Below are 55,766 nucleotides of genomic sequence, written 5' to 3'. Positions count from 1 at the left end.
AAGCACGTTTCTGCGTTCACTTTGCTGCCCTGAATACCGAATTCGCACGCCATGTGCGAACTTGACCACGCGGCCGTCTTCGGTGACCTAAGTCGTCGCAATGCCATGACGGCGGGGAGTTCCGCACGCGGACGGCGCTCATCTACCAGAGGGCGACGAGTGAGGCCGACGCGCAGATCGCGGACCGGCTGTCCAAGCTCGTCGACCGCCACCGCAAGGGCACGACCCCGGACGACGACGAAGATCAGGACGGCCAACCGGTCCCGGTCGGCTAATGGCCCGTTAATGGCCCAGCCGGAAGATCGGCCGGACAAAGCGAAAGCCCCAGGTCCACAGTGGACATCCACTGACCTGGGGCTTTCGCATGAGAGCGGATGACGGGAATCGAACCCGCGTATTCAGCTTGGGAAGCTGATGTTCTACCATTGAACTACATCCGCAGTGCTCGGCCAGCATACATGGTCCGGATCTCCCCTTGCCAAGCCCTACCCCCTCCTTGACGTCACCGACGAAAGTGACAACACTTGTTGTCTACATCGGAGGTGAGCCGGATGGACGAGAGGCTGCCCGACCCCGAGCTGTTCCGCCAAGGCGGGTTCCGGGTCGCGTCGAGGCTGTTCATCGAGGGCGACATCAGGGGCGACGAGCGCCAGGTGGCCCGGCTGCGGAAGTTCGCGCAGCGGGAGGATCCGGCGGCCGACGTGCTGGTGCCCTACCTTCGGAACGGCGGTCGGAAAACCTTCGAACAGGCGCTGCGGCAAGGCATCGACAGCGTCGAGGGCGCGCCGGGGGAGCTCGAAGCGTTCTTCCGTGACGTCGAGGCGACGCCGTATTGGGTCGACCAGGACAGGGTGGAGCGCGGGGCGCGGGCGATCACGCGCGCCGGGTTGCTCGGTCTCTTCCCGCTCGGCGACGTCTCGCTGATGGGCGGCTACCTCGCGTCGCGCGCCACGAAGTCGCTCGTCGGGACGGGCGAGATCGAGTACAAGGCGGCGCGGCGCCTCGTCGAGACGGCGACGTGGTGGATCCACGTGACCACACCGGGCGCGCTCGTGCCCGGCGGGCACGGGTACGAGTCCGCGTTGCGGGTGCGGATGGTGCACGCGCATGTCCGCGCCGCCATGAATCGCCGCGAGGACTGGGATTACGCCGCTTGGGACAGGCCGGTCAACCAGGTCCAGACCGCGGGTACGCTCCTCCTCTTCTCCCTTGTCTACGTCTTCGGCACGCAACTGCTCGGACTCCGCTACAGCGCCCGCGAGCGCGCCGACATCCTGCATCTCTGGCGTTACGTCGGCTGGCTGATGGGCGTCGACGAGGAACTCCTGCCCGCCGGGGAGGACGACGCCTGGCGGTTGCTGTGGCTGCTCGCCACCACCGAGTTCATCCCGGACGACGACTCGAAACGGCTCGCCGCGGCGCTCATGAAGGCCCACGCCGGGATCGGCGAGGGCCGGGGCGCGTTCGGCAAGGTGCTCGCGCACGTGTCGGTCGCGGGGCACGGGGCGATCAGCAGGCTGCTGCTCGGCAAGAGCAACGCCGACTTCCTGGAGCTGCCCGACGATCCGATCGCGCAGGCGGCCGTGGTCGCGGTGGCGGGCGCCAACTTCGCCGCCGAGACCGTCCGGCGGCTGGTGCCGGGGGCGACGGCGCTCCAGGAGCGGATCGGGGCGGCCGGGCGGCGCCATTATCTGCGGCAGGTCACCAAGGTGTTCCGGCTCGACCCGACCTACGGCAGGCACATGAAGGCCGCTTGACTACGCTGACCGGGTGCTCCTCAGCGACCGTGACCTCCGTAAAGAGCTCGACGCCGGCCGTCTCGGTGTCGACCCGTTCGACCCGACGATGGTCCAGCCGTCGAGCATCGACGTGCGCCTCGACCGCTTCTTCCGCGTGTTCGACAACAGCAAGTACACGCACATCGACCCGCAGCTCCAGCAGGACGAACTGACGTCGCTGGTCGAGAAGGAGGGCGAAGACCCCTTCGTCCTCCACCCTGGCGAGTTCGTCCTCGGCTCCACCTATGAGACCGTGACGCTGGCCGACGACCTCGCCGGCCGTCTGGAGGGCAAGTCGTCCCTCGGCCGTCTCGGCCTGCTCACCCACTCCACGGCGGGCTTCATCGACCCGGGCTTCTCCGGCCACATCACGCTCGAACTCTCGAACGTGGCGAACCTGCCGATCACGCTCTGGCCGGGCATGAAGATCGGCCAGCTCTGCATCTTCCGCCTGTCCAGCGCGGCGGAGTTCCCGTACGGCTCGAACGAGGCAGGCTCGCGTTACCAGGGGCAGCGGGGGCCGACCCCGAGCCGCGCGTACAAGAACTTTCACCGCGTGGACACCTGGCGCTAACCCAAGGCGGGCGCTTCCCAGTCGATCCGGTGCCGCCACATGAAGGCGTTCGGATCCTCTTCCGGCGGGTTCTTGAACGCCCGCGTGATGAAGAAGTCCCGGATCACCCGGCCGACGGGGCCGGCCGCCTTCGAGTCGCCGTTGCGCTTACCGCGCTCGACGACGGCCTCCACGCGCTCGCGTCGAAGTCCTTCGTAGGCGGCGAGCGCCTTCGGGATCGAAGGGAGGTCACGCAGGCATCGCGCCAGCGTGACGGCGTCCTCGATGGCCATCGAGGCGCCCTGGCCCGCCGCCGGTGAGGTCGCGTGGGCGGCGTCGCCGATGATCACCATCCGGTCCGTCCGCCAGGTCGGCACGCTCGGGAAGTCGTACGTCGCCCACGGCCGGTAGACCTCCCGCGTCGCGCGCACGATCTCGACGGCGGGGGTGCGGTCCACCGCGAGTTGCCGGATCAGGTCCGCACGCCAGGCGTCGCCGGTCATCGCGGCGAGGTCGGCGGGGGACGGCTCCTGTTTCCGGGGGACGTTCGCGAACCACCAGACGCCGCCGTCCGGATGGATGACGTGGGCGAAGAACAGCCGCTTGCCGAAGGTCATGTGCATGACGCCGGGTTCGCCGTCCAGCCGCAGGCCCTCGGCGACCCCGCCCGTGTTCAGCAGCGGCACGTAGCGCGGCGAAGGTGCCTGCGGGTCGATGATCCGCCGCACCCGCGACCGGAGCCCGTCCGCGCCGACCAGCAGGTCGCCCTCCGCCGACGAACCGTCGTCGAACGTCGCGCGCACGCCGTCACCGGTCTCCCGCGCGCCGGTCAGGCGCTTGCCGTAGTGGACCTCGATGCCGCGTCTGATGGCTTCGTCGCGCAGGCCGATGTAGAGGTCGGATCGGAGCACGGTCTGGCTCACGGTGCCGTCCTCCAGCGGCCCGCCCAGCGGTAGTTCCGCCACCTCCCGTCCGTTCCCCAGCCGCATCCTTATCCGCGGTGTGTCGAATCCCAGGCCTTTGACCACGCCTTTCAGGTTCAGCGGCGTCAGTGCGTCGAGCCCGTTCACCGCGAGGGTCAGGAACGCCCCGACTCCTTCGGCGGTCCGGTCGTACGCCTCGTGGACCACCGGTTCGTGGCCCGTCGCGTGCAGTGCGATCGCCGTGATCGTGCCCGCGATACCCCCGCCGGCGATCAGTACCTTCGCCATGTCTTTCACCCCATCGAACCTCTTAGAAACTAATTCGTTCTATCGAACTAAAGACTCCGCTAGGCTGGACGACGTGTCAAGCGAGCGAGCGGAACTGGTCGAGCGGATCCTCAACGGGTCGCGCGCGCTGTCGACCGAGACGGTCATGTTCCACACGGCGATCGCCGAGCAGAGCGGGCTTTCGGCCGTCGAAAACAAGGTGACCGACTACCTCGCCCGCTTCGGACCGCAGACGCCGAAGGCGCTCTCGCAGCTCTCCGGACTCGCGCCCGCCTCGATCACCGCGCTCATCGACAGGCTCGAAGGCAAAGGCGTCGTCGCGCGGAAGCCGCATCCCGAAGACCGGCGGAAGGTGCTCATCGAGATCGACGGGGCGCGGATGGCCGACGTCGCCCCGCTGTGGGATCACCTGGTGAAGTCGGTGCGCGAGGCCTGCGAGAAGTACACGGACGGTGAACTCGAGACGGTGCTCCGGTTCCTGGCCGACGCGGCGGCGATCACGAACGAGTCGACCCAGCGGATCACCGGACGCCACCGCTGAGCGGTATTACTACTTTCGGGGGTATTGCCGTAACCAGTTCGTGATAGTTTTCGGCCCCGTGTCCCCCAATAGAACAAGAACCCGGTTACTGTTGGTCACGCTCAGCTTCCTGTTGGGCGGAGTGATCGCCAGCGCCAGCTACCTGATGGTGACCGATCGGTTCCAGGGCACCGCGCTGAGCAACCTGTCGTTGAGCGTTCCCGACACCAAGGGCAGACCCGGCGACGCCCTCGCGAAGCCACCCGCCTACTTCGGTCAGACGTCCGCTCCGGCCCCGGGTGACCCCGCACCCGGTACGTCCGCTCCGCCGTCGTCTTCGGCGGCCCCCACGTCTTCCTCGGCCCCGCCCAGCTCGTCCTCCGCTCCGGCCGAGCCGCCTGCCCCGTCCTCCGAAGCGCCGAAGCCGCCTTCCAGTGAAGCACCGAAGCCGCCTCGCTCCCAGGACAGCTCGCTCGCCGGTCAGGTCATCGATCTCGTCAACTCCGAGCGCGCCGACGCCGGCTGCTCCCCGGTGAGCAACGAGTCGCATCTCGCCGCCGCGGCGCAGGGGCACAGCGACGACATGTCCGAGCGGAACTACTTCTCGCACACCACCCCGGAAGGCGTCACCTTCGACCAGCGCATCCGGGCCGCCGGCTACGACAAGCCCGGCGCCGAGAACATCGCCAAGGGCCAGTCGACGGCCGCGAAGGTGATGGAAGCGTGGATGAACTCCGAGGGCCACCGCGCCAACATCCTCAACTGCAATCTGAAGAAGATCGGCGTCGGCGTGAACACCAAGGGCATGTACTGGACGCAGAACTTCGGCTACTGACCCTTGCCCCATCGTTCGGCGATGTCGCCGTAGCGGGCCAGTACCGCCGCGCGCAGTTCGGGATCCGTACGCGGGACCGGTTCGATGAACACCTCGGTGACATCGCCGAAGGCCCCCGTCAGCTCGGTCGCCAGCCGGACGCAGGCGCGTTCGAGGTCGGCCGCGCCCAGTGCGTCGTCGAAGTCGACACGGGCGCAGACGAGCACCTGATCGGTGCCCATCAGCATGGTCTGCAGATCGACGACGGCCTCGATCTCGGGCGCGGCCACCAGGTGATCCCGGAGTCCGCGCACCAGCTTCGGATCGGCCTGCCTGCCGATCAGCAGACCGCGGTTGGTGCGCCCGAGCACATAGGCGACGAGCGCCAGCAGCACGCCGATCGCGATCGACGCCGCGCCGTCCCAGACGTGCGAGCCGGTCAGCTGGTGCAGGCCGATCCCGGCGAAGGCGAGCAGCAGGCCGATCAACGCGGCCGAGTCCTCGAACAGCACGGTCTTCGGTGCCGGGTCGTCGATCATCCGCAGGTAGACGGACACCTTCTGGCCCGCTTCGGCGGCATCGCGCCGCACCTGCCGCACGGCCTGGATCCACGAGACGGACTCGAGGACGAAGGCGATCGCGAGGACGAGGTAGCCGACGATCGGGTCGGTCTGGTCGGTCTCCTCACCGAACACCGTCGAGAAGCCCTCGTACAACGCGAACATCGCGCCGGAGGCGAAGATCGACACCGCCGCGAGCAGCGACCAGAAGTACCGTTCCTTGCCGTAGCCGAACGGGTGGACGCGGTCGGCGGGGCGGTCCGAGCGTTTCAGCGCGGTCAACAGGAGGACCTCGGTGATCGTGTCGGCCACCGAATGCGCTGCTTCCGACAGCATCGCGCCGGAGCCGGTGATGATCCCGGCGATCAGTTTCAGCACCGCGATGGCGAGGTTGACCCCGCCCGCCAGCACTACGGTCAGGGTGCTTTCACCGCCGGATTCTTCACTCACCTCGCGTAGCGTAGTGCGAGTGCGCCGATCTCACAGACGACGCAAACCCTGCAGGACGCGTTCCATCAAGGCGAGTGCCGGATGACCGTCGAATTCAGCCTGCGTTTCATGAACGGTAACCAAACCGAGTTCGGCCATATCACCCAAAAGGACCTTTGCAACGCCGAGTGGAACGCTTAAGGACGCGGCCACTTCGGCGACCGAAGTCGGACGACGGCACAGTGACCGGACGGAATGGAATTCGACGCTGAACCCCGGCGCGTTCCAGGGCGCGTCCGTTCGGACGGAAATCATCGCTTCGATGGCGAAGTTCCGCTTGGACTGAGTACGTCCGCCCGTGCGGACGTACGGGCGGACGCGCGTGCGTTGCTGCTGCTGTCGCGGGGGACGCCGGGCGGCCGGGATGCTCGGGATGGTCGCCTCCTGCGCCATCCGGGCGAGTGCCGCGGTCGACGGCAGGCGGCTGAGGGGACGAGCGGCCGACGATCCCGGCATCGCGAGGCGGTGTTCCCTGCCCGGACGGAGTTCGTGACGGTTGCCCATTGATTTCCTCGCCCCATTTCTGCGTCGCCGAAAGGAACCTCGCGGACGACAACGGCAACGAGGAAACGCCAGCTTATCGTCGCCGTGTACCGCCGAACGGGTAAGGGAACGGAATGGTCTGGTCCAGATAAAACACGGGGGGACATTCTCTCGCATTATGTGCGAGAAAATGTCCCCTCCGGTCTTGACGTGCTACTTGTCTTCCTCGGGAAGTGGCGTGCCGGTGGCCGTTTCGTCGGTGGGCGTGTCGGCCTTTCCGTCGAGTTCGGCATCCGAGACGCCGTCCAGCGACGGGGCACCCGCCGGGACCAGCTGCGGCTCCGGCTTGCGCTTGACCGCGGTCAGCAGCAGCTGGGCGACGTCGACGACCTCGACCTTCTCGCTCGCCTGACCGTCGCTCTGGCGCGCCGTCACGCCGTCGGTGAGCATCACGCGGCAGAACGGGCAGCCGGTCGCGATCTTCGACGGCGCGGTGCCGAGCGCCTCGTCCACGCGTTCGACGTTGATCCGCTTGCCGATCTTCTCTTCCATCCACATCCGCGCGCCGCCCGCGCCACAGCACATCGAGCGGTCACCGTGCCGCGGCATCTCCCGCAGCTGCGCGCCCGAAGCGCCGACGAGCTCACGCGGGGCGTCGTAGACCTTGTTGTGGCGGCCGAGGTAGCAGGGGTCGTGGTAGGTGACGTCCTCGGCGACCGGGGCCACCGGGGTCAGGTGCTTCTCCCGCACCAGGCGGTTGAGCAGCTGCGTGTGGTGCACGACCTCGAACTGGCCGCCCAGTTCCGGGTACTCGTTCGCGAGCGTGTTGAAGCAGTGGGCGCAGGTGACGACCACCTTGCGCTCCTTGCGTTCGCGGCCTTCGAACACCGAGTTCAGGATCTCGACGTTCTGCTGCGCCAGCATCTGGAACAGGAACTCGTTGCCCGCGCGGCGGGCCGGGTCACCCGTGCAGGACTCCTCGGAGCCGAGCACGGTGTACTTCACGCCCGCGATGTGCAGCAGTTCCGCGACGGCGCGCGTGGTCTTCTTCGCGCGGTCCTCGAACGCGCCGGCGCAGCCGACCCAGAAGAGGTACTCGGTGTCGCCGAGGTCGCCGTCGAACACCGGCACCTCGAAGTCGAGCTCCTCGGTCCAGGCGAGCCGGTCCTTGGCGTTCTGGCCCCACGGGTTGCCCTTGTTCTCCAGGTTCTTGAACATCCCGTTGAGTTCGCTGGGGAACGCGGATTCGATCATCACCTGGTAGCGGCGCATGTCGACGATGTGGTCGACGTGCTCGATGTCCACCGGGCACTGCTCGACGCAGGCGCCGCAGGAGGTGCAGGACCACAGCACCTCGGGGTCGATGACGCCGCCGTCGTCGCCGATGAGGGCCTTCTGGGACTCCGCGATGGCGAGGACGTCGATGCCCGCGTACATGTTGTCGCCGGACAGGCCCACCTCGTCACCGGCCATGTCGCGCTTGCCGCCCGCGAGCAGGTACGGCGCCTTCGCGTAGGCGTGGTCGCGGAGCTGGGTGATGAGCAGCTTCGGCGAAAGCGGCTTGCCCGTGTTCCACGCGGGGCACTGCGACTGACAGCGGCCGCATTCGGTGCAGGTGGAGAAGTCCAGCCAGCCCTTCCAGCTGAAGTCCTCGATCTTGCCGACGCCGAAGGTGTCCTCGTCCGGGTCCGCCTCTTCGAGGTCGAGCACCTTGCCGTTGCTCATCATCGGCTTGAGCGCGCCGAGCGCGACACCGCCGTCGGCTTCGCGCTTGAAGTAGATGTTGAAGAAGGCGCTGAAGCGGTGCCAGGCGATGCCCATGGTCATCGTGCGTGCGATGACGAACAGCCAGATCGTGGCGCTCATCAGCTTGACGAACGCGAACACCGACACCAGGTTCGGGCTGGCGGGCAGCAGCTCACCGATCGGATGCGAGACGAACGCGGCCCAGACCGGGGTCTCGTGGACGTTCAGCGCGGACTTCGCGGCGCGGACGCCGATGATGCCGATGCCCTCGATGAGCACGACGGCCTCGATGAAGTACGCCCACTTGAAGTTGGAGCCCTGGAAGCGGGACTGCCGGTCGGCGCGGCGCGGGTGGTTCTTCTGGCGGACCCAGATCAGCACCAGGATGCCGACGATGGTGCCGACCCCGAGCAGCTCCATGAGCAGCTGGAAGACCGACCAGTCGTCGAGGATGGGCCAGCCCCAGGTGGGGACGAACACCTCGCCGTACGCCTCGAACAGGGCGAGCGACCCGATCAGGAAGCCCCACATGACCAGCCAGTGCGCCGGGCCGACGCTCTTGACCTTGTTCATGCGGGTGTGCGCGGCGAATTCCTTGATCAAGGTCTTCATCCGCGGCATGAACGGGCCGTTGCGGGTCGAGTCCGGCTGACCGAGGCGGATCACCCGCACGAAGCGGGCGATGGTCGCGAAGAACATTCCCCAGGCGACGACGCCGAGCAGGACCGCGATCCCGCCGAGCGTCAGCTGTACAGCGCCCATCGTCGGGTGCCTTTCGTCCGAGTGAAGCGGTGTGGTGGTTCGGGCAGACTAATGCTTCTTACTGATGGGTAACCCACTGACCGCGCCCAAGTCCCACCGATGTGGTGTACACCTCTCTTTGTTTTAAGACGATCGTCCAGGTAGTTTTTGTCACATGGGTGCATACCTTCTTCTCGCTTTGGCCATCGCCGCGGAGGTATCCGCCACGGTGTCGTTGAAACTCTCCGAAGGCTTCAGCAAGGTGGGCCCGTCGATCGTCGTGGTGGCCGGATACGCCATCGCGTTCGTCGCCCTCGCGTACGTTCTGAAGGCCGGCGTGCCGGTGAGCGTCGCCTACGCGATCTGGGCCGCGGCCGGTGTCGCGCTGGTGGCGGCCGTCGGCATGGTCTTCTTCAAGGAGCCGGTCAACCTCGCGGTGATCAGTGGGCTGGCACTGGTGATCGGCGGCGTCGTGTTGATCGAGGCAGGGAGCGCGCATTAAGTGAAGATCCAGGTCGACGGCCGGAAGGCGCGGGGCGAGAAGCGGCGCGAGGAGATCATCGCGGCCGCTCTGCGGGTGATCGAGCGGGACGGCGTCGCCGGCGTCACCCACCGGACGGTCGCCGCCGAGGCCGGCGTGCCGACGGCTTCGACGACGTATCACTTCTCCAGCCTCGACGACCTCCTGATCGCGACCCTCATCTCGTGCGCCAGGGATATGGCGACCGAGGTCTACTGGATGATCGACAGGGCCCGCTCCCGCGGCAGCCGCGGTGCCGAAGAGGTCGCCGGGCTGCTCGCCCAGGCGCTCGGCCCGCGACGGGGCCGGACTATGGCCGAGTACGAGCTGTACCTGCTGGCCGCGCGGAAGCCCGAACTGCGGCCCGCCGCGCGGCGCTGGCTGGACGTGCTGACCTCGATGGTCCGGCACGACGACGAGGTCGCGTTCCGGGTGTTCCTCGCCGGGATCGACGGCCTGCTGATCCAGGGCCTGATCGACGACGAGCCGCCGTCCGCGGAGGAGCTGCGGCCGGTGGTGGATTACCTGCTGAAACCGCGTTGACCTGCCCGGTAACTTTCGGCTCATGAGGACTGTCGGCGCTTACGAACTGGATGACGACCCGGCACGGGTGGACCTCGACGCGGTGTGGAAGTTCCTCTCCACCGGCGCCTACTGGGGCAAGTGGCGCGATCGGGAGATGGTCGAGAAGGTCGTCAGGAACGCGTGGCGCGTCGTGGGCGCGTACGAGACTTCGAGTGGCCGTCTGGTCGGGTTCGCGCGGGCGTTCTCCGACACCATCGGCAGCGCCTACCTCGCGGACGTCTTCGTCGTCGAGGACGCGCGCGGTGCCGGGCTCGGCAAGGAGCTGGTGCGGGAGATGGTCGACAACGGGCCGGGCGCGGAGTTCCGGTGGATGCTGCACACCGCCGACGCGCACGAGCTGTACCGCCCGTTCGGCTTCGGGGATCCGGCGGACGGCCAGTACATGGAGCGGCCCCGGCCCGGTGGGCGGGTCTAAAGCGGGCAGAAGTCCGTGAAGGCCTCCTTCCCTACCTTGAGCGTAGGGAAGGAGGCCTTCACGGAAAGTCGCTCAGCCCTTGTTCTCGTGCAGGGCCGTAAGGGTGGCCCGCGCGATCCCGTGGCTGAAGAGGTTGAAGCCCAGGAAGGCCGGCGTAGCGTCTTCGCCGACTTCCAGCTTCTCGACGTCGACAGCGTGCACCGCGAAGATGTACCGGTGCGGTCCGTGCCCGGGCGGCGGGGCGGCCCCGAGGAACTGCTTCACGCCGCCGTCCCCCTTCAGGGTGATGGCGCCCTTCGGCAGGCCGGACCCGGCTTCGTCGCCAGCGTTCGCGGCGAGCGCTGTCACCGAGGCGGGGATGTTGAACACCGCCCAGTGCCAGAACCCGCTCGCCGTCGGGGCGTCCGGGTCGTAGCAGGTCACGGCGAAACTCTTGGTCTCGGCCGGGAAGCCCTCCCAGGACAGCTGCGGGGAGCGGTCCTCGCCGCCCGCGCCGAAGATCCCGGACAGCTGCGGCGTCGGCAGGAAGCCGCCTTCCTCGATGTCGTTGCTGCTCAAGGTGAAGGCAGGCAGATCGGGCAGGAAGTCGTACGGATCGGGTGCCTGCGGCATGCGTCCTCCTGATCGTGGAACCGATGACCCCGCCAGGTTATGACCCCGAGGACCCCGGTGCGGGATCAGGGACGAATCCGGGGGTTACCCCTATGTCCATCCCGGCGCGCTGGCCTTAGCGTCGAGACACACGAAAACCTGCTCTGGAGGGACTCAAGACCATGGCGCGCCCACTCCTCGCAATCGGAGGCATCGCCTTGATCGGCGTCGGTGTCCTCACCGGCCTCGGCTGGTGGTGGCCGTCCGACGCGGAGGCGACCGCCGAGCTGACCCAGTCGATCAAGAGCGTCCGGGTCGACAACGACGAAGGCTCCGTCAAGATCCGCACGGGCAGCGGGCCGGCGAAGGTGCACCAGGAGTTCTCGTACCGCTGGAACAAGCCGGGCGACGCCTTCCGCGTGGAGGGCGACACCCTCGTCCTCGCCGGCTGCGGCACCAGCTGCGAGGTCCGGTACGACGTGATCGTCCCGGCGGGCATCCCGGTTTCGGGCAGGCTCGACTCCGGATCACTGGACATCGCCGGAGCGTCCACTGTGGATGTCACCGTCGACTCCGGCGGCGTCGAGATCAGTGACGTGCCGGGCACGGTGAAGGTCAGGGCCGACTCCGGCCGCGTCGAGCTCAAGAACATCGGGCAGGCCGTCACCGTGCAGGCGGCTTCCGGCGCCATCAAGGGGGAACGCCTCGGCGGCAACGTCGAAGCGCGTGCCAACAGCGGCCGCATCGAACTCGAACTGATCAAGAGCGCCGACGTCACGGCCCGGAGCGACAGCGGTTCGATCGAGGTCACCGTGCCCTCGGGCGACTACAACGTCAGCGGCACCACCGACAGCGGCAGCCGCGACATCGGCGTGAACCAGTCCGGTTCGGCCCCGCACAAGCTCGATCTCAACACCGACAGCGGAAGCGTCAAGGTCAACGCGGCCTGACGGACTTATCGGGGGAAACACTTTCTCATGGGGAACAAGGAGAAGCGCGTCCTCGGCGCGCTCGCACTCGGCGCGCTGACGGCCTTCGGGATCGTCGGCTGCACAAGCGAAAGCCGCGAGACGCTGAGCGACGGCACGCCCGTCACCGAGCAGATCACCGCGATCCGGGTCGACGTCCCGGTCGGCGGGGTGACGCTCCGGGTCGAGGACGGCGCACCGGTTTCGCTGCACCGCCAGGTCACCTACACCGGACGTCATCCCGGCAAGACGCACAGCGTCGAGAACGGCACGCTGGTACTCGGCGGCTGTAGCCAGTGCGGCGTGGACTACGAGGTCGTGGTCCCGCGTGAGCTGGCGATCTCCGGCGGGATCGGCACCGGGAAGATCACGCTCACCCGCGCGGCGTCGGTCGATCTGCACGGCGACGTCGGGGATCTCACGGTGCTGAGTTCCTCCGGGCCGGTGAACCTGCGCACCGGCACCGGCGACATCGAGGTCGGGCTCGCCGAACCCGGCGCGGTCACCGCGAACGCCGAGGTCGGCAAGATCACCGTCACCGTCCCGGACGGCGCGTACCAGGTTCGCGCGAAGTCGGAGGTCGGCGGCGTCGAGACCGGCGGCGTACGGCAGGACCAGGCGTCACCGAACGTCCTGGATCTCCAGGCGGGCACCGGTTCGATCACCGTGAAGGCCGCATGAAGACGCTCGCCGCGCTCACGGCGTTGACCCTGCTGCCGCTTTCCGCGCTGCCCGCGTCCGCCGCGCCCGGGATCGACTGGAAGCCCTGCGCGACCGAGTACGCGCCGACACTGGAATGCGCGAGCCTTCCGGTGAGCGGTGGTGCGTTCTCGATCGCGTTGGCGAAACTGCCCGCGACCGATCCCGCGCGCCGCGTCGGCTCCCTGCTGACGAACCCGGGCGGGCCGGGCGGCTCCGGGGTCACCGTGCTCAAGTACGGCGGTCGCGGTTTCGCGCTGGACAAACCGGAAATGGCCGAGGCGCGGCAGCGGTTCGACATCATCGGCTTCGATCCGCGCGGTGTCGGGGAGAGCGAGCCCGCGATCATCTGCGGCCCGGATCTGCACGACCCCGCGGTCAGCCGGTTCCCGAAGAGCCGTGCCGACTACGAAAAGCTCATCGCGCACAACCGCTCTTCCGGTCAAGACTGTCTCAAGAGGACAGGACCGGGTTTGTCCCATGTGGACACCTGGAGCGCCGCCGACGACATCGAGTCGATCCGGATCGCCCTGGGCGAACCGAAGGTGAACTGGCTCGGTGTCTCCTACGGTTCCGAACTCGGCGCCGTCTACGCGGAGAAGTACCCGAAGCGGATCCGGGCGATGGTGCTCGACGGGGCCGTCGACCACTCCCGGCCGACGCGGCAGGCGGTCCTCGACGAGGCCATCGCGACCGAAAGCGCGCTGAACGACTTCGCGAAGTGGTGCACGACGTCGGCTGAGTGCGTGCTTCGCGGCAAGGACGTCATCGCGACCTACGACGCCCTCATGCGCACCCCCGGCGGTGTCCCGTCGAAGCAACTCGGGCGGAACGTGACCGCCGAGGAGATGGCGGCCGGCCTGTACGGCTCGATCATCCTGCCGATGTTCTGGCCGGACCTGGCGAAGGCGGTCGAAGCCGCGAGGGCGGGGAACGCGGACGGGCTGCTGCCCTACTCGCAGCTGGACCCGTCGTACGGCGCGTACCGCGCGATCGGCTGCCACGACTTCGGCTCGCCCTTCACCTCCTACGCCGACATGAAGGCGATGCAGGGGCTGGTGAAGGCCCTCGCGCCGCACAGCTGGCGCTACACCGAGTTCTGGGACATGGCGAGCGGCTGCGCGGGCTGGCCGGTGGCCTCCGCGTACCTGCCGCGGCCACAGCACGTGCGGGGCGCGGCGCCGATCCTCGTGGTCGGCGGCGAACACGATCCGGCGACGCCGCTGGTGTGGGCGAAGGGGCTCGCGCGGAACATCGAGAACTCGACGTTGCTGGTCGACGCCGGATACGGGCACACGGGGCTGCTCAACTCGGGCTGCGTGCGCACCGAAGAGGTGAAGTACCTGGTGAGCGGGGTCACACCGGCTCCGGGCACGGTCTGCCGGTAGGCCGGGAACAAGACGCCCGGGTCGCTCGTTGAGCCGGGTACAAGGTTGAGTGCAGGCGGCTCAAGTCCAGCTTGACGGAAGCCGCACCATCCCGATAGAACTTGCGTGGCGCCCACTCAAGGTGGGCGTGAACGTGCAGGTCACGAATAGCAGGAGGAACACACCATGGCGCGAGCGGTCGGCATCGACCTCGGCACGACCAACTCGGTCGTCGCTGTCCTTGAGGGCGGCGAGCCGACGGTCATCGCCAACTCGGAAGGTTCACGCACCACCCCGTCCATCGTCGCCTTCGCCAAGAACGGCGAAGTGCTGACAGGTCAGCCGGCGAAGAACCAGGCCGTGACGAACGTCGACCGGACCATCCGGTCGGTCAAGCGGCACATCGGTACCGACTGGAAGACCGAGATCGACGGCAAGGCCTACACCTCGCAGGAGATCAGCGCCCGGGTGCTGATGAAGCTCAAGCGCGACGCCGAGGCGTACCTGGGCGAGACCATCACCGACGCGGTCATCACCGTCCCGGCCTACTTCGAGGACGCGCAGCGGCAGGCCACCAAGGAGGCCGGGCAGATCGCCGGCCTGAACGTGCTCCGCATCGTCAACGAGCCCACCGCGGCGGCGCTGGCGTACGGCCTCGACAAGGGCGAGAAGGAACAGACCATCCTGGTCTTCGACCTCGGTGGCGGCACGTTCGACGTCTCGCTGCTGGAGATCGGCGAGGGCGTCGTCGAGGTCCGCGCGACCTCCGGTGACAACCACCTCGGTGGTGACGACTGGGACGAGCGCATCGTCACCTGGCTGGTCGACAAGTTCAAGTCGTCCAGCGGCATCGACCTGACCAAGGACAAGATGGCGCTGCAGCGCATCCGCGAGGCGGCGGAGAAGGCGAAGATCGAGCTGTCCAGCTCGAACTCCGCCAGCATCAACCTGCCGTACATCACCGTGGACGCGGACAAGAACCCGCTGTTCCTCGACGAGCAGCTCTCCCGCGCCGAGTTCCAGAAGATCACCTCGGACCTGCTGGACCGCACCAAGGCGCCGTTCAACAACGTCATCCGGGACGCCGGGATCGCCGTCGGCGACATCGACCACGTCGTACTCGTCGGTGGTTCCACCCGGATGCCCGCCGTCGCCGAACTGGTCAAGGAGCTGACCGGCGGTCGCGAGCCGAACAAGGGCGTGAACCCGGACGAGGTCGTCGCGGTCGGCGCGGCGCTGCAGGCCGGTGTGCTCAAGGGTGAGGTCAAGGACGTCCTGCTGCTCGACGTGACCCCGCTTTCGCTGGGCATCGAGACCAAGGGCGGCGTGTTCACCAAGCTCATCGAGCGCAACACCACGATCCCGACCAAGCGTTCGGAGATCTTCTCCACCGCGGACGACAACCAGCCGTCGGTGCAGATCCAGGTGTTCCAGGGTGAGCGCGAGATCGCGGCGCACAACAAGAAGCTCGGCATGTTCGAGCTGACCGGCCTGCCGCCCGCCCCGCGTGGCGTGCCGCAGATCGAGGTCACCTTCGACATCGACGCCAACGGCATCGTGCACGTGACCGCGAAGGATCTCGGCACGAACAAGGAGCAGTCGATGACGATCACCGGTGGCTCCGCGCTGCCGAAGGACGACATCGAGCGCATGGTCAAGGACGCCGAGGCGCACGCCGAGGAGGACAAGAAGCGTCGCGAGGAGGCGGAGACCCGCAACCAGGCCGAGACGCTCGTCTACCAGACCGAGAAGTTCGTCAAGGACAACGAGGACAAGCTGCCCGACGACCTCAAGGGCAAGGTGAAGTCCGCGATCGACGAGGCCAACGAGGCGCTCAAGGGCACCGACTCGGCGAAGATCCGCGAGTCCATCGAGAAGCTGAACACCGCTTCGCAGGAACTGGGCACCGCGCTCTACGCCAACGCGGGCGGTGCCGCGGCCGAGGGTGCCGCCGGTGAAGGCGCGACCGGCACCGCCGGCGCGGGTACCGGTTCGCAGGCCAAGGCCGACGACGTGGTCGACGCCGAGATCGTCGAAGAGGACGAGAAGGACAAGAAGTGACCGAACGCTACGACGAAACCGAGGGCCGGGGCCCGGACGAACCGGTGGTCGTGCGGGACCGTCGGCGGATCGATCCGCTGACCGGTGAGGTCCGCCAGGCCGCCCCGGCGGCCGAGCCCCAGGACGGCCCGAAGCACGCCGCTCCGACCGAGGAGCCCGCGGCGCCCGAACCGGCGCACGCGGGCCCCGGCCTCGGGGACTCCATTGTGGACGATTCGGTATCGGTGGCCACCGGTCTGGAGAAGGAGCTGGCGGAGCGCACCGCCGACCTTCAGCGGCTCCAGGCGGAGTACGCCAACTACCGCAAACGCGTGGACCGCGACCGCGAGCAGGTCGTCGCCGCCGCGAAGGCGTCGGTCGTCGGTGACCTGCTCCCGCTGCTCGACGACCTCGAGCGCGCGGAGCAGCACGGCGATCTGACCGGTGCCTTCAAGGCCGTCGGCGAGAAGCTGGTCGGCAGCCTGCAGCGGTCGGGCCTCGAGCCGTTCGGCACCGAGGGCGAGGACTTCGACCCGAGCGTGCACGAAGCCGTCCAGCACAGCACGTCGCCGGACGTCGCGGGCCCGACGGTCACCACGGTCATGCGCCGCGGTTACCGCTTCGGCGAGCGCGTGCTGCGTGCCGCGCTGGTCGGGGTCACCGATCACGAACCGGGCGCGGCCCCCGCGGCCGCCCCCGCACCGGAGGCGCAAGCCGCTCCGGTGGACCCGCCCGTCGGCGGCGAGCTGCCGCTCGAGGGCGAACTTTTCGATGAGAACAACCGCTGATCGGCGAAACGGCGTGAAAGGAGGAGACGTTCGGTGAGTGCACGAGAATGGATCGGTAAGGACTTCTACCGTGAGCTGGGCGTCTCCTCCGATGCCACCCCGGACGAGATCAAGAAGGCCTATCGCAAGCTGGCCAAGGAGAACCACCCCGACGCCAACGCGGGCAACGCGGAGGCGGAGAAGAAGTTCAAGGCGGTCTCCGAGGCATACGGCGTGCTTTCCGATACGTCCAAGCGCAAGGAATACGACGAGGCCCGGCGTCTCTTCGGCTCCGGCGGTCCCGGCGGCTTCGGCTTCCCGGGTGGCGGCGGTGGCGCGGGTGGCTTCGACGTCGGCGACATCTTCGGCCAGGCCGGTCAGCAGCAGGGCGGCTTCGGCGGGCTCGGTGACATCCTCGGCGGCCTCTTCGGCCGTCGCGGCGCCGCCGGTGCCACGGCGAACCGGCCGCAGCGCGGCACGGACGTGGAGACCGACGTCCGGATCGACTTCACCGAGGCGGTCAAGGGGGCGACCCTGCCGCTGCGGCTGTCGAGCCCGGCGACGTGTTCCACCTGCGGCGGGAACGGCGCGAAACCGGGGACTTCCCCGCGGACGTGCTCGACCTGCCAGGGCAGCGGGCTGGTCAGCCGGAGCCAGGGCGCGTTCGCGTTCTCCGAGCCGTGCCGCGACTGCCGCGGCCGCGGCTCGATCATCGACGAGCCCTGCCCGGAATGCGCGGGCGAGGGCGTCAGCACCCGCACCCGCACGCTGACCGTGCGGATCCCGCCGGGCGTCGCCGACGACCAGCGGATCCGGCTCGCCGGCCAGGGTGAACCGGGCCGCGGCGGCGCGCAGCCGGGCGACCTGTACGTCCGCGTGCACGTCGCCCCGCATCCGGTCTTCGGGCGGCAGAACCTCGACCTGACCATCACCGTGCCGGTGTCCTTCACGGAACTGGCCCTCGGCGGCACGATCACCGTGCCGACCCTCGAGGGCAAGGTGTCGCTGAAGGTGCCGCAGGGCACGGCGAGTGGTCGGGTACTTCGTGTGCGCGGCAAGGGAATCGCGAAGCGGGACGGCGCGCAGGGCGATCTGCTGGTCACCCTGCAGGCGGCCATTCCGTCCAAATTGGACGACAAGGCCCGTGAGGCCCTGGAGGCCTACGCGGACGCCATGGCCGAACACGACCCGCGACCGGAGATCACCGAACTTCTCGAAGGCAGGTGAGCAGGATGTTCGGCGGGCTGCCGCACGGTGCGGACGAAGACACCCCGGTGTTCGTCATCTCGGTGGCGGCGCAGCTTTCCGGCCTGCACGCGCAGACCCTCCGGTCCTACGACCGGCAGGGTCTCGTGTCGCCGGGCCGGACCTCCGGTGGCGGACGGCGCTATTCCATGCGGGACATCGCGTTGCTGCGCGAAGTGCAGCGACTGTCCCAAGAGGACGGTGTCAACCTCGCGGGCATCAAGCGGATCATCGAGCTGGAGAACCAGGTCGACGCGCTGCGGGACCGGATCGCCGAACTGACCGAGGAACTCGCGGCCGCGTACACCGCCGCCGAACAGACGGCCGCGGCCGTGCACGCCTCCTACCGCAAGGACCTCGTGCCCCTGCGGCAGCAGACCGCCCTCGTGGTCTGGAAACCCAAGCGCCGCGGCTAGAACGCGTTTCGTCCTCTGAATGCATAACGCATCCAGAGGACGAAACGCGTTCTACTGGCCGGGGACCAGGGTCCGCAGCTGCTGGACCTCACCGGTGCGCGAGTCCATGATCCGCTGGGCCAGTGCCTTCGATTCCGGGTTCTTGCCGTCCTTCAGCTCGGTCCGCGCGAGCGCGACGCCGTTGTGCTGGTGCGCGACGAGGATGTCCACGAAGTCCAGGGTGAACTCCTTGCCGTCCTTTTTGGACAGCGCTTCGAGCAGCCCCTTGTCCGTGAGTCCGTCGCCACCGTGGTGGTGATGCGCGTTCGGATCCATCGAGCCTGTCTCGGGCTTCCCCCAGGACTTCAGCCAGTTCCGCATGTCGGAGCTCTCGGTCTGCTGCGTCGCCTCGATGGCGGCGGAGAGGTCCTTCAGCGGCTGTAGCTGCGCCTGTTTTGTGTGTACCAGCTTGACGATCTCGATGCCCTGGCTGTTGTGGGCGATCATCATCTGCAGGAACATCACGTCGGCGTCGTTGTACTCCGCGGACGCCGGGGCGCCCGCCGCCGACTGGGGAACCGGCGAGAGCGGGGCACCGGCGGTGGTGGGTGAGCCATCGCCGGCCCCGCAGCCCGCGAGGGCCACGAGACCGGCGACGAGAACGAGGGCGAGCTTCACTGACGCGTCCACAACGCCGGGGTGTTCGGCGGTTCCCAGCCCTGGATCGCGGTATGCGCCAGCTGGCAGCGGTAGCCCGCGCCGCCGTAGGTCACCGTGTCGCCGACCGCGTAGGCCGTCCCTGCCGCCCAGGTGCCGCCCGCGGGCGGAGTGCTGGTGGTGGGCGTGGTGGTGCTGGTCGGGGGATTCGACGTGGTCGGCGGGTTGCTGGTGGTGGGTGGGTTGCCGCCGCCGATCTGCAGGTCGATGCAGCTGTAGAAGGCCATCGGCGTATCCGCGATGTTCCAGATGGCCAGCACCTTCTGGCGGCCGCTGAAACCGCTCAGGTTCACCGTGTGCGACGTCGGGTCCTTCGGCGCGGAGTTGTTGCCGCTGATGTCGGCGATCTTGGTGCCGCCGATGTAGTACTCGTAGTTCGTGGTCCGGTGGTAGGCGGTGAACTTCCAGTTGAAGGTCACGCTGCTGCCGACCGACGCGGCGGGCCACGACTTCGATTCGTCGTTGAGCTGCGCGAACTGCGGAAGTCCGCCGTTGCAGCTGCGGAGCCCCTTGGGGCCTTCGACGCTCTGCGGTTCGTAGACGATGCTGCCGCACCCGGACACCTTGCCCTGTGCGCAGTTCGCCTGACGGCTGGGCGGCGACAGCACGTAGCCGTGCGCGCTGGCCACCTGCGGGATGGCCACGATGGCGATCGGGGCGAGAACCGCACCGGCGGCGGCTGCCATGAGCTTACGTTTGACGGTCATGCCGGCTCCTGGGATGGAACGACGGTGTTCCCGTGAGGGGGAGCAATGTGGTCTAGACCATAAATCCGTCGGTGACCGGTGGTCAATGATTCACTGACCTACTGGTGCGTTGAGCCCAGGTGGAACGGCCGATCGGCCTAATACGAACGGTTCGTCTGCTCAGTCCAAGGTGAAGGGGTCGTACTTGATCCGCTCCAGGTCCGTCCCGCCGGCGAGCAGTTTCGCGATCGTCGCGCGGATCATCGACGGCGACCCGGCGACGTAGACGTCGCGCTCTCGCCAGTTACCGCGCTGCGTGACCGCCATGGCCAGGGTGCCGCGGTCGCCTCCGGCGATGGTCCCTTCCTCGGTCACCGGGGTCACCGTGAGCCAAGGGCAGGTGACGGTCAGCCCGCGGAGGTCGTCCAGGGCGTACAGGTCTTCCGGCCGCCTGCCGCCGAAGAACAGGTGCACCGGCGGGTTGTGCCGCCAGCGCGACATGTCGTCGATCAGCGCGAGCAGCGGGGCGACCCCGGTGCCGCCGCCGATCATCAGCAGCGGACGGCTTTCCGTGTGGTGCACCGAAAGCGCGCCGAGTGACGGGCCGAGGCGCCAGACGTCGCCGACCCGAGTGTGGTGGACGATCGCGCGCGAGACCCAGCCGCCGCGCACGGCGTGCACGTGGAACTCGATCGTCCCGTCGTCATGCGGCGCGGTCGCGGGCGAGAAGTACCGCCACATCCGTGGCCGTTGCGGGACCTCGACGCTGACGTAGCCACCGGCCCGGTACGGGAGCGGCTGATCGGTGCGCACCCTGATGACGGCGACGTCGCGGGAGACGCGGCGGTGTTCGAGCACCGTCGCCTTCCACCACGCCGGCCCGATCTCCTTGCCCGCGGCTTCCCGCATGCTCTTGGAAATGACGCCGTACGCGGTGACCCAGGCGTCTTCGACCTCGGGCGTCCAGTCGTCCTTCAAGAACCGTTTCAGCGCGGCGATCAGCGCGACGCCGACGGCGTCGTAATGGCGGCCGAGGACGTCGAACTTCCGGTGATCCCGGCCGAGCTGGCCGAGGAACGTGGTCAGTTCGTCGGGCCGGTCGACCATCTGTACGACGTAGACGAGGGCACGCAGCAATCGGTTTCTCTGGGTGGCCATGTTGATCGGGAACAACGCCCTGGCATCCGGCGAAACCGAGAAGAGCACCCCGTAGAAGTACTGGGAAAGCTCCTCGGCTTTGGCTTCGACGGCGGCGAAACTCTCCCGGATGAGTTTGGCCATCTGGACGGTCTTGTCCGCCGCGGGTGCCTCGATCAAGGGAGGGACGGGAACCGGCGGCGAAGATCTCGACGAACTCGGTGGATGTTCGTACTTCACTGTTTCGGCAGTCATGGGTGAACGATTTTCTCCAGTTGGATCGGGCATATTCTCCAGACCCGATGTCATCGTGCTCGTGTTCCCCCGAAGGTTCTCGACTGTATGCCCGACCGTCGTAAAAGGATCCAAGAATCGTTGTTTCCCGCTCGAACGGAGCAAACGGTATACGCGCCGTAAACCTCGTCTGTCGCACGGTAAAGGTGATCATGCGACGCGGATTTCATTGTCCACCAGTGCTTTTCGCCAGGTCGACACGAAAGCGTGATCCGCCGATCGGGTGGTGCTTCTCCGTGATTAGCGAGTAGCGTAACGATACGCGGCCGTCGGCTGATCCCTATTGTGGAATCGCATTCGTGCAGCGGGAAAGGCTGTCAGTCGATGGTGAAGGGGTCGTACGCGATCTGGTCGAGCGCGCTGCCGGCGACGAGCATCCTGGACACCGTCGCCCGGATCATCGTGGGCGAGCCGGATACGAGGATGCGGTGGCCGGGCCAGGATCCGTACTGGGTAACGGCTTCCGCGAGCGTGCCCTGTTCGCAGCCGGGGGCTTCTTCACCGCGTTCGACCACCGGGGTGACGGTGAGCCACGGGTTCGTGGCGGCGAGGGCGCGCAACTCGTCGAGGTCGTAAAGGTCCTCACGCGACGGTCCACCGTAGAACAGCCAGACCTTCGGGTTCTCGCCCCACTGCGCGAGGTCGTCCAAAATGGCGCGCAGCGGCGCGACACCGGTGCCGCCCGCGATCATCAGCACGTCGCGGCCGTCGGTCCGGTCGACCGAAAGCCTGCCGAGTGGTGGGCCGAGCCGCCAGACGTCGCCCGGCTGCGTGTGACTCACGATGGCGCGGGACACCCAGCCGCCGTCGACGGCGCGCACGTGGAACTCGATGCCGCCGTCCTCGCGCGGCGCGTTCGCCGGGGAGAGGTAGCGCCAGAGCCTCGGCCGCTGCGGCACTTCGACGCTCATGTACTGACCCGGCTGGTACGGCACCGGGAACTCGGGCTGGACGCGGACCAGGGCGAGGTCCCAGGTGAGCCGCCGGTGCTCCAGCACGGTGGCCGACCACGACGCCGGGTTCACGTCGGCCGCGGCGGCCTCCTGCATCGCGCGGGCGACGATGGTGAACGCCTCCGCCCAGGCCCGCTCGACCTCCGGTGTCCAGTCCGGACCGAGATGGTTCTTGAGCGAGGCGAGCAGCGCCGTGCCGACGGCCTCGTAATGCCGGGGGATGACGCCGAACTTGCGGTGGTCGCGGCCGAGCTGGGTCAGGAACGGCACCAGATCGTCCGGCCGGTCGACCATCTGGACGATGTGGACCAGTGCGCGCACCAGCCTGCCGCGCTGGACCTCCATGTTGATCGGGAAGAAGTCCCGGGTGGCCGGCGCGAGGGTGAACAGCATCCCGTAGAAGAACTGGGAGATCTCCGGGATGAACGGCTCCGACTTCGCCCAGGTGTCACGGATGAGCCGCACCATCGCGGTGACCGCGGGCGGGGCTTCCCTCGGCGCCGAGGAGCGGGGAACCGGGCTGACCGCGTCGGCTGTCACGGGCTGGGGGTCGCTGCTCGGGAAGTGCATACCGAAAGGGGGTTCCGCTGATTCACGGAAGAGTGACCACTGGAGAAGAATTCACGGATCATTCACCTCTCCGGTCAGTGGCTGTCCGCCGGTCTGGCTGCTTCCGGCTCGTCCGCGAGACTAGCTGCCGCGAGCCCTTTTGCCCGCATCGTTGCTCCGGACGGGTGTACCGGAATCCGGGTGGTAGTGGGCGATCTCACGAGGTAAATAGTTGCCTTACGCAAGCGTCCCCGAATAAAGTTGTATCGTACAAGTACCGAGGAGGCATCGATGAGCTCCGCCGACGACGCCAGGGTCGACCTGATGCGCGAGTTGAAGGCCGCCTCCCAGTTGCAGCACGCCTGGATCATGCAGGCGTGGCAGGACGATCCCGGTCTGCATCCGGCCGCCGCGATGCTGCTGTCCGATCTGGCGAAGCACGGTGAAGCGCGCCCGTCGGAACTGGCCAAACGGCGCTTCGTGGACCTTTCGGTGGTGAGCCGTCAGCTTTCCCAGCTGTCCGCGGCCGGGATGATCGACCGTCGTCCCGCGCCCGAGGACGGCCGCGCGTCGATCATCAGTCTCTCCGAGCGGGGGCACGCGGAACTGGACCGCAGGCGGGCGGGCTACCTGGACTTCATGGAGCGTGCGCTCGGTGACTGGACCGAGGAGAAGGTCGTCGACCTGACCACGCGACTGGCCGAGATGAACGCGGACATCCGCGCCGTTCTGTCCGTGCGGACATGCGAGGTCTGACGCCCCCATACCTACCCGCCGGTCTTGACTGAACGGACCTTTCGTAGCGCTGTCACCCCGGTAACGTCGGTGTTCGTGCGAAGCCGGGTCGCGTTGCTGGTCGCCTTGGGAATCGACAACTTCGGCTCGGGACTCTTCCTCCCACTGGGCCTCGTCTTCGTCATCCGGGTGGTCGGTCTGCCCCTCGCCCAAGCGGGGGCGGCGGTCACTCTCGGTGCACTCGCCGGTCTGCTGGTCCCCGCACTCGCGGGGCGGCTCGTCGATCTGTTCGGCCCGCGCACCGTGATGATCTGCTCCCATCTCCTGCAGGCCGCCGGGGCGGGTGCGTTCCTGCCCGCCGCCGGGTTCGCCGGCGTCGTCGGCGCTTCGGTCATGCTCGCGGCCGGACAACAGCTGTTCTACAGCTCGCAGTTCTCGCTCATCGCCGACGTCGCGGGCGAAGGCCCGAAGGACCGGCCCTTCGCCGAAGCCGCGATGGTGCGCTCCGCGGGCTTCGGGCTGGGCGGACTCGCGGCGGGCGGACTGCTGGTCTGGATCGGACGCGAGGGCCTGTACGTCGCCGTGATCGTCGACGTCTTCACGTTCGTCGTCGCCGCGGCCATCCTCTCGACCCTGGTCCCGCCGGTCCCCCGGCAGGCGCGCCGCCTGTCCGGGTCGGCCGGGGTCTGGCGGAATCGCCCCTATCTCGCGCTGATCGTGTTCAGCGGGCTCTTCGCGCTCACCATGGACTTCTTCCTCATCGGGATGCCGGTGTACGTCTTCAACACGCTGCAGGGGCCGCGGTGGCTGCCCGGCGCGATCATCGCGCTGCTCACCGTCGTCACCAGTCTGGGTGGTGTCGTCGCGTTGCGGGTCACCCGCGGGATGACCCGGATCGCCGCGATGCGCGCGGGCTCGGCGTTGTTCGCGGTGTGGTGCCTGGCGTGCCTCGGCGTGGTGTTCGTGCCGAAGGTCTTCCAGCCGGTGTACCTGCTCGGGGTGACCCTCGTGCTGGCCGCGGGCGATCTCGCCTTCGGGCCGCGGTCCGGGGCGCTGGCCGAAGCGGCGGCGCCGCCGGAGGCGCGGGGACGGTATCTGGCGGCCTTCCAATATGCCTTCACCCTCGCCGCGGTGATCGCGCCGACCATCGTCGCGCTGTTCTCCGTGGCAGTCTGGATCCCGTGGGTGCTCGTGGCCGCGTGCGCCTGCGCGGCCGTCGTCGGCCTCGGCAGGGTGGGCCCGCGCCTGCCCGCGGAGGCCGTCTCGCCGACTGGAGGATGACGAATTCAGGGTTGAGCGGAACAGACTCAACTTTTCTGACGTTGTACGAGTCGAGAAGAACTTCGCAGGACCTAGTACGAGGTGAGGGATGGACGCTTTCAACCCGACCACGAAGACCCAGCAGGCGATCTCGTCGGCGGCGCAGGCGGCCACGATGGCCGGCAATCCGCACGTCGCGGCCGCGCATCTGCTCGGCGCCCTGCTGGCGCAGGGTGAGGGGCTCACCGCGCCGCTGCTGACCGCGGTCGGGGCCGACCCCGGGCTGGTGCACAAGGAGCTGGAACCACTGATCGCGGCGCTGCCGTCGGCGACCGGCGCCACCGTGTCGAGCCCGCAGTTCGACACGCACGCGGTCAAGGCGCTGACGCACGCGCAGAAGCTCGCGACCGAACTGGGCGACGAGTACGTCTCGACGGAGCACCTCCTCGTCGGACTCGCCACCGAAGGCGGCCCGGTGGCCGACCTGCTCAAACGGCACGGCGCCACCCCGGACGCGCTGCGTGAGGCGTTCGCCAAGGTCCGCGGCTCCGCGCGGATCACCAGCCCGGATCCGGAAAGCACGTTCAAGGCGCTGGAGAAGTACGGCGTCGACCTGACCGAGCGTGCCCGCGCGGGCGAGCTGGACCCGGTGATCGGCCGCGACACCGAGATCCGCCGCGTGGTGCAGGTGCTCTCGCGCCGGACGAAGAACAACCCGGTGCTGATCGGCGAGCCCGGCGTCGGCAAGACCGCCATCGTCGAGGGGCTCGCCCAGCGCATCATCGCCGGAGATGTGCCCGAGTCCCTGCGCGGCAAGCGGGTCGTGGCGCTGGACCTCGGTTCGATGGTCGCGGGCGCCAAGTTCCGCGGCGAGTTCGAAGAGCGGCTGAAGGCCGTGCTCAAGGAGATCACCGACTCGGCGGGCGAGGTCGTCACCTTCATCGACGAGCTGCACACCATCGTCGGCGCGGGCGCGACCGGCGAGGGCGCGATGGACGCGGGCAACATGATCAAGCCGATGCTGGCCCGCGGTGAGCTGCGGATGGTCGGCGCGACCACGCTCGACGAGTACCGCCAGCACATCGAGAAGGACGCCGCGCTGGAGCGGCGCTTCCAGCAGGTACTGGTCGGCGAACCGTCCACAGAGGACACGATCGGCATCCTGCGCGGGCTCAAGGAGCGGTACGAAGTGCACCACGGGGTGCGCATCACCGACGCCGCCCTGGTCGCCGCCGCGACGCTGTCCGACCGCTACATCACCGCCCGGTTCCTGCCGGACAAGGCGATCGACCTGGTCGACGAGGCCGCGTCCAAGCTCCGGATGGAGATCGACTCGCGGCCCGTCGAGATCGACGAGGTCGAGCGCGCCGTGCGCCGGATGGAGATCGAGGAGATGGCTCTGTCCAAAGAGGACGACGCCGCCTCCAAGGAACGGCTCGCCGTGCTGCGGTCGGAACTGGCCGAGAAGCGGGAGACGCTGACGGCGCTGACAGCGCGCTGGCAGAACGAGAAGGGCTCGATCGAGCGCGTCCGCGAACTCAAGGGGCAGCTGGAGCAGCTGCGCGGCGAGTCCGAACGCGCCGAACGCGACGGCGACCTCGGCAAGGCCGCCGAACTCCGCTACGGCCGGATTCCCGCGCTGGAGAAGGAGTTCGAGGCCGCGACGGCCGCCAGCGAGGTCAGCCAGCAGAACGTCATGCTGAAGGAGGAGGTCGGCGCGGACGACGTCGCGGACGTGGTCAGCGCGTGGACCGGCATCCCGGCGGGACGGCTGCTGGAAGGCGAGACGGGCAAGCTGCTCCGGATGGAGGAGGAGCTGGGCAAGCGGGTCGTCGGGCAGAAGGAGGCCGTGCAGGTCGTCTCGGACGCGGTGCGCCGCACCCGGGCGGGCGTCGCGGATCCCGACCGGCCGACCGGTTCGTTCCTGTTCCTCGGCCCCACCGGTGTCGGCAAGACCGAGCTGGCGAAGGCGCTGGCGGAGTTCCTGTTCGACGACGAGCGCGCGATGCTGCGGATCGACATGAGCGAGTACGCCGAGAAGCACTCGGTGGCGCGCCTGGTCGGGGCGCCGCCGGGTTATGTCGGCTACGACCAGGGCGGGCAACTGACCGAGTCGGTGCGCAGGCGGCCGTATTCGGTGGTGCTGCTGGACGAGGTCGAGAAGGCCCACCCGGACGTGTTCGACGTGCTCCTGCAGGTGCTCGACGACGGACGGCTCACCGACGGCCAGGGCCGCACGGTGGACTTCCGCAACACGATCCTGGTGCTGACCTCGAACCTCGGCTCGCAGGCCATCGCCGACCCGGCGCTCGACGAGCGGCAGCGCAACGACGCGGTGATGGCGGTCGTGCAGCGGCAGTTCAAACCGGAGTTCCTGAACCGGCTGGACGACATCGTGGTCTTCCACGCGCTCGGCACCGACGAGCTGACGTCCATTGTGGACATCCAGATCGCGAGGCTCGCCTCGCGGCTGTCGCGGCGCCGCCTGACGCTGGACGTCACCGCCGCGGCACGCGAATGGCTCGCGCTGAACGGTTTCGACCCGATCTACGGCGCGCGGCCGCTGCGGCGGCTGGTGCAGTCGGCGATCGGCGACAAGCTGGCGAAACAGTTGCTGGCCGGTGAGGTCCGCGACGGCGACACGGTCCGGGTGGACATCCCGGCCCAGGAGGCGTCGGAGGCCCTCACGGTCACCCGGGTGGAGTGACCGGAGGGGCTGAAGGGCCCTTTCCCCTCATCTCACGCGGCGAAGGGCGCTTTCCCCTCATGCGATGCGGGGAAAGCGCCCTTCAGCCCCGCGCCCCGACCAGGAAAGTCCCGTTCATAGCGTTGGCGACACAGCGATTTGTCGACCTTTCAGCCCGTATTCGGGCCGCGGCACCGAAAGGGGTGGCGCGACACGGCGCCCGGCGATCACATCCGGTGAGCGCAGGGGGATACCCTGACCGTCGTGGGTATTCCGGCGTGGATCTGGTTCGTCGTCGCCGCCGTCGCCTTGGTGGCGGGGCTGGGGCTGCTCGCGGCCGACCGGGCGAAGGAGGGCTCGCGCAATCGCGAGCGAATGCGCTGGGCCGAGCTGCGCGGCTGGCAGTTCGTCGAAGAGGACGAGCGGTTGCCGCGGCAGTGGTCCGGCGGGGCCATCGGGTACTTCGGCGCGCAGGCGGCGGTCAACGTCGTGGCCGGGTCCACCTTCACCTCCGACGGACGGCGTCCCGTCTTCATCTTCGACATCGAGACCGAGGGCCAGATCCCGGCGGTCGTGGTCGCCGTGCGCTGCAACCGCGTGCACGAGACGCCGCTGGAGATGTGGTTGTCCAGCGTGCCGTTCCAGCGGCAGGACATGCCCGAGATGCTCGGCCCGATCGGTCAGCGCTACGCCTTCGCGGACGACTCCGAAGGCGCCCGCAAGGTGATCACGCAGGAACTCGTCGACGCGGCCGATTCGCTCGGCGGCGACGTCGGCGTGGCGTGGCTGGAGAACGAGTGGGTGCTCGCGAGTGTCGCCCCGAACGCCGGACCTTCGCGGCTGGAGCGGTTGCTGCGCGACCTCGGCGAGATCGCCGACATCGTCGACCCGTTCGACGAGGAGTACAACAACGCCCCGACCCCCGGCCGCCACTGGCAGGCCGAAGAAGCCGACGACATCGAGCCCAAAGGCTAGGACTGCCTGAGTTCCAGCGGCAGTGCCCCGGTGGTGACGCCGGTGTGCGTCGGCTTGCCGAGCACCGTCACGTCGAGCGTCCCGGACTGCGTCACGTGCCCCGCCTGGGCGGGATCGACGGTCGGCAGGACCCCGCGGATCGAAGACGTCGTGGCGCCGTGGACGCGCGCGACCTCGTCGACGCCGAGGTCCCCGCTGATCGTGTTGGCGCCGGATCCGGTCAGCACGGCGCCGTGCTGCGTGAGCCCCGCGTCCTGACCGGTCGTCACCAGCCCGCTCACCGGACCGGCGTTGCCGCCGAACGCGTGTTCCTGGCCGAAGTCGGTGCCGGTACCGGCGTCCAGGGGCAGCACACCCTTGAACCGGCCGCCGCCGTGCTGCGCCGACGTCGTCCCGACGGCGGCGAGATCGCCGAGGTCGACGGCGTGCCCGGAAGACCGCCCGGCCTCCAGCGTGCCGCCGAGGTCGCCGGAGAAACCGCCGTCGAGCCGGAGGGCCCTGTCGACTTCGCCACCGGCGTGTTGTTCGGTCTCGGTGATCACGCCGAACCCGGGCATCGGGCGGACGGCGTGGTAAGTCCCTTCGGACGCGCCGAGCGCGCGGCCGTCTTCGGTGACGAAGGAGGGCGTGCCGGTGCGAGGGTCGAGGGCGGCCTCCGTCAGCCGTGCCGCGCTCCGCTCGACCTTGGTCTCGTTCCCGGCGACGACGCTGCCGTGAGGATCGAGCTTCATCGTGTCCCGCTGGCCCTGGGTGAGGGTCTGGGCGGTCTTCGACGCGGCGAGGGCGCCGACCTTGTCCGGCCGGACGGTGACGCCGTCGCGGGTCTCGACGCTTTCGCTCGCCGACCGGCGGACGTCCGCGACGACCTTGGCGCCGCCGAGGTCCTTGCTGTAGACATTCCGTTCAGTGCTGGTCACGAAGCCGCGAAGGACGGTCGTGTCCCCTTCGCTGGTGGCGCCGATGCCGCGATCGAGGCTGCCTTCGCGCTGGTGGTCGAGGGGCAGCGGGACGCTGCCGAGCGGGATCGCCTGGTCGGCCTGCGCGGCGAGCGAGGTGGCCGGGCCGGCGAGCAACAACGCCAGCGGCGCGGCACCGGCCGCGACCTTGGGCAGATAGCTCGGCTTGCGCCTGCTGTGCTTCCCCATGGGCCGGGACGATACTTCCCGACCGAAGTCGTCGCACGTCAGGTCCCCACTGAGGGTGACGTCCACCGCTCGCCGTCTCGGCGAGGAAACCACCCGACTGGAGAGTAGGTTCCGGATATGACCCCCACCGCACTGATCACCGGCGCCACCGCAGGCATCGGCGCGCAGTTCGCGCGCAGGCTCGCCGCCGAGGCGTACGACCTCGTACTCGTCGCCCGCGACGTCGACAGACTGGAGGCCTTCGCCGCGGAACTGGTCGAGGCGCACGGTGTCGACGTCGTCGTCCTGCCAGCCGATCTGTCCGAAGTGGACGGACGCGCGCTGGTCGAGGCCCGGCTGGCCGGCGAGCCGGTCGACCTCCTGGTGAACAACGCCGGATTCGGCCTCAACGGCGACTTCTGGACCATTCCGCCGGACGCGCTGCAGCGTCAGCTCGACGTCAATGTCACCGCCGTTCTGCGCCTGACCCGCGCCGCGCTGCCCGCGATGATCGACCGCGGCGAGGGCGCGATCATCAATGTCAGCTCGGTCGCCGGTTTCTTCAGCGGCCGCGGTTCGACGTACACGGCCAGCAAGAACTGGGTCACGTCGTTCACCGAAGGCATCGCGGCCTCCCTGCCGAAGGGCGTCCGCATGATGGCGCTTTGTCCCGGCTTCACCGCCACCGAGTTCCACGAGCGGGCCGGGCTGGACCGGCCAGGCCCCAAGGCGTTCTGGCTCGGCGTCGACCAGGTCGTGGACGAAGCGCTCACGGATCTGCGTCGCGGCAAGGTGATCTCGGTGCCGAGCCTGCAGTACAAGGCGGTCGTCGCGATCGGTGGCCTGCTGCCGAGGGCGGTGCTGCGGCGGCTCGGCGGCGGTTTCGGCGGCAAGGGCCGCACCTGAGGCATGAGGGTTTGGACCTGCTCCGCGCGGGTATGTGTGGATCATGAAGTCCTCACGTCTTGTCACCGCCGGGGCACTGACGTTGGCGCTGGCCGCCTGTTCCACCGAGCAGCCGCCCGGCCCGGCCGCACCGGCGCCCGGCAAGGAAGGCACCCAGCCGGTCAAGGCGATCCAAGCGGCGGCGGGCGCCGTATCCGACGGGCGGGTGTTCGACGTCGAGCCGGGGAACGACGCCTGGGAGATCAAGGTCGCGTCACACGGGCAGGAACACAAAGTGCGCGTGAGCCGGGACGGTGGTCAGGTCTTCGGCGAGCAGCAGACGGCGAAGCCGAGCGACGACTTGGCGAAGGTCGGGCAGGCGGACGTCGACGCGGTCAAGGCACTGCGAACCGCGCAGCAGCGTCAGCCCGGTGAACTCGACGAGATGGAGATCGACCGCGCGGCCGACGGCACCCTCGTCTGGGAGATCGGGCTCCGCGACGGCAAGGGCGTCGAGCACAAGGTCACCGTGGACGCCAAGACCGGCGCGGCACGCTGAGCCGCTGAGGTAGGGAGCGCCCTACCTCCGAGACGCACGCTCGCCCCAGGGTGCTTTCGACCGGGGATTCCTAGGGTTTTCCCATGAACACTGGGTGGAACGGTGACGCGGTCCGGCTCGACGGCGTCCGCAAGGAATACGGCAAGGGCGTCGTCGCCCTGGACGGGGTGACGCTGGCGTTCCCGCGCGGCGGTTTCACCGCGGTGATGGGCCCTTCGGGCTCGGGCAAGAGCACTTTCCTGCACTGCGCGGCCGGACTGGACCGGCCGACGTCGGGGTCCGTCGTACTCGACGGGCAGGAGCTGGCCGGGATGAGCGAGACGAAGCTGACGAAGCTGCGCCGCGACCGGGTCGGCTTCATCTTCCAGGCCTTCAACCTGCTCCCCGCGCTGACCGTCGAGCAGAACGTCACGCTTCCGCAGCAGCTCGCCGGCGCCAAGCCGGACCGCCGCGTCGTCGAGGAGATGCTCGCCCGCGTCGGCCTTTCCGGGCGCCGCAAGCATCTTCCCGGCGAACTCTCCGGTGGTCAGGCCCAGCGCGTCGCGATCGCGCGGGCGCTGGTCACCCGGCCCGCGGTGGTCTTCGCCGACGAGCCGACCGGCGCGCTCGACACGCGGACCGCCGCCGAGGTCCTCGGACTGCTGCGCGATTCGGTCCGGACGACCGGCCAGACGGTGATCATGGTGACGCACGATCCGATGGCCGCCTCCTACGCCGACCGTGTCATCTTCCTGGCCGACGGCCGGATCGCGGACGAACTGCACGCGCCGACGGCGGACGTCGTCGCGGAGCGCATGACCCACCTGGGTGCCTGGGGCCGACCGGTTCACGCGGCGGCTGTGTGATGCTGCGACTCGCTTTCCGGACCCTGCGCCTGCGCAAGGGCGGATTCATCGGCACCTTCGTCGCCGTCTTCTTCGGCGCGCTGATCGTCGCGTCCTGCGGTGGCCTGATGGAGACCGGGATCCGCGGCAACGCGGAACCGCAACGCCTCGCGGCCGTCCCGATCGTCGTCACCGGCGGCCAGACCTTCGAACTGCCCAAGAAGGACCCGGCCACTCTCGAACCCGACGACGACCGGAAATTCGAGGACGCGCGGCTGCCCGAGCGCGTCCGGCTCGACGACGGTCTCGTCTCGCGCTTGCGTTCCGTGCCCGGCGTCTCGGACGTCGTCGGCGAAGTGAGCATCCCGCTCGCGGCGAACGGACGGCAGGCCCTCGGCCACGCTTGGGATTCCGCCGCGTTGACGCCGTACGCGCTGACAGCCGGTACCGCGCCCGGCGCGGGCGAGGTCGTCGTCGAGTCGACGTCGGGGCTGAAGCCGGGCGATCGCGTCGAGATCGCCGCGCGGGGCGAGATCGACACGTTCCGGGTGGCCGGGGTCGCCGCCGCGCCGCGTTCGATCACGCGGGCAGGCGTGTTCTTCTCCGCCGCCGACGCCGCACGGCTTTCCGGCTATCCGGGGAAGGCCGACGTCATCGGCGTCTTCACCGAGCCGGGCGCCGACATCGAGGCGGTCCGGGAAAGCGTCGCCGCGGCCGCGACGGGTGCGACCGTCCTGAGCGGGATCGACCGCGGTGTCGCGGAATTCCCCGAGGCCGAGTCGAGCGGGTCCAACCTGATCGTCATCGCCGCGGTGTCCGGCGGGCTTTCGGTGATGGTGGCGATGTTCGTCGTCGCGAGCACGCTGAGCCTGTCCACCCAGCAGCGCTCGCGGGAACTCGCGTTGATGCGGGCGATCGGCACCACCCCGCGCCAGCTGCGGCGCATGGTGCTCGGCGAGGCGCTGGCCGTCGGCCTGCTCGCCACCGCGCTCGCCGCCGCCTTCGGCCCGTTCCTCGGTGAGTGGCTGTTCGGGCAGCTGGTCGAAAACGGTGTCGTGCCCGAGGTTCTGCGGTTCTACCAAGGGTGGCTGCCGTCGGTTGTCGGCGCGGGTGCCGCGATCCTCGCGGTGTTCATCGCCGCCTTCGTGGCGGGCCGCCGGGCCGGGAAGATCCGGCCGACCGAGGCGCTCGCCGAAGCCGCCGTCACCCGCCGCTGGCTGACGCCGACGCGCTTCGTCCTCGCCGCCCTCTGTTTCGGTGGCGGCACCGCGCTGGCCATCGTGACCGTCGCGGTGATGACCGGTCCGATCGCGGCCAGCACCGCCGGGCCCGCGGTGATCCTCTGGGCGCTCGGCGTCGCGATGATCACCCCCGGCGTCGCGAAGGTGATGACGGCGATCCTGCAGTGGCCGATGCGCCTGCTCGGCGGCATCGACGCCCGGCTCGCCGTGCTCAACACCCGTGCCGGGATCGTCCGGGCGGCGGGCGCGGTCACCCCGATCATGCTCGCCGTCGGGATCGCGACCGCGAACATCTACCTGCAGACCACACAGCAGGAACTGGCGAACCAGGCGTTCACCGAGGACGTCCGCGCCGACGCCGTGATCGGCGCGCCGCACGGGACCGGGCTGTCTCCTGACCTGGTCCAGCGGATCCAGTCGGTGCCCGGGGTGGCCGGAGCGTCCGAGTACGTGACGAGCAGCGTGTTCATGGAGGTGCCGTACGAACGCTCCGACGACGGGCGCCCGGCGATCGGCCTCACCGCGTCCGGGGCCGGAGCGACCACCGACACGAAGGTGACCCAGGGCGACCTGAAGGCGTTGACCGGCGCCACCATCGCGCTCCCCGACGTCTACGCGAAGGACTTCGGCCGCGGCATCGGCGACACGCTGAGCCTGAGGCTCGGCGACGGCGCCAAGGTCGACGTCAAGGTCGTCGCGGTGACCAGCCAGCGCCCCGGCTTCGAGAGCATGCTGCTCCCGGCGAGCCTGCTGGCGCCGCACACCACCGCCGGACTCGCCCAGCAGATGCTCGTCCGCGCGGCTCCGGGCGTCGACCCGGCCGTGCTGACCGAACGGCTTCGCGAGACGACGGCCGGGCAGCCGGTGTCCGTCGGCGACCGGGACGCGCTCGTCGCGGCGCACGCGAAGGACCAGGCCGTCGGCGCCTGGGTGAACTACCTGATGGTCGGGATGATCATCGCCTACACGGTGATTTCGGTGGCCAACACGCTGGTGATGGCGACGATGCGGCGGCGCCGCGAATTCGGGCTCCAGCGGCTCACCGGTTCGACCAGGGCTCAGGTGCTGCGGATGGCGGGCTTCGAAGGCGGGCTCGTCGCGCTGATCGGGATCGTGCTCGGCACGGTCGTCTCGGCGGGCGCGATCGTCCCGTTCTGCCTGGTGGCGGCCGATTCGCTGCTGCCGATGGGTTCGCCGCTGATCTACCTGTCCATCATCGGGATCGCGGCGGCGCTCGCGCTGGCGGCGACCCTGGTCCCGGCCTGGGCGGCGACCTGCGGGCAGCCCGTGGACGCCGCGACGACCGGCAGTGACTGAGCACACTGGGGCAAACACCCCGGGGGCGCCCGGCCGGGCGTGTGTAAGACTCTCGGCCGTGGCGTACCCCGGGGTTGATCAAGCGGCGAAACTCGAACTGGCCAGACTGGTCGGCGAACTGGCCGTCGTGCACGGCAAGGTGACGTTGTCTTCCGGCAAGGAAGCCGACTACTACATCGATCTTCGGCGGGCGACGCTGCATCACGCGGCCGCGCCGCTCATCGGGAAGCTGCTCCGCCAGCTCACTCACGACTGGGACTACGTCGCCGCCGGCGGCCTGACCCTCGGCGCGGACCCGGTGGCGCTGGCGATGCTGCACTCCGCGGCCACCGACGGCGTCGTGCTCGACGCGTTCGTGGTCCGCAAGGCCGTCAAGGAGCACGGCATGCAGCGCCGGATCGAAGGCGTCGAGGTGCTGGGACAGCGTGTGCTGGCCGTCGAGGACACCTCGACCACCGGCGGCAGCGTGCTCACCGCCGTCGAGGCGCTGCGCGAGGCCGGCGCGAACGTGGTCGGCGTCGCGACAGTCGTCGACAGGGACACCGGAGCGCGCGAGGCCATCGAGAAGGAAGGCCTCGAATACCGTTACATTCTGAACAAGGACGATCTCGGACTGTCCTGACTAAAACGTCCCGAACGGGGCATCCTCCGTGCGAACGGAGGATGCCCCGTTTTTTCGTGAGCGTTTCTCAATACGAGAGGGGTAACGTCGCTGGTAGGGGTGTGAAAGGGGGCTTGAGGTGGCGGGTTTCCTGGCGAACGTGACAGTCGCGGTGCACATTTTCGCGCTGCTGTTCATCGGATTCGGTGGTTTTCTCGCGTGGCGGTGGCCGAAGGTGATCTTCGTGCATGTGTTCTTCGCCGCATGGGGTGTTCTCGTCAACGTCTTCCCCTGGCCATGTCCGCTGACGGCGGCGGAGAACTACTTCCGCCACCTGCAGGGCCTCGGCGACCTGCCCGGCGGCTTCAACGCCTACTACCTCTACGACACGGTGTTCCCGCGCTCGACGCTGCCGCTGGTCGTCGTGATCGCGATGGCGACCGTGATCGTCTCCTACGTCGGCACGGTCCAGCGCTGGCGGCACCGCGACCACGACGGCGACGCACCGGCGCACCGCGTCAGCATGGGCTGAGTGACAATCACCCGGTGACTGAGGAAGAGGCCGGCCCCACCGAATGGGTGGCGCGGGAAGAGGTCGGCGTCGGCCCGTGGGAGGGTGAGTGGCCCGCGGACGAGCGGTACGACCCCGAACTGCTGGCCAACGGGGACCGCCGCAACGTCGTCGACCAGTACCGCTACTGGCGGCGAGAGGCCATCGTGTCCGATGTGGACGGCCGACGGCACCCGTTCCACGTCGCGATCGAGAACTTCCAGCACGATCACAACATCGGCACCGTTGTCCGGACGGCGAACGCGTTCGCCGCGGCCGCCGTGCACATCGTCGGACGGCGGCGCTGGAACCGGCGCGGCGCCATGGTGACCGACCGCTACCAGCACCTTCTCCACCACGAAGACGTCTCCGGGCTGCTGACCTTCGCCGCCGCCGAGGGACTCGCCGTGGTCGCCGTCGACAACACGCCCGGGTCGCAGCCCATCGAGACCGCCGAACTGCCGCGCGAGTGCGTCCTGCTCTTCGGCCAGGAGGGGCCGGGGCTGTCGGCCGAGGCGCAGAAGGCGGCGTCGCTGGTCGTCTCGATCGCGCAGTTCGGCACGACGCGCTCGATCAACGCCGGTGTCGCCGCCGGGATCGTCATGCACGCCTGGGTCCGGCAGCACGCCGACCTCACCCAGGCCTGGTGACCCACGCGGGCTAAACCGGGGCGACGTCCACCGGGATCCCGTTCAGGACGGCGTTGCCGGACGGGACGTCGAGCAGGGTCTCGTCGGCGACCAGGTTCGAGTTGACGCCGGCGTGCGCCGTGGCGACCTTCGTGCGCGTCCCGTCGAGGTCGTGCCCCCAGCCGTGCGGCATGCTCACCACCCCGGGCCGGACGTCGGCCGTGACCTCCACCGGCGCTTCGAGCTTCCCCGCTCGCGAAGTCACCGACGCGAGCCCGCCGTCGGTCAGCCCGAGCCGCGAGGCGTCTTCCGGGTGAACCTGGACCGTGCACCGGTTCCCGCCGCGTACCAGCGGCGTCAGGTTGTGCATCCACGAGTTGTTCGAACTCAGATGCCGCCGCCCGATCAGCAGCAACCCGCCGTCCGGCGTCTTGTCCAGCTCCGCGCGCAGCCGCGGGACGTCCTTCGTGATCGCGTCCGGGGCCAGCTCGACCTTCCCGCTCGCGGTGGCGAGCACGTCGGGCAGCCGCGGCTTCAGCGCGCCGAGGTCGATGCCGTGCGGGGCGGCTTCGAGGTCGGCCAGCTTCAGCCCGTACGGCCCGCCGCGCAGCATCAGGTCGATCATCCGCGCCGGGCCCGTGCGGCCCTCCGCGAGCGCGAGGTCGACGCCGGTGCGGCGGGCGGTCTCGGCCGCGACCATCGTGTCGAACGCGGCGACGTCGACGTCCGGGCCCTGACCGGCGGCGATCCCGGCCATCCGCAGCAGGGTCACCCACTCCTGCGGCATCTCCGTCTCGAGCGTCCGCGGCGTCCAGTTCGCGACGTTGCGCACGGCGAGCGCGTACAGCGCGACGTCGTAGTGCGGCCGCTCCAGCGGTGACGGTCCGGGCAGGATGACGTCGGCGTGCCGGGTGGTCTCGTTGAGGTACACATCGAGGGAGACCATGAAGTCCAGTTGCCCCAGCGCTTCGCTGAGCCGCGCGGAGTTGGGCGTGCTCAGCGCCGGATTGCCGCTGATCGTCACCAGCGCGCGGACCTGCCCCTCACCGGGCGTATCGATCTCGTCCGCGAGCGTGGCCACCGGCAGCTCGCCGAGCACTTCGGGGTACCCGCGCACCCGGCTCGTCCACCGGCCGCTGGTGAACGGCGACGACCGCCGCGGCCGCCAGAGGGCGGGCAGGGGGAACAGCACGCCGCCCTCGCGGTCGAGATTGCCGGTGAGCGTGTTGACGACGTCGACCAGCCAGCTCGCGACGGTGCCGTACGACTGGGTCGTGGTCCCCATCCGGCCGTAGACCGCGGCCCGTTCGGCGTCCGCGAGGTCGAGCGCGATCCGGCGGATCTCGGCCGCGTCGAGGCCGGTCGCCGGCGCGACCGCCTCCGGGGTGAACGGCTCCGCGAGCGCGCGGACCTCGTCGACGCCGGTGACATGCTCTGCGAGCCGTCCGAGGTCGACCCGGTTCTCCGCGAACAGGACGTTGACCAGCGCGAACAGGAACAACGCGTCGGTGCCGGGCCGGATCGCGTGATGTTCGTCGGCGAGCTGGGCCGTCCGGGTGCGGCGCGGATCGAGGACGACGACCTTTCCGCCGCGTTTCCGGATGCCCCGCAGCCTGCCGCGGACGTCGGCCGCGGTCATCAGGCTTCCGTTGGACACCAACGGGTTCGCCCCGAGGATGAGCAGATGCCCGGTGCGGTCGAGGTCGGCGACGGGAATGGCCTGCGGATCGCCGAACAGGTAGCCGGACGAGAAGTGCTTCGGCATCTGGTCGACCGTGGTCGCGGTGTAGAAGTTCCTGGTGCCCAAGGCTTTGAAGAACACGCGGCCGTAGAGGACGAGTGCCGCGTTGTGCACCGTCGGATTGCCGGAGTAGACCGCGACGGCGTTCTTGCCGTGCCGGTCGATGATCGGCCGCAGCCGCCTGTCGATCTCGGCGAAGGCCTCGTCCCAGGTGACCTCGACGAACTCGCCGTCGCGTTTGACCAGCGGCGCGGTGAGCCTGTCCGGGTCGTGGTGCAGCGCGCCGAGCGAGGCGCCCTTCGGGCAGATGTATCCCTGCGAGAAGACGTCCTCGCGGTCGCCCTGGACCCGGGTGACCAGGCTCTTCTCGTCGAAAGTCACCTCCAGGCCGCAGGTGGCTTCGCAGAGGGGGCAGGTCACATGCGCCGTGGTCATGAGGCACCTCGCGGGTTCGGGGATCACCTCAACATACTGAGCGGTATGTCAGCGGGCAAGGGATGATGGCGCGATGAGTGCGGACAGACCTCTCGCCGAACGGGCCGCGACCGCCGAGCGCGCGATCCGCGACCGGCATCTGCGCCGGGTGTGGGGACTGCCGGGGACCGTGCTCGGCCGCAGCGGCTGGCCGCCCTCGGCCGATCAGCGCGTCCACTGGCATTGGAACTACTGGTGGCAGGCGCATCTGCTGGACACCCTCGTCGACGCGCAACTGCGGGATCCTTCACCGGATCGACTGAAGCTGATCGACCGGTTCGTGGCCTCCCTGCGGCTGCGCAACTTCGGCAAGTGGATCAACGACTACTACGACGACATCGCCTGGCTCGGCCTCGCGCTGCAACGCGTCGGCCACCTCGGCCTGGACGTCCGTGGCGGGCTGGAAGCGATCAGTTCGCGGCTGCGTGAAGGCTGGACCGACGACGCGGGCGGCGGGATCTGGTGGCGCGTCGGCGACCAGTTCAAGAACGCGCCCGCGAACGGCCCCGCCGCGATCTTCCATGCCCGCGAAGGGGCGACGCAGCACGCGCGCGGCCTGACCGACTGGATGACCGAGCGGCTCGTCGATCCGGCGACCGGGCTGGTGTGGGACGGTCTGCGCGTCGACTCCGGGGAGATGGTCAAGCATATTTTCACGTACTGCCAAGGAGTCTACCTCGGTGCCTGCCTGGAACTGTCCGAAATGGACAGAGTGGAGCGGACGATCCACGCGGTCGCGGAGCATGTCGCGCCGAACGGGGTGATCCGGGGACAGGAAGGCGGCGACGGTGGCCTGTTCGCCGGGATCCTGGCGCGGTACCTGGCGCTCGCGGCGCCGCAGCTGCCGAGCGGAGTGGCGCGCGATCTGGTCCTCCGGTCGGCCGAAGCCTGCTGGACCGGAGCCACCGCGACGCCGCACGGGCCGCTCTTCAGCGCCGACTGGGCGACTCCGGCGCCTTCGCTGCCCCTCGCCCCCGACGCTCCCGAGCGCGACCTGTCCGTCCAGATCAGCGCCTGGATGCTCCTCGAGGCCGCCGCCACCCTCGACCACCGCATTTAGCCCTCTGAATGCGTGGGCCCCAGACCCCCGACGTCGCGTTTAGCCCGCTAAACGCGACGTCACCAGACGTCGCCCGAGCGCCAATCCGCGGTGATCTCCCCGTCCAGATCCAAGGTGACCCCCACCGGCAGCACATGGATCGACCCGTCGTCCTCCTTCGTCGGCTCCACGCCCGAAGGCGTCATGGCCGACGAAGGGCCGCGCCACAGCAGCCAGCCGCGCGACGCGTAGAACTCCAGGGCGTCTTCGGACGCCGAAAGCGCACCGAGGTCGTACGCCTTGCGCACGACCCGCTCCAGCGCGTCCATCATCGCGGCGCCATGACCGCGCCGCCGATGATCGGAGCGGACGGCGACCGCCTCGACGTACCCCGTCCGGAGCGCCCGGCCCTCGTGCACGAGCCGTCGCTGGACCAGTGACGCGTGCCCGATCAGCTCGCCGCCCTCCCAGATCAGCGTATGCATGCCGCCGAGGGCGTTCTCCCAGTCGTCGTCGCTGAAATCACCGTCGAAGGCGTCGTCGAGCAGGGCGCGCGCCGCTTCCAGCACGGCGGCGTCGAGGTCGGCGGTGTGCACGGTCCACAGCTCGGTCATTCCGCCATCATCACCCGGCGGCGGGCTTCTCACCAGCGAGTTGTGACTCAGCAGCCGCAGGACTGGCGGTGTATGAAGCGCGGTGCGAGCCGTACGGATTCGGGCCGTCGCTCAGGGTCGGTGATCCGGGCCAGCAGGAGTTCGACGGCCTTGCGCCCGATCTCTTCGATCGGCTGCGCCATCGTGGTCACCGCCGGGGTCACCTGCCCGGCCCACTCCATGTCGCCGTAGCCGACGATCGCGAGGTCGCGCCCGATCCGGATGCCGAGCCGGTGCGCCTCGTACTGGACGCCGATCATCATCGCCTCGCTCGCCACCACCAGCGCTGTCGGCGACGGCCAGCTGTCGAGCAGTTTCGCGGTCGCGGCGGCCGCCCCGCCCGGGGTCGACTGCCCGCACGCGACCAGCTGCGACGTCCACCGGATGCCGGAGCGGCCGAGGCCGAGCCGGTAGCCCAGCGCCCGCTCCTCGTAGGTGGTCATACCCTCTTCGCCCGAGATGAAGCCGATCTTGCGGTGCCTCAGCCCGGCGAGATGCCGCACGAGCGCGCAGACCGCCTGGATGTTCTCGGAGCCGACCTGGTCGACGTCGTTGCGTCCGGCCATCCGGTCGACGAGCACGGTCGGTACGCCCATCCGGACCAGTCCGTTGATCACCGCGTCGTCGCCCGCCGCCGGGACGAGCAGGACGCCGTCGACGCGGTCGGCGCGCAGCGCGCGGATGACCGCGGCTTCGTTGGCGACGCTGTCACCGGTGTCGGCGAGGGTGATCTCGCAGCCGTGACGGCGTGCGGCGCGGCGGATGGCGCGGATGAGTTCACCCGAATAGGGGTTCGCGTGCATCGCCATGGCCACCCCGAACCGGTGGGTGACTGGAGTGTCCTCCCACAGGGGTAACGCCGGGGACAATGCGGTCATCGATCCACGCCTTCATCCGAGCTTGAATGAAGGTAACGGCTGACGGTGCCCTGTTCGGCCGCAAGACCGGAAAGTCTTCCAACAATCATCAATGTGAGTGAACGTGCGCGCATCCGCAGGAAGCTCGATGGCGGAGCGTAGGCGGAATCCGGATCGTCTGGGCCTTGCGCGACGGCTCGTTGATCCTGGCGAGCAGCAGCCGCACCGCCTGGGTGCCGATCTCCTCGATCGGCTGCGCCATCGTGGTCAGCGGCGGCTCCACCAGATCGGCCCACTCGACGTCGTCGTAGACCACGACGGGCAGGTCGATCCCGGCCCGCAGGCCTCGGCGGCGCAGCTCGTGCAGCACCCCGACCATCATGCTGTCGTTGCCGACCACCAGCGCCGTCGGCGGCTCCGGCAGTGCGAGCAGCGTGCTCAGCGCCAGTGCCCCGCCCGAGCGTGACGACTGCCCGCAGGCGACCAGCTCCTCCGTCCAGGTCAGTCCCGACCGGCCGAGCCCCAGCCGGTAGCCGAGGATCCGCTCCTCGCTGGTGCTCAGCCCGGCCGCGCCGCTGATCATGCCGATCCGCTGGTGCCCGAGCGACGCCAGATGCGCGGTCAGCGCCGACGTCGATTGGATGTTCTCCGCGCCGACCTGGTCGACGTCGGTGCGCGTGGAGAGCCGGTCGATGAGCACGGTCGGGACGTCGAGCGAGACGAGTTCGCCGATCACCGAGCCGTCGCCGGGCGAGGGCGTGATCAGCAGTCCGTCGACCCTTCGGGAACGCAGCGTCCGTACCGTTTCACGCTCGGTGTCGACGGTGTCGTGCGTGTCGGCCAGTAGGACTGTGTACCCGGCCGCCGCGGCTTCGCGTTCGATCGCCTGGATGAGCACCGCGAAGTACGGATTCGCCAAGAGGGAGATCGCGACGCCGATCGACCGTGTCCCACCGGTGACCAGGGAGCGCGCGATGGCGTCACCGGTGTAGCCGGTCTGCTCGATCGCGCGGAGGACCGCGGCCTTGGTCTCCTCGGCGACCGCCCTCGTCCCGTTGACCACATGCGAAACGGTCGTGATGGAGACGCCCGCCAGTTCGGCGATGTCGCGTTGGGTGGGACGGGAGGAGCGTGACGACGGCATTACCAATCCTCGGTCAGGTCTGCTGCAAGCGTTTGCGCAAACGCTTGCGACTGAGCATAACCCTGTCTACCTTCCCGTCCATCAGGACAGCCTTGAATCGGAGGGCATCCCCCATGAGACAGCGCAGTCTCGTCGCGTTGGCACTGGCCGCCGTGCTCACGGCGACCACGGCCGGCTGCACGGTCGAACGCCACTGGGGTGGCGGGTCGAAAACCGGCGGAGGCGGCAAGGCCAAGGTCGGCCTGGTCACCAAGACCGACACCAATCCCTACTTCGTCGAGCTGAGAGCGGCCGCCAAGGCCGCCGCCGACGCGAACGGCGCGGAGTTCAGCGCCCTCGCCGGTCAGTTCGACGGTGACAACGACGGCCAGGTCCGGGCCATCGAGAACCTCATGCAGCAGGGTGCGAACACCATCCTGATCACGCCGAGTTCGTCGACCGGTGTCCTCGACGCCATCGACCGCGCCCGCAAGGCGGGGGTGCTGGTCATCGCGCTCGACACCGCGACGGAGCCGGACACCGCCGTCGACGCGACCTTCGCCACGGACAACTTCGAGGCCGGACGGCAGCAGGGCGCGTACGTCAAGGCCGCGCTCGCGGGCAAGCCGCCGAAGCTGTTCATGGTGGACGGCACCGCCGGATCCACAGTGGACACTCAGCGGCACACCGGGTTCCTCAAGGGCATCGGCCTGACCGACGCCTCGCCGGAGATCAAGGGCAAGACGCCCGCGAACGGCGACCAGAGCCTCGCCCAGCAGGGTGTGGAGAACCTGCTGCAGCGCACCACCGACATCAACGCCGTCTACACCATGAACGAGCCGATGGGCCGCGGCACCTACGCCGCGCTCCAGGCCCGTGGCCTGGTGAACCAGATCGTGATGGGCTCGATCGACGGCGGCTGCGAAGGCGTCAAGAACGTGCGCGACGGCCAGTACGCCGCCACGGTCATGCAGTTCCCCAAGAAGATGGCCGAACAGGGCGTCCTCGCCGCCATCGATTACGCCAAGACCGGCAAGAAGCCGAGCGGATTCGTCAACACCGGATCCGCGGTGATCACGGACAAGCCGATCCCCGGTGTGGAAAGCCAGGACACCAAATGGGGCCTCGAGAACTGCTGGGGGACGAAATGACGACGGCGACCCTCAAGGGCAGCGAACGACCTTCCCTCGGTGAGTTCTTCCTGCGCGCGCCCGCCGTCGGGCCCGCGCTGGCCCTGCTCGTCGCGATCGTGGTGTTCTCGCTGTCGACGGACACCTTCCTCGATCTCGACAACCTTTCCCTTGTGGTGCAACAGTCCCTGGTGGTCGGCACGCTCGCGCTCGGGCAGACACTGATCATCTTGACCGCGGGTATCGACCTGGCCAACGCTGCCGCGATGGTGCTGGCGACACTGATCATGGCGAAGCTCGTGGTCGGCGGAGTCTCCGGGATCTGGGCGCTGCTGCTGGGAATCGTGGCGACGGTGGCGATCGGGATGGTCACCGGTTCGCTGGTCACCCGGATCAAGCTGCCGCCGTTCATCGTCACCCTCGGCCTGCTGACGGTGCTCACCGCGGCCGCGAAACTGTTCGCGAGCGGCCAGGCCGTCCCGGTCGCCGACGAACTGCTCAAATGGCTCGGCACCCGCCGGTACCTGTTCGGCGGCATTCCGATCACGTACGGCATGACGCTGGCTTTGCTGATGTACCTGGGACTTTGGTACGCGCTCACGCGGACGCCGTGGGGCAAGCACGTGTACGCGGTCGGCAACGCGCCGGAATCCGCGCGGCTGTCCGGGATCAAGGTCAACCGCACCATTCTCTCGGTGTACATCGTCGCCGGGGTGATCGTCGGGATCGCCGCCTGGCAGGCGCTCGGCCGGGTGCCGAACGCCGACCCGAACGCCTTCCAGCTCGGCAACCTCGATTCCATCACCGCGGTGGTGCTCGGCGGCGCGAGCCTGTTCGGCGGCCGGGGTTCGGTACTCGGCACGATGATGGGCGCGCTGGTCGTCGCGGTACTGCGGTCCGGGCTGACCCAGCTGGGCGTGGACGCGCTCTACCAGGACGTCGCCACCGGTGCCCTGCTCATCGGCGCCGTCTGCGTCGACCGTTTCGCGAGGAGGCAGCAGTCATGACGACGCCGACGTTGTCCGCAAAGGGACTGGTCAAACGCTACGGCCGGGTCACCGCCATCGACGGTGCCGACTTCGAACTGTTCCCAGGCGAGGTGCTCGCCGTCGTCGGCGACAACGGCGCCGGGAAGTCTAGTCTCATCAAAGCCCTTTCGGGCGCGGTGATCCCGGACGCCGGAGAGATCAAAGTGGACGGTGAGACCGTCCACTTCAAGTCCCCTTTGGACGCTCGCCACTACGGAATCGAGACGGTGTACCAGGATCTCGCCGTCGCACCCGCGCTCGACATCGCGTCGAACATGTTCCTCGGCCGGGAGAAACGGCGTCAGGACATCTTCGGGAAGGTGTTCCGGAAACTGGACCGGACCGCGATGCGGAACGAGGCGCAGCGGATCCTGGACGAACTCGGGATCAACATCAAGTCCATCGCCCAGCCGGTGGAGACGTTGTCCGGTGGGCAGCGCCAGGGTGTCGCCGTCGCGCGGGCGGCCGCGTTCGGCACCAAGGCGGTGATCATGGACGAGCCCACCGCCGCGCTCGGCGTCGCCGAATCCGGCAAGGTGCTCGACCTGATCAACCGGATCCGCGAACGCGGCCTGCCGGTGGTGCTGATCAGCCACAACATGCCGCATGTGTTCGACATCGCCGACCGTATCCACGTGCACCGCCTCGGCAAGCGCGTCGCGGTCGTCTCGCCGAAGACGCACACGATGAACCAGGTCGTCGGCCTGCTCACGGGGGCGCTGAAGCTCGGCGAGAACGGCGAAGTCGAAGAGGTCGCTTCGGCCGTGCACACGGGGTTGTAGCGAGTGAGAGTGCTGCTGGCGGGCTTGTGCACCGTCGACCAGGTTCAGCGCGTCGCCGATTTCCCGGCGCCGGGCGAGAAGGTGCGTTCGCTGTCGATGGACGTCGCCGCCGGGGGGCCGGCGACGAACGCGGCGGTGACCGTGGCCGCGCTCGGCGCTCACGCGACGCTCCTGACGGTCGCCGGTGCGCATCCGCTGGCGGCACTCGCCCGCGCCGACCTCGAAGCGCACGGCGTCGACCTGGTCGACCTCGATCCCGAACGGCCCGATCCGCCCGCGATCAGCGCCATCGTCGTCCGCGAATCCGACGGGGAACGCACCGTCGTCTCGCGCAACGCCCACGCTTCCTCGCGTTTCGTCCTCTCGATGCGGTCCTTGCACGCGCAACTACCGCATTCAGAGGACGAAATGCCGGGGTGCGTCCTCCTGGACGGGCACCATCCGGAGGTCGCCCTGCCCATGGCGCGCTGGGCACGGGAGCGCGGGGTGCCGGTGGTGCTCGACGCCGGAAGCTGGAAGCCGGTCTTCGGCGAACTCCTTCCGCTGGTCGACATCGCCGCGTGCTCGTCGCTGTACCGCGGGGACGATCCCCGCGCACACGGCGTACCGGTGGTCATCACGACGGCGGGGCCGGAGCCGGTGCGCTGGTCGACGCCGGAAAAATCCGGTGCCGTCCCCGTCCCTGTCACCCGTGCGCGTGACACTCTGGGCGCGGGCGACGTCTGGCACGGAGCTTTCGCGTACGCGGTCGCCAGGGACGAAGGGGATGTCCCGGCTTGGATCGCGTTCGCCAACGAGGTGGCCGCCGAACGGGTGCGGCATGAAGGACCGAGGTCATGGACGGCCGCGGTCGCGAAGAGGGGAGAAGGACTGCCATGACAGCCACGCCATCGGTGTTCGAGGACCTGTTGAGCAGGGCTCAGACGCTGGCGAAGCCGGGACAGCGCAGCGTGCTCGGGATCATCGGCGCGCCCGCGTCCGGTAAGACGACGCTGGCCTGGGGACTGGCGAAGGCGCTGGGCACGAGGGCGGCCGTGGTCGGGATGGACGGCTTCCACCTGGCGCAGGTGGAGCTGCAGCGGCTCGGCCGCATGGAGCGCAAAGGCGCGCCGGACACCTTCGACGCCGCCGGGTACGTGCACCTGCTGCGCAGGCTCGCCGAAGGCCGCGAGACGGTCTACGCGCCCGAGTTCCGCCGTGAGATCGAGGAACCGATCGCCGGCGCCGTCGCGGTCACCCCGGACGTCCCGCTGGTCATCACCGAGGGCAACTACCTGCTCATGCAGGACGATCCGTGGAGCGGCGTGAAGCCGATCCTCGCCGAGTCGTGGTTCCTCGCGCCGGACGAACCCGAGCGCATCGAGCGGCTCGTGTCACGGCACCGCCGTTACGGCCGCTCGCTGGTCGAAGCCCGCCGCCGCGCGCTCGGTTCCGACCAGCGCAACGCCGATCTGATCGCGTCCACCAGAGACCGGGCCGATCTGGTCCTCGAGAACCTTCCCCTGGTCAACTTCGCCATATGACCGGGGTTCTCGTCGTCACGGGCGGCAGCAAGGGCATCGGCGCGGCGGTCTGCGAACTGGCCGCCGCGCGCGGTTACGACGTCGTCGTCAACTACGCGGGCGATACCGAAGCGGCCGAAGACGTCGCTTCGCGCGTCCGGAAGCACGGCGTCCGGGCGATCACCCGGCGCGGGGACGTCGCGTCCGAAGACGACGTGGTGGCCCTGTTCGACGCGGCCGTCGCGCTCGGCCCGCTCGCCGGGGTGGTCGCGAACGCGGCCATCACCGGCAACACACCCGGCCGTCTCGACGAGTACGACGTGGACGTCGTCCGCCGGGTGGTCGATGTGAACGTCACGGGCGTCTTCCTGTGCGTCCGCGAGGGCATCCGCCGGATGTCCACCCGGTACGGCGGCGCGGGCGGCGCGATCGTCACGGTGTCCTCCACCGCCGTGCGCACCGGATCGCCCGGCGAATGGGTCCATTACGCGGGAACGAAAGCCGCCGTGGAGACGATGACTTACGGCGCGGCGCAAGAGGTCGCGAAGGAATCCGTCCGGATCAACGCGGTCGCCCCCGGCATGATCCACACTGGATTGCACGCCGCGGCGGGGATGCCCGACCGGATGGACCGGATCGCCCCGACCATTCCGATGGGCCGGGCCGGTGAACCCGGCGAAGTCGCGGAAGCCGTGCTGTGGCTGCTTTCCCCGGCCGCGTCGTACACCACCGGGACGGTGCTGACCGTCAGCGGAGGGCGTTGACACCCGGGGCCACGGAGCGGTCACGAGGCGATATCGGGTCCGCGTGCGGTTCAGCCACTTTTTAACACTGTTTCCCGGCGGATATCACGATTCATGTGGGAAGTCGGCGGATCACCTCGGCGCCCCAGGCGCCTGTGTCACCCTGGTGGCGCCCCCAGCTTCTTGATCAGGACGGTCATCCCCGATGTCCAAGCTCATGTCTGTGCACCACCTGGCACTCACCGTGACCGACGTGGACCGGAGCGTGCCCTGGTACGCCCGCGTGCTCGAACTCGAGGAGTTCACGCGTCGCGAGGACCCGGAAACGGGTCTGCGGAAGGTCGTGCTGCGCTCGCCGAGCGAGGGGTTCGCGGTGGTGCTGGTCGAACACCAGGGCACCGAGCGGCCGCGGTTCGACGAACGGCGGACCGGTCTGGACCACGTGGCCTTCAAAGTCTCTTCGCGTTCGGAGTTGGCCGAGTGGGAAGCGCGCCTTTCGGAATACGGCGTCGTCTACACGCCGTCGAAGGGTTCGCGGACCCTGGAGGGTTCCTCGGTCATCGTGTTCCGCGACCCCGACGGGATCCAGCTGGAGATCTGGGCTGACCCCGAGGCCTAGGTTGTGCTCTCTTCGGTCTCTTCGGCGGGGCGCCGCATCTCCTGGCGGTAGCGGATCACGCCGTAGGCCGTACCGACCACGAAGAACGCGATGCTGACCCAGAGCGCGACAGTCTTCACCCACGGCAGTTCGTCCAGCAGGCCGGCGCCGTAGTAGCCGAGCAGCACCAGCGTCGGCACCCAGAGCAGCCCGCCCAGCGCCGTCGCGAGGGCGAACCGGCGCGGATCCATCCGCGCGGTCCCCGCGATGAGGGGCGCCAGCGTGCGGATCCACGGGATCCAGCGCGCGGCGACGATGGCGAAGAAACCCTTGCGATCCAGGAACGCCCTCGCCCGGTCGAGATTGTGCCGGTTCAGCACCTTGCCGCCGCGCCGCGCGATCAGTTTCGAGCCCGTCGACCGGCCGATGTAATACCCCACCTGGTTGCCGAGGATCGCGACGAGCAGTGCGGCGGCCGAGAGCAGCCACGCGTTCAGGTCGGAGCCGTGCTGTGCGAGGACGACCCCGGCCGCGAACAGCAGGGAGTCACCGGGCAGGAACAGCCCGATGATCAGCGCGCACTCCACGAAGATGAAGCTCAGCACGATCACCCAGACGAGCACCGGCCCGGCGGTGTCGAGCCAGCTCACGCCGATGCCCGCGGCCTCGGTGTACACCTCACTCACGACGCGAGCCTACGTGTACTCGGCGAACCTCACGCGGCCGAACCGTTGAATCGGGATGTCCGAAAGTCCCGGTCACGCCTCCCCTGAATGCCATGAAAGGTCCTTTCCTTGCGAAATTCGCAAGGAAAGGACCTTTCATCTCAGCCCTCAGGAGTGGTCGACCAGCTCGTCCAGCGCCTGGTCGTAGCTCAGCCGGACGTCGTGTTCCGCCTGGTCACCACCCAGCAGCTCCACCCGGCTGGTGGCGGGCGGGTAACCGCTCGCGATCACCGTGTACGTCCCGGCGGGCAGGTCGCTGACCGTGTAGTTGCCCTCCGCGTCGGTCCTCGCCACGGCGGCGACGCCGCCCGAGGAATCGAGCACGGTGATCCGTGCGTCCGGCACCACCCGGTCCCCGTCGGTCCTGGCGACCCCGCTCAGCAGGATCGTGCTGACCAGCTCGACGTCGTGGCGCAGCACGCCGGCGCCGGTGGCGGTCAGCGTCGCCGCGACCGGCCGGAACCAGCGGCCGCTGGCGACGATCGTGTACCGCCCGCCCACGATGCCGGCGAAGGAGTAGACGCCGTTCTCGTTCGTGTGCGTCCTGGCGACCTGGTTGCCGTTGTGGTCGATCAGGGTCAGCGCCGCACCCGCGACGTTCGTCGCGTCGTCCCGGCGGACGTGCCCGCTGATCTGCGCGGATCCCGCCCGGAACACCCCGTTGCCGTTCCCGTTGGTCAGCGCGTGCTTGCCGGGTTCGACGGGCGCGGTCACGACCGTCTTCTCGGAAGCCGTTTCGGCAGGCGCTTCTTCCTCTTCGAGGAGTGCTTCGCCGCCTTCGAGAGCCGAAGCCGCCGAAGGAGCCGAGCCGCCGAGCAGCGGGATCTCCTTCATGAACAGCAGCACCAGCGTCGCCAGCAGCGCGACCGCGCCCGCCACGTAGAACACCGTGGTGATCGACTCGGTGAAGCCGATCAGCACCGGGGTCTTGATGGCCTCGGGCAGGTTCGCGATACCGCTCGTGTTCGACTGCAGGTCGCCCAGCGCCGCGGCGCCGGGTCCGCTCGGCGGGTTGCCGCCGAACGCCTTGGTGATGTTGCCCGGCAGGACGTTGAACAGGATCGTCAGGAACACCGCGACACCCGCGGTACCACCGATCTGCCGGAAGAACGTCGCCGACGCGGTCGAGACGCCCATGTCGCTGCGCGGGCCCGCGTTCTGCACCGCGATGATCAGCGTCTGCATGCAGGCACCGAGGCCGAGACCGATGATCGCGGCCGCGACCAGCGGGTGCCACAGGTCGCTGTTGTACTCGACCTGCGCGAAGAAGAACGCGCCCGCCGCGATCAGCAGCGTGCCGACCACCGGGAACACCTTGTAGCGGCCGGTCTTGCTGGTGATCTGGCCCGAGATGATCGAACCGCTCATGATGCCCGCCATCAGCGGGATCATCAGCAGACCCGATTCGGTCGGCGAGAACTCCTGAACCACCTGCATGTACTGCGGGATCATCATGATCGCGCCGAACATCGCGACACCGACGATGATGCCGCCGATGATCGCGACCGTGAAGGTCGAGTTCTTGAACAGCCGCAGCGGGATCAGTGCCGCGTCCTTCATCAGCTTCTCGATGAAGATGAACGCCACCACGCCGATGGCGCCGATGATGTAGCAGATGATCGCGTTCTGCGAGCCCCAGCCCCACTTGTTGCCCTGCTCGGCGACGATCAGGAACGGCACCACGGCGACGACGAGCGCGAGCCCGCCCCACCAGTCGATCTTGTGGTCGTGGCGCTGGTGCGGAACGTTGAGCACGCGGGCCACGACGAACAGCGCGACGATCGCGATCGGCACGTTGATCAGGAAGACCCAGCGCCAGCCGTCGATCTGGTAGCCGAAGACGGTGCCGAGCGTGTCGAAGTCGGCGAAGAACCCGCCGAGCACCGGGCCGAGCACGGTGGAGATACCGAACACGGCGAGGAAGTAGCCCTGGTAGCGGGCGCGTTCCCGCGGCGGCACGATGTCGCCCATGATCGTCATCGCCAGTGACATCAGGCCACCGGCACCGAGGCCCTGGATCGCGCGGAACGCGGCCAGTTCGTACATCGACGTCGCGAACGCCGAGGCGATCGAGCCGATCAGGAAGATCGAGATCGCGGCGATGTAGAACGGCTTGCGCCCGTAGATGTCGGACAGCTTGCCGTAGATCGGCGTGACGATCGTCGAGGTGATCAGGTAGGCCGTGGTGATCCAGGCCTGCAGGTCGAACCCGTTGAGGTCATTCGCGATACGGACGATCGAGGTACCCACGATCGTCTGGTCGAGTGCCGCCAGGAACATGCCCGACATCAGGCCGATCAGGATCGTGACGATCTGACGGTGGCTGAGCCGGGGACCATCTTCTTGGATGGCTGGCGGACTTTCTACGGTGGTACTCATTGCTTCAGGCCCCCTTGGCCTTCGACGCCGACGCGGGGTCGGCGAACTGTGGAGATGTTTTCTCGATGTCGTCGTTCAGCCGGTGGAACAGCGAGTTGAGGGTTTCCCGGTCGGCGTCGGACCAATCGCCGAGTACCTCGGCGAGCCACTGGTTCCGCTGCTTGCGGTTCTCCTCGAAGACCCGGAGTCCTTCGGCGGTCGGTGCGAGCAGGCAGGCGCGGCCGTCCTCGGGATCGGCCAGGCGCTCGACCAGCCCGTGCTGGACGAGAGAACTCGACTGCCTGCTGATGGTCGAGATCTCGGAGTGCAGGAACTCGGCGAGCTTGCTGGTCCGCTGAGGGCCGACGTGGATGAGGCAGAAGAGGATCGCGTACGCGGCCCGCTCGATGCCGTCCGGCCCCTGCTTGGACACCTGGGACTTCGCCCGGTTGACCAGGCGCACGAGCCGCACGAGCTCGTGCCCGAGGGTGTCGGCCAGATCGAGGTCGGACTTCGACCTGGTGCCGGGTGTCGTGGGTGCCATGGTGGTCTCTCTCGCCGGTTGCTTGGTCACTGCAACTAGTTGCCTAGAGCAAGGATGTTCCTCTCAAGAGTGCTTCGCAAGGAGAAAGTGACCTTGTGTGTCGGACAACACTTTAGTTGCCGCATGCAAGCACATTTATTCGTGCATGTTTGTCCGATTCGCCCGCCTTGGGGCGCTGAGCTGGTGTTTTGGCCGCCGGGGAACAAGCTGGGCGGCCCGCGCTTTGAGGAAGTCATGACCGACTCCGCGCTCTACGCGATCCTCGCCGACCGCAACTTCGGCACCCTCGCCACCATCAAGCGCGACGGTAGGCCCCAGCTGTCGACCGTCAACTATCTCTACGACGAGGACGCCGGCGCGATCCTGATCTCGATCACCGCGCCGCGCGCGAAGACCAAGAATCTCCGGCGCGATCCGCGGGCGACCTTCCACGTGTCGACGGAGAGCGGCGACGGCTACGTCGTCGTCGAGGGTCCGGCCGTCCTGACGCCGACGGCCGCCGCCCGGGACGACGCCACCGTCGATGCCCTGGTGGATCACTACCGCCGGGCTCGCGGCGAGCATCCGGACTGGGACGAGTTCCGGGACGCCATGGTCGCCGACCAGCGTGTCCTGCTGACCATCCCGATCGAGCGCGTCTACGGCCTCCAGGCGCGTTTAGCGGGCTAAACGCGAAATGGGGGTCAGGGCTGGATGCGCGCCTTGATCTCGTCGATCCGGTCGAGCAGGGGGCTCGCGTCGTCCCGGCCGAGTGCCGACCGCAGGTAGAGCCCGTCGCCCACCAGGATGACCAGTTCGGCGGTCAGCGAGTCGCCGACGTGCGCGCTGATCAGGTCGTGGACCTTCTGGTTGTAGATCTGGACGACCTCGAAGACGCGGGGTTCGTTGAGCATGATCCGGATCGTCGCCATGGTCGTGCGGTGCAGCGGCTTGCGCTGGGTCGCGTCGGTGATGGCGGTGCGCAGGTACCACGAAACGACGCCTTCGGGAGCCGTCCGCGCCTGCTCGAGGTCCTCGTCCGAGAGCCGCGACAGCCGCTCCAGTAGGCCGTCGACCAGGGCTTCCTTGGAGCCGAAGTGGTAGAGCAGGCCGCCCTTCGACACCCCCGCGCGCGCGGCGACGGCTTCGAGTGTGACCCCGCCGGGGCCTTGCTCGATGAGGATCTCCTCGTACGAATCGAGGACGCGTTCCTTCGCGGTGGGCTTCGCCATATCAGTTGACTATACCGTCCGGACGGTTTACTTTCGAGCGGGGCGGTAACTGTACCGTCCAGACGGTTTATCTCACAGAGGAGAGTGCGCCATGGCGGGGCGCAAGCAGTGGTGGGCGTTGGCGGTACTGGTGCTTCCGGTGCTGCTGATCAGCGTGGACATGACGGTGCTCGGGTTCGCGCTGCCGTTCCTGTCCGAGGATCTGGCGCCCACCGGTGCGGAGCAGTTGTGGATCGTCGACATCTACTCGTTCATGCTCGCGGGCCTTCTGGTCCTGATGGGCACGCTCGGCGACCGCATCGGGCGCCGCAAACTGCTGCTCATGGGCGCGGCGGCGTTCGGTGCCGCGTCGGTGCTCGCGGCCTTCTCGACCAGCGCGTTCATGCTGATCATCGCCAGGGCGCTGCTCGGTGTCGGCGGTGCGACGCTGATGCCGTCGACGTTGTCGCTGATCCGCAGCATCTTCCTCGACCCCAAACAGCGCCGGATCGCGATCGGGGTCTGGAGCGCCGGGTTCTCCGGCGGGATGGCGGTCGGGCCGGTGCTCGGCGGCTGGCTGCTGGAGCACTTCTGGTGGGGTTCGGTGTTCCTCATCAACGTCCCGGTGATGCTGGTGCTGCTGGTCGTCGGACCGTTCGTGCTGCCGGAGGCGCGTGACCCGAAGCCGGGCCGCTTCGACCCGTTGTCGGCGTTGCTCTCGCTGGCCGCGATGCTGCCGGTGGTCTACGGCATCAAGCTGATCGCCGAAGACGGCTTCGGCCTGAAGGCCGCGGTCAGCATCCTGCTCGGTCTCGCGCTCGGCGTCGTGTTCGTCCGCAGGCAGAACCACCTCGACGAGCCGATGCTCGACCTGAAGCTGTTCTCGAACCGGGCCTTCAGCGCGTCCGTCGTGACGAACATGCTCGGCGTCTTCGCCATGGTCGGCCTGCTGTTCCTGGTCCCGCAGTACCTGCAGCTGGTGCTCGGCCTGACTCCGGTCGTCGCCGCGCTGTGGATGCTCCCGGCGACGGTCGCCGGGGTGGCGGGCGCGCTTCTCGCGGCCTGGCTCGCGAAGCGGATCCGGGTCTCCGTGCTGGTCAGTGGCGGTCTCCTCGTCGCCGCGGTCGGTTTCCTCGCGTTGACGCAGGTCTCGGCAGGCGGCGGGCTCGCATACGTTGTGGTGTCGTTCACGCTGCTAGGGGGCGGTGTCGCCCTGTCTGAGACGCTGACGAACGACCTGGTCGTCTCGGCCGCTCCGGCCGAGCGGGCCGGAGCCGCCTCGGCGATCTCCGAAACCGGGTTCGAGCTGGGCGGCGCGCTCGGCACGGCGATCCTGGGCAGTGTCGCGACCGCGGTCTATCGCGCCGGCCTGCCGGAGGGCACGGCCGAGTCCGCGCGGGACACGCTGGGCGGCGCTGTCGCCACCGCGCAGCAGCTCGATCCCGCTCAGGGTCAGGCGCTCCTGACGTCGGCGCGCGAGGCTTTCACCCAGGGCATGCACGTCACCGCATGGGCGGGCGTCGCTGTGCTCGTCTATACGGGTGTTCAGGCCTTCGTTCTGCTCAATCGGAAGAAAGATTCCGTAGTGCGGATCTCATGAGCCTACGATGGGGTCATGAGCAACGACGCCTTGGTCACCCACCTTCGTGAACATCTCGGCAAGGCCGCGGTGCTCACCGACTCCGACGTCACGGCCGCGTACTCGCGCGACATGATGCCGCTCGCCTCGGCGGGCAAGCCGCTCGCGGTGGTGCTGCCGTCCGATGTGGAGGGGGTGCAGGCCGTGGTCAGGGCCTGCGCGGAGTTCGAGGTGCCGATCGTGCCCCGCGGCGCCGGCAGTGGCCTGTCCGGCGCCGCGAACGCGATCGACGGCTGCGTGATGCTGGTGCTGACCAAACTCGACAAGGTCGTCGAGATCGACGCGGGCAACCGGCTCGCCGTCGTGCAGCCCGGTGTGGTGAACCTCGATTTCCGCAACGCGGTGGAGAAGCACGGCCTGTTCTATCCGCCGGACCCGTCCAGTTACGACTGGTGCACCATCGGCGGCAACCTGTCCACGAACGCCGGTGGACTGTGCTGCGTGAAGTACGGCGTCACCACGGATTCCGTACTGGGCTTGGAAGTCGTGCTCGCCGACGGGTCGATCCTGAAGACCGGGCGCCGCACGGTGAAGGGCGTCGCGGGCTACGACCTCGCGCGGCTCTTCGTGGGCAGCGAGGGCACGCTCGGCGTGATCACGCAGGCGACCGTGGCGCTGAAACCGTTGCCGCAGTTGCCTTCCACGTTCGTCGCGGGCTTCAGCAGCACGGAGGCCGCCGGGGAAGCCGTCGCGCGGGTCGTGCGCGAAGGACTGGTGCCGTCGCTGCTGGAGATCATGGACGCGACGTCCATCAAGGCCGCCGAGACCTACCTCAAGACCGACGTCGGCGCCGGATCGGATTGCAAGGCCCTGCTGCTCGCGCAATCCGACTCCGGCGGCGAGGTCGCGCGGCGGGAACTCGCGGTGCTGGAACAGATCTGCGTCGACTGCGGCGCGGATCTCGCCTACGCCACCGACGATCTCGAAGAGGGCAAGATGCTGCTGCAGGTGCGGCGGGTCGTGCTCACCGCGCTGGAGATGTACGGTGTCTGGCTGACCGACGACGTCTGCGTGCCGCGCACCCGGATCGCCGAACTCATCGCCGGCTGCGAGCGGATCAGCGAAGAGGTGGGGCTGCGGATCGCCGTGGTCGGCCACGCCGGCGACGGCAACATGCACCCGACGATCGTCTACGCGCCGGACTCCGAGGAAGAGTTCGCCCGCGCGCAGAAGGCCTTCGACGCGATTCTCGACGTCAGCCTGTCGCTGGGCGGGACGGTCACCGGTGAGCACGGCATCGGCAGGATCAAACGCGAGTGGCTCGCCAAGGAGATCGGCGAGGTCGGCCTGCGCGTGCATCGCCAGATCAAGCAGGCGCTGGACCCGGGGAACCTCTTCAACCCGGGCTCGATGTTCTCCCTCTAGATGTCATGAACGGGAGTCCTGTGCCGCGGTCTTGCGTGGCCTGGCCAAGGTCGCGACCGGGGGGGG

The 55,766-nt window shown here is 68.7% G+C and carries 54 protein-coding genes and 1 tRNA gene; 36 read left to right on the top strand and 19 right to left on the bottom strand.

What is annotated here, in order from left to right:
• Window positions 1-369: 369 nt before the first annotated feature.
• Window positions 370-440: transfer RNA gene (locus L324_RS14240), tRNA-Gly, on the bottom strand.
• A 111-nt stretch (window positions 441-551) separates the two neighbouring features.
• On the opposite strand from L324_RS14240, the gene L324_RS14235 reads away from it, so the two are divergent.
• Both L324_RS14235 and dcd read left to right on the top strand, forming a co-directional pair.
• On the top strand, window positions 552-1,757 hold the full coding sequence (locus L324_RS14235) for an oxygenase MpaB family protein (RefSeq protein WP_037307571.1): 1,206 nt from the start codon (window positions 552-554) through the stop codon (window positions 1,755-1,757).
• Between the two features lie 13 nt (window positions 1,758-1,770).
• Window positions 1,771-2,352: a dCTP deaminase gene (dcd, locus tag L324_RS14230; protein WP_016338162.1), complete on the top strand. Its 582-nt coding sequence runs from the start codon at window positions 1,771-1,773 to the stop codon at window positions 2,350-2,352.
• Here dcd and L324_RS14225 read toward each other — a convergent pair.
• The gene (locus L324_RS14225; protein WP_037307252.1) at window positions 2,349-3,542 is read right to left on the bottom strand and encodes an FAD-dependent oxidoreductase; all 1,194 of its coding nucleotides are present in this window, start codon (window positions 3,540-3,542) and stop codon (window positions 2,349-2,351) included. The genes dcd and L324_RS14225 overlap by 4 nt on opposite strands.
• A gap of 73 nt (window positions 3,543-3,615) precedes the next feature.
• Between L324_RS14225 and L324_RS14220 the strand changes: the two genes are divergently transcribed.
• The gene (locus L324_RS14220; RefSeq protein WP_037307250.1) at window positions 3,616-4,083 is read left to right on the top strand and encodes a MarR family winged helix-turn-helix transcriptional regulator; all 468 of its coding nucleotides are present in this window, start codon (window positions 3,616-3,618) and stop codon (window positions 4,081-4,083) included.
• A 121-nt stretch (window positions 4,084-4,204) separates the two neighbouring features.
• Window positions 4,205-4,897 carry a CAP domain-containing protein gene (locus L324_RS14215; RefSeq protein WP_037307568.1) on the top strand — a complete coding sequence of 231 codons (693 nt, stop codon included), beginning with the start codon at window positions 4,205-4,207 and terminating at the stop codon, window positions 4,895-4,897.
• Here the strand turns inward: L324_RS14215 and L324_RS14210 are convergent.
• The 3 genes from L324_RS14210 to L324_RS14200 all read right to left on the bottom strand — a co-directional run bounded on the left by L324_RS14210 (window position 4,891) and on the right by L324_RS14200 (window position 8,916).
• Complete coding sequence (locus L324_RS14210; protein WP_037307248.1) at window positions 4,891-5,886, bottom strand: cation diffusion facilitator family transporter; 996 nt, start codon at window positions 5,884-5,886, stop codon at window positions 4,891-4,893. The two genes, L324_RS14215 and L324_RS14210, sit on opposite strands and share 7 nt — an antisense overlap.
• Before the next feature lie 30 nt (window positions 5,887-5,916).
• Window positions 5,917-6,318, bottom strand: coding sequence for a DUF742 domain-containing protein (locus L324_RS14205; RefSeq protein ID WP_235783533.1), 402 nt, complete (start codon window positions 6,316-6,318; stop codon window positions 5,917-5,919).
• A 303-nt stretch (window positions 6,319-6,621) separates the two neighbouring features.
• Window positions 6,622-8,916 (bottom strand): (Fe-S)-binding protein, encoded by a 2,295-nt coding sequence (locus L324_RS14200; RefSeq protein WP_037307244.1) that lies wholly within the window; start codon window positions 8,914-8,916, stop codon window positions 6,622-6,624.
• A 154-nt stretch (window positions 8,917-9,070) separates the two neighbouring features.
• Here L324_RS14200 and L324_RS14195 point away from each other — a divergent pair, with 154 nt between their 5' ends.
• From L324_RS14195 to L324_RS14185, 3 genes are read left to right on the top strand one after another with little or no spacing between them, the layout of a single operon-like run.
• A complete protein-coding gene (locus tag L324_RS14195) occupies window positions 9,071-9,397 on the top strand; it encodes a DMT family transporter (protein ID WP_037307241.1) in 327 nt (108 codons plus the stop codon).
• Window positions 9,398-9,958: a TetR/AcrR family transcriptional regulator gene (locus tag L324_RS14190; protein WP_037307239.1), complete on the top strand. Its 561-nt coding sequence runs from the start codon at window positions 9,398-9,400 to the stop codon at window positions 9,956-9,958.
• Between the two features lie 22 nt (window positions 9,959-9,980).
• Window positions 9,981-10,415, top strand: a complete 435-nt coding sequence (locus L324_RS14185) for a GNAT family N-acetyltransferase (protein WP_037307237.1) — start codon at window positions 9,981-9,983, stop codon at window positions 10,413-10,415.
• Between the two features lie 72 nt (window positions 10,416-10,487).
• Here the strand turns inward: L324_RS14185 and L324_RS14180 are convergent, their stop codons facing one another.
• A complete protein-coding gene (locus tag L324_RS14180; RefSeq protein ID WP_037307236.1) occupies window positions 10,488-11,027 on the bottom strand; it encodes a YbhB/YbcL family Raf kinase inhibitor-like protein in 540 nt (179 codons plus the stop codon).
• Window positions 11,028-11,188: 161 nt separating this feature from the next.
• Here L324_RS14180 and L324_RS14175 point away from each other — a divergent pair, with 161 nt between their 5' ends.
• From L324_RS14175 to L324_RS14145, 7 genes are all read left to right on the top strand, one after another.
• Complete coding sequence (locus L324_RS14175; protein ID WP_037307234.1) at window positions 11,189-11,956, top strand: DUF4097 family beta strand repeat-containing protein; 768 nt, start codon at window positions 11,189-11,191, stop codon at window positions 11,954-11,956.
• A 27-nt stretch (window positions 11,957-11,983) separates the two neighbouring features.
• On the top strand, window positions 11,984-12,655 hold the full coding sequence (locus tag L324_RS14170) for a DUF4097 family beta strand repeat-containing protein (RefSeq protein ID WP_037307232.1): 672 nt from the start codon (window positions 11,984-11,986) through the stop codon (window positions 12,653-12,655).
• The gene (locus tag L324_RS14165) at window positions 12,652-14,061 is read left to right on the top strand and encodes an alpha/beta hydrolase (protein ID WP_037307230.1); all 1,410 of its coding nucleotides are present in this window, start codon (window positions 12,652-12,654) and stop codon (window positions 14,059-14,061) included. Before L324_RS14170 ends, L324_RS14165 begins: the two co-directional genes overlap by 4 nt.
• A 165-nt stretch (window positions 14,062-14,226) precedes the next feature.
• Window positions 14,227-16,101: a molecular chaperone DnaK gene (dnaK, locus tag L324_RS14160; protein ID WP_037307228.1), complete on the top strand. Its 1,875-nt coding sequence runs from the start codon at window positions 14,227-14,229 to the stop codon at window positions 16,099-16,101.
• Window positions 16,098-16,868: a nucleotide exchange factor GrpE gene (grpE, locus tag L324_RS14155; RefSeq protein WP_037307226.1), complete on the top strand. Its 771-nt coding sequence runs from the start codon at window positions 16,098-16,100 to the stop codon at window positions 16,866-16,868. Before dnaK ends, grpE begins: the two co-directional genes overlap by 4 nt.
• A 33-nt stretch (window positions 16,869-16,901) precedes the next feature.
• On the top strand, window positions 16,902-18,074 hold the full coding sequence (gene dnaJ, locus L324_RS14150; protein ID WP_037307224.1) for a molecular chaperone DnaJ: 1,173 nt from the start codon (window positions 16,902-16,904) through the stop codon (window positions 18,072-18,074).
• A gap of 5 nt (window positions 18,075-18,079) precedes the next feature.
• The gene (locus L324_RS14145) at window positions 18,080-18,508 is read left to right on the top strand and encodes a heat shock protein transcriptional repressor HspR (RefSeq protein WP_037307565.1); all 429 of its coding nucleotides are present in this window, start codon (window positions 18,080-18,082) and stop codon (window positions 18,506-18,508) included.
• 51 nt (window positions 18,509-18,559) lie between these two features.
• On the opposite strand, the gene L324_RS14140 is transcribed toward L324_RS14145, so the two are convergent.
• From L324_RS14140 to L324_RS14125, 4 genes are all read right to left on the bottom strand, one after another.
• Window positions 18,560-19,165 (bottom strand): DUF305 domain-containing protein, encoded by a 606-nt coding sequence (locus L324_RS14140; protein WP_037307223.1) that lies wholly within the window; start codon window positions 19,163-19,165, stop codon window positions 18,560-18,562.
• Window positions 19,162-19,911 carry a lytic polysaccharide monooxygenase gene (locus L324_RS14135; RefSeq protein WP_037307221.1) on the bottom strand — a complete coding sequence of 250 codons (750 nt, stop codon included), beginning with the start codon at window positions 19,909-19,911 and terminating at the stop codon, window positions 19,162-19,164. Before L324_RS14135 ends, L324_RS14140 begins: the two co-directional genes overlap by 4 nt.
• 159 nt (window positions 19,912-20,070) lie before the next feature.
• Complete coding sequence (locus tag L324_RS14130) at window positions 20,071-21,171, bottom strand: FAD-binding oxidoreductase (RefSeq protein WP_037307561.1); 1,101 nt, start codon at window positions 21,169-21,171, stop codon at window positions 20,071-20,073.
• A gap of 467 nt (window positions 21,172-21,638) precedes the next feature.
• A complete protein-coding gene (locus tag L324_RS14125) occupies window positions 21,639-22,844 on the bottom strand; it encodes a globin domain-containing protein (RefSeq protein WP_173426371.1) in 1,206 nt (401 codons plus the stop codon).
• Window positions 22,845-23,114: 270 nt separating this feature from the next.
• Between L324_RS14125 and L324_RS14120 the strand changes: the two genes are divergently transcribed.
• From L324_RS14120 to L324_RS14105, 4 genes are all read left to right on the top strand, one after another.
• Complete coding sequence (locus L324_RS14120) at window positions 23,115-23,579, top strand: MarR family winged helix-turn-helix transcriptional regulator (RefSeq protein WP_037307219.1); 465 nt, start codon at window positions 23,115-23,117, stop codon at window positions 23,577-23,579.
• Between the two features lie 75 nt (window positions 23,580-23,654).
• Complete coding sequence (locus L324_RS14115) at window positions 23,655-24,839, top strand: MFS transporter (protein ID WP_037307555.1); 1,185 nt, start codon at window positions 23,655-23,657, stop codon at window positions 24,837-24,839.
• Window positions 24,840-24,927: 88 nt separating this feature from the next.
• Window positions 24,928-27,525, top strand: coding sequence for an ATP-dependent chaperone ClpB (gene clpB / locus L324_RS14110; RefSeq protein WP_037307217.1), 2,598 nt, complete (start codon window positions 24,928-24,930; stop codon window positions 27,523-27,525).
• 243 nt (window positions 27,526-27,768) lie between these two features.
• Complete coding sequence (locus tag L324_RS14105) at window positions 27,769-28,479, top strand: TtfA family protein (protein WP_037307215.1); 711 nt, start codon at window positions 27,769-27,771, stop codon at window positions 28,477-28,479.
• Here L324_RS14105 and L324_RS14100 read toward each other — a convergent pair.
• Window positions 28,476-29,624 (bottom strand): hypothetical protein, encoded by a 1,149-nt coding sequence (locus tag L324_RS14100; protein WP_037307213.1) that lies wholly within the window; start codon window positions 29,622-29,624, stop codon window positions 28,476-28,478. The two genes, L324_RS14105 and L324_RS14100, sit on opposite strands and share 4 nt — an antisense overlap.
• Before the next feature lie 117 nt (window positions 29,625-29,741).
• On the opposite strand from L324_RS14100, the gene L324_RS14095 reads away from it, so the two are divergent.
• The 7 genes from L324_RS14095 (at window position 29,742) to L324_RS14065 (ending at window position 36,230) form a co-directional block, all read left to right on the top strand.
• Window positions 29,742-30,509, top strand: a complete 768-nt coding sequence (locus L324_RS14095) for an SDR family NAD(P)-dependent oxidoreductase (RefSeq protein ID WP_037307212.1) — start codon at window positions 29,742-29,744, stop codon at window positions 30,507-30,509.
• Between the two features lie 43 nt (window positions 30,510-30,552).
• Complete coding sequence (locus tag L324_RS14090) at window positions 30,553-31,047, top strand: PepSY domain-containing protein (RefSeq protein ID WP_037307553.1); 495 nt, start codon at window positions 30,553-30,555, stop codon at window positions 31,045-31,047.
• Window positions 31,048-31,130: 83 nt separating this feature from the next.
• Complete coding sequence (locus tag L324_RS14085) at window positions 31,131-31,892, top strand: ABC transporter ATP-binding protein (protein WP_037307210.1); 762 nt, start codon at window positions 31,131-31,133, stop codon at window positions 31,890-31,892.
• Window positions 31,892-34,429 (top strand): FtsX-like permease family protein, encoded by a 2,538-nt coding sequence (locus L324_RS14080; protein ID WP_037307208.1) that lies wholly within the window; start codon window positions 31,892-31,894, stop codon window positions 34,427-34,429. The genes L324_RS14085 and L324_RS14080 overlap by 1 nt, the downstream gene beginning before the upstream one ends.
• Before the next feature lie 58 nt (window positions 34,430-34,487).
• Window positions 34,488-35,051: an orotate phosphoribosyltransferase gene (gene pyrE, locus L324_RS14075; protein ID WP_016338130.1), complete on the top strand. Its 564-nt coding sequence runs from the start codon at window positions 34,488-34,490 to the stop codon at window positions 35,049-35,051.
• A 118-nt stretch (window positions 35,052-35,169) separates the two neighbouring features.
• Complete coding sequence (locus tag L324_RS14070) at window positions 35,170-35,562, top strand: DUF2784 domain-containing protein (RefSeq protein ID WP_037307205.1); 393 nt, start codon at window positions 35,170-35,172, stop codon at window positions 35,560-35,562.
• 14 nt (window positions 35,563-35,576) lie between these two features.
• Complete coding sequence (locus L324_RS14065; RefSeq protein WP_037307203.1) at window positions 35,577-36,230, top strand: TrmH family RNA methyltransferase; 654 nt, start codon at window positions 35,577-35,579, stop codon at window positions 36,228-36,230.
• Between the two features lie 10 nt (window positions 36,231-36,240).
• Here the strand turns inward: L324_RS14065 and L324_RS14060 are convergent, their stop codons facing one another.
• A complete protein-coding gene (locus L324_RS14060) occupies window positions 36,241-38,385 on the bottom strand; it encodes a molybdopterin-dependent oxidoreductase (protein WP_037307201.1) in 2,145 nt (714 codons plus the stop codon).
• A gap of 73 nt (window positions 38,386-38,458) precedes the next feature.
• On the opposite strand from L324_RS14060, the gene L324_RS14055 reads away from it, so the two are divergent.
• Window positions 38,459-39,484, top strand: coding sequence for a glycoside hydrolase family 76 protein (locus tag L324_RS14055; RefSeq protein ID WP_037307199.1), 1,026 nt, complete (start codon window positions 38,459-38,461; stop codon window positions 39,482-39,484).
• Between the two features lie 59 nt (window positions 39,485-39,543).
• Here L324_RS14055 and L324_RS14050 read toward each other — a convergent pair whose 3' ends face one another.
• The 3 genes from L324_RS14050 to L324_RS14040 all read right to left on the bottom strand — a co-directional run bounded on the left by L324_RS14050 (window position 39,544) and on the right by L324_RS14040 (window position 42,117).
• Window positions 39,544-40,077, bottom strand: a complete 534-nt coding sequence (locus tag L324_RS14050) for a GNAT family N-acetyltransferase (RefSeq protein WP_037307197.1) — start codon at window positions 40,075-40,077, stop codon at window positions 39,544-39,546.
• A 47-nt stretch (window positions 40,078-40,124) separates the two neighbouring features.
• On the bottom strand, window positions 40,125-40,994 hold the full coding sequence (locus L324_RS14045; RefSeq protein WP_037307195.1) for a LacI family DNA-binding transcriptional regulator: 870 nt from the start codon (window positions 40,992-40,994) through the stop codon (window positions 40,125-40,127).
• Window positions 40,995-41,082: 88 nt separating this feature from the next.
• Entirely contained in the window at window positions 41,083-42,117 is a 1,035-nt protein-coding gene (locus L324_RS14040; protein WP_037307193.1) for a LacI family DNA-binding transcriptional regulator, read from the bottom strand.
• Window positions 42,118-42,230: 113 nt separating this feature from the next.
• Here L324_RS14040 and L324_RS14035 point away from each other — a divergent pair, with 113 nt between their 5' ends.
• The 7 genes from L324_RS14035 (at window position 42,231) to L324_RS14005 (ending at window position 47,900) form a co-directional block, all read left to right on the top strand.
• A complete protein-coding gene (locus tag L324_RS14035) occupies window positions 42,231-43,247 on the top strand; it encodes a substrate-binding domain-containing protein (protein ID WP_037307191.1) in 1,017 nt (338 codons plus the stop codon).
• On the top strand, window positions 43,244-44,233 hold the full coding sequence (locus L324_RS14030; RefSeq protein WP_037307189.1) for an ABC transporter permease: 990 nt from the start codon (window positions 43,244-43,246) through the stop codon (window positions 44,231-44,233). Before L324_RS14035 ends, L324_RS14030 begins: the two co-directional genes overlap by 4 nt.
• On the top strand, window positions 44,230-45,036 hold the full coding sequence (locus L324_RS14025; RefSeq protein ID WP_037307187.1) for an ATP-binding cassette domain-containing protein: 807 nt from the start codon (window positions 44,230-44,232) through the stop codon (window positions 45,034-45,036). Before L324_RS14030 ends, L324_RS14025 begins: the two co-directional genes overlap by 4 nt.
• Before the next feature lie 9 nt (window positions 45,037-45,045).
• A complete protein-coding gene (locus tag L324_RS14020) occupies window positions 45,046-45,915 on the top strand; it encodes a PfkB family carbohydrate kinase (protein ID WP_081736337.1) in 870 nt (289 codons plus the stop codon).
• Complete coding sequence (locus L324_RS14015) at window positions 45,912-46,559, top strand: nucleoside/nucleotide kinase family protein (RefSeq protein WP_037307183.1); 648 nt, start codon at window positions 45,912-45,914, stop codon at window positions 46,557-46,559. Before L324_RS14020 ends, L324_RS14015 begins: the two co-directional genes overlap by 4 nt.
• Complete coding sequence (locus L324_RS14010; RefSeq protein WP_037307181.1) at window positions 46,556-47,302, top strand: SDR family oxidoreductase; 747 nt, start codon at window positions 46,556-46,558, stop codon at window positions 47,300-47,302. The genes L324_RS14015 and L324_RS14010 overlap by 4 nt, the downstream gene beginning before the upstream one ends.
• A 184-nt stretch (window positions 47,303-47,486) precedes the next feature.
• A complete protein-coding gene (locus L324_RS14005) occupies window positions 47,487-47,900 on the top strand; it encodes a VOC family protein (protein ID WP_037307179.1) in 414 nt (137 codons plus the stop codon).
• On the opposite strand, the gene L324_RS14000 is transcribed toward L324_RS14005, so the two are convergent.
• The 3 genes from L324_RS14000 to L324_RS13990 form a co-directional block, all read right to left on the bottom strand.
• The gene (locus tag L324_RS14000; RefSeq protein ID WP_037307177.1) at window positions 47,897-48,565 is read right to left on the bottom strand and encodes a DedA family protein; all 669 of its coding nucleotides are present in this window, start codon (window positions 48,563-48,565) and stop codon (window positions 47,897-47,899) included. The genes L324_RS14005 and L324_RS14000 overlap by 4 nt on opposite strands.
• 147 nt (window positions 48,566-48,712) lie before the next feature.
• The gene (locus tag L324_RS13995; protein WP_037307175.1) at window positions 48,713-50,983 is read right to left on the bottom strand and encodes an MFS transporter; all 2,271 of its coding nucleotides are present in this window, start codon (window positions 50,981-50,983) and stop codon (window positions 48,713-48,715) included.
• Between the two features lie 4 nt (window positions 50,984-50,987).
• Entirely contained in the window at window positions 50,988-51,506 is a 519-nt protein-coding gene (locus L324_RS13990; protein ID WP_037307546.1) for a MarR family winged helix-turn-helix transcriptional regulator, read from the bottom strand.
• Between the two features lie 234 nt (window positions 51,507-51,740).
• Between L324_RS13990 and L324_RS13985 the strand changes: the two genes are divergently transcribed.
• Window positions 51,741-52,175, top strand: a complete 435-nt coding sequence (locus L324_RS13985) for a PPOX class F420-dependent oxidoreductase (RefSeq protein ID WP_037307173.1) — start codon at window positions 51,741-51,743, stop codon at window positions 52,173-52,175.
• A 14-nt stretch (window positions 52,176-52,189) separates the two neighbouring features.
• Here the strand turns inward: L324_RS13985 and L324_RS13980 are convergent, their stop codons facing one another.
• Window positions 52,190-52,717, bottom strand: coding sequence for a TetR/AcrR family transcriptional regulator (locus L324_RS13980; protein WP_037307170.1), 528 nt, complete (start codon window positions 52,715-52,717; stop codon window positions 52,190-52,192).
• 91 nt (window positions 52,718-52,808) lie between these two features.
• Here L324_RS13980 and L324_RS13975 point away from each other — a divergent pair, with 91 nt between their 5' ends.
• Together L324_RS13975 and L324_RS13970 are read left to right on the top strand one after the other, a co-directional pair.
• Window positions 52,809-54,296: an MFS transporter gene (locus L324_RS13975; RefSeq protein WP_037307168.1), complete on the top strand. Its 1,488-nt coding sequence runs from the start codon at window positions 52,809-52,811 to the stop codon at window positions 54,294-54,296.
• 15 nt (window positions 54,297-54,311) lie between these two features.
• Entirely contained in the window at window positions 54,312-55,700 is a 1,389-nt protein-coding gene (locus tag L324_RS13970) for an FAD-binding oxidoreductase (RefSeq protein ID WP_037307167.1), read from the top strand.
• The last annotated feature ends 66 nt before the right edge of the window (window positions 55,701-55,766 follow it).

The sequence above is a fragment of the Amycolatopsis orientalis DSM 40040 = KCTC 9412 genome (assembly GCF_000478275.1).
Taxonomy (GTDB): domain Bacteria; phylum Actinomycetota; class Actinomycetes; order Mycobacteriales; family Pseudonocardiaceae; genus Amycolatopsis; species Amycolatopsis orientalis.
The sequence above is the reverse complement of the archived record's forward strand: the minus strand, read 5'-3'. Positions and strand labels throughout refer to the sequence as shown.

What these genes read in the sequence shown, in the direction of transcription:
- L324_RS14015 (WP_037307183.1), top strand. Translation starts at nt 45,912, where the DNA reads ATGACAGCCACGCCATCGGTGTTCGAGGACCTGTTGAGCAGGGCTCAG.
- L324_RS13975 (WP_037307168.1), top strand. Translation starts at nt 52,809, where the DNA reads ATGGCGGGGCGCAAGCAGTGGTGGGCGTTGGCGGTACTGGTGCTTCCG.
- L324_RS14165 (WP_037307230.1), top strand. Translation starts at nt 12,652, where the DNA reads ATGAAGACGCTCGCCGCGCTCACGGCGTTGACCCTGCTGCCGCTTTCC.
- L324_RS13990 (WP_037307546.1), bottom strand. Translation starts at nt 51,506, where the DNA reads ATGGCACCCACGACACCCGGCACCAGGTCGAAGTCCGACCTCGATCTG.
- L324_RS14050 (WP_037307197.1), bottom strand. Translation starts at nt 40,077, where the DNA reads ATGACCGAGCTGTGGACCGTGCACACCGCCGACCTCGACGCCGCCGTG.
- clpB (WP_037307217.1), top strand. Translation starts at nt 24,928, where the DNA reads ATGGACGCTTTCAACCCGACCACGAAGACCCAGCAGGCGATCTCGTCG.
- L324_RS14030 (WP_037307189.1), top strand. Translation starts at nt 43,244, where the DNA reads ATGACGACGGCGACCCTCAAGGGCAGCGAACGACCTTCCCTCGGTGAG.
- L324_RS14025 (WP_037307187.1), top strand. Translation starts at nt 44,230, where the DNA reads ATGACGACGCCGACGTTGTCCGCAAAGGGACTGGTCAAACGCTACGGC.
- L324_RS14145 (WP_037307565.1), top strand. Translation starts at nt 18,080, where the DNA reads ATGTTCGGCGGGCTGCCGCACGGTGCGGACGAAGACACCCCGGTGTTC.
- dnaK (WP_037307228.1), top strand. Translation starts at nt 14,227, where the DNA reads ATGGCGCGAGCGGTCGGCATCGACCTCGGCACGACCAACTCGGTCGTC.
- L324_RS14205 (WP_235783533.1), bottom strand. Translation starts at nt 6,318, where the DNA reads ATGGCGCAGGAGGCGACCATCCCGAGCATCCCGGCCGCCCGGCGTCCC.
- L324_RS14060 (WP_037307201.1), bottom strand. Translation starts at nt 38,385, where the DNA reads ATGACCACGGCGCATGTGACCTGCCCCCTCTGCGAAGCCACCTGCGGC.
- L324_RS14225 (WP_037307252.1), bottom strand. Translation starts at nt 3,542, where the DNA reads ATGGCGAAGGTACTGATCGCCGGCGGGGGTATCGCGGGCACGATCACG.
- L324_RS13985 (WP_037307173.1), top strand. Translation starts at nt 51,741, where the DNA reads ATGACCGACTCCGCGCTCTACGCGATCCTCGCCGACCGCAACTTCGGC.
- L324_RS14055 (WP_037307199.1), top strand. Translation starts at nt 38,459, where the DNA reads ATGAGTGCGGACAGACCTCTCGCCGAACGGGCCGCGACCGCCGAGCGC.
- L324_RS14120 (WP_037307219.1), top strand. Translation starts at nt 23,115, where the DNA reads ATGAGCTCCGCCGACGACGCCAGGGTCGACCTGATGCGCGAGTTGAAG.
- L324_RS14040 (WP_037307193.1), bottom strand. Translation starts at nt 42,117, where the DNA reads ATGCCGTCGTCACGCTCCTCCCGTCCCACCCAACGCGACATCGCCGAA.
- L324_RS14085 (WP_037307210.1), top strand. Translation starts at nt 31,131, where the DNA reads ATGAACACTGGGTGGAACGGTGACGCGGTCCGGCTCGACGGCGTCCGC.
- L324_RS14100 (WP_037307213.1), bottom strand. Translation starts at nt 29,624, where the DNA reads ATGGGGAAGCACAGCAGGCGCAAGCCGAGCTATCTGCCCAAGGTCGCG.
- L324_RS14195 (WP_037307241.1), top strand. Translation starts at nt 9,071, where the DNA reads ATGGGTGCATACCTTCTTCTCGCTTTGGCCATCGCCGCGGAGGTATCC.
- L324_RS14180 (WP_037307236.1), bottom strand. Translation starts at nt 11,027, where the DNA reads ATGCCGCAGGCACCCGATCCGTACGACTTCCTGCCCGATCTGCCTGCC.
- L324_RS13995 (WP_037307175.1), bottom strand. Translation starts at nt 50,983, where the DNA reads ATGAGTACCACCGTAGAAAGTCCGCCAGCCATCCAAGAAGATGGTCCC.
- L324_RS14185 (WP_037307237.1), top strand. Translation starts at nt 9,981, where the DNA reads ATGAGGACTGTCGGCGCTTACGAACTGGATGACGACCCGGCACGGGTG.
- L324_RS14125 (WP_173426371.1), bottom strand. Translation starts at nt 22,844, where the DNA reads ATGCACTTCCCGAGCAGCGACCCCCAGCCCGTGACAGCCGACGCGGTC.
- L324_RS14010 (WP_037307181.1), top strand. Translation starts at nt 46,556, where the DNA reads ATGACCGGGGTTCTCGTCGTCACGGGCGGCAGCAAGGGCATCGGCGCG.
- L324_RS13980 (WP_037307170.1), bottom strand. Translation starts at nt 52,717, where the DNA reads ATGGCGAAGCCCACCGCGAAGGAACGCGTCCTCGATTCGTACGAGGAG.
- L324_RS13970 (WP_037307167.1), top strand. Translation starts at nt 54,312, where the DNA reads ATGAGCAACGACGCCTTGGTCACCCACCTTCGTGAACATCTCGGCAAG.
- L324_RS14175 (WP_037307234.1), top strand. Translation starts at nt 11,189, where the DNA reads ATGGCGCGCCCACTCCTCGCAATCGGAGGCATCGCCTTGATCGGCGTC.
- L324_RS14035 (WP_037307191.1), top strand. Translation starts at nt 42,231, where the DNA reads ATGAGACAGCGCAGTCTCGTCGCGTTGGCACTGGCCGCCGTGCTCACG.
- L324_RS14130 (WP_037307561.1), bottom strand. Translation starts at nt 21,171, where the DNA reads ATGGCCAAACTCATCCGGGAGAGTTTCGCCGCCGTCGAAGCCAAAGCC.
- L324_RS14090 (WP_037307553.1), top strand. Translation starts at nt 30,553, where the DNA reads ATGAAGTCCTCACGTCTTGTCACCGCCGGGGCACTGACGTTGGCGCTG.
- L324_RS14135 (WP_037307221.1), bottom strand. Translation starts at nt 19,911, where the DNA reads ATGACCGTCAAACGTAAGCTCATGGCAGCCGCCGCCGGTGCGGTTCTC.
- L324_RS14045 (WP_037307195.1), bottom strand. Translation starts at nt 40,994, where the DNA reads ATGACCGCATTGTCCCCGGCGTTACCCCTGTGGGAGGACACTCCAGTC.
- L324_RS14095 (WP_037307212.1), top strand. Translation starts at nt 29,742, where the DNA reads ATGACCCCCACCGCACTGATCACCGGCGCCACCGCAGGCATCGGCGCG.
- L324_RS14080 (WP_037307208.1), top strand. Translation starts at nt 31,892, where the DNA reads ATGCTGCGACTCGCTTTCCGGACCCTGCGCCTGCGCAAGGGCGGATTC.
- L324_RS14170 (WP_037307232.1), top strand. Translation starts at nt 11,984, where the DNA reads ATGGGGAACAAGGAGAAGCGCGTCCTCGGCGCGCTCGCACTCGGCGCG.
- L324_RS14200 (WP_037307244.1), bottom strand. Translation starts at nt 8,916, where the DNA reads ATGGGCGCTGTACAGCTGACGCTCGGCGGGATCGCGGTCCTGCTCGGC.
- L324_RS14005 (WP_037307179.1), top strand. Translation starts at nt 47,487, where the DNA reads ATGTCCAAGCTCATGTCTGTGCACCACCTGGCACTCACCGTGACCGAC.
- L324_RS14235 (WP_037307571.1), top strand. Translation starts at nt 552, where the DNA reads ATGGACGAGAGGCTGCCCGACCCCGAGCTGTTCCGCCAAGGCGGGTTC.